This window comes from Akkermansia sp. UBA7090, assembly GCF_002493465.1.
Taxonomy (GTDB): domain Bacteria; phylum Verrucomicrobiota; class Verrucomicrobiia; order Verrucomicrobiales; family Akkermansiaceae; genus Akkermansia; species Akkermansia muciniphila_A.
The window spans coordinates 1-57,671 of record NZ_DKYW01000027.1; the positions used below are offsets into that span (position 1 = coordinate 1).

Annotated in this window: 48 protein-coding genes (1 of these 48 running past the window's edge); 7 read left to right on the forward strand and 41 right to left on the reverse strand. The window is 58.0% G+C overall.

Going from position 1 to position 57,671, the window contains the following annotated elements; all coding sequences use genetic code 11:
* Positions 1-152 precede the first annotated feature (152 nt).
* The 9 genes from B3075_RS09280 to kdsA all read right to left on the reverse strand — a co-directional run bounded on the left by B3075_RS09280 (position 153) and on the right by kdsA (position 12,883).
* On the reverse strand, positions 153-3,308 hold the full coding sequence (locus B3075_RS09280) for an autotransporter outer membrane beta-barrel domain-containing protein (protein ID WP_290489516.1): 3,156 nt from the start codon (positions 3,306-3,308) through the stop codon (positions 153-155).
* Between the two features lie 817 nt (positions 3,309-4,125).
* Positions 4,126-6,135 carry an ATP-dependent helicase gene (locus B3075_RS09285; protein WP_290489518.1) on the reverse strand — a complete coding sequence of 670 codons (2,010 nt, stop codon included), beginning with the start codon at positions 6,133-6,135 and terminating at the stop codon, positions 4,126-4,128.
* Between the two features lie 84 nt (positions 6,136-6,219).
* Positions 6,220-7,539: an OmpA family protein gene (locus tag B3075_RS09290; protein ID WP_290489520.1), complete on the reverse strand. Its 1,320-nt coding sequence runs from the start codon at positions 7,537-7,539 to the stop codon at positions 6,220-6,222.
* A 24-nt stretch (positions 7,540-7,563) separates the two neighbouring features.
* A complete protein-coding gene (gene mpl / locus B3075_RS09295; protein ID WP_094136775.1) occupies positions 7,564-8,946 on the reverse strand; it encodes a UDP-N-acetylmuramate:L-alanyl-gamma-D-glutamyl-meso-diaminopimelate ligase in 1,383 nt (460 codons plus the stop codon).
* Positions 8,947-8,972: 26 nt separating this feature from the next.
* A complete protein-coding gene (locus tag B3075_RS09300) occupies positions 8,973-9,857 on the reverse strand; it encodes a haloacid dehalogenase-like hydrolase (protein ID WP_290489522.1) in 885 nt (294 codons plus the stop codon).
* A gap of 20 nt (positions 9,858-9,877) precedes the next feature.
* Positions 9,878-10,624, reverse strand: coding sequence for an LPS export ABC transporter ATP-binding protein (gene lptB, locus B3075_RS09305; protein ID WP_012419731.1), 747 nt, complete (start codon positions 10,622-10,624; stop codon positions 9,878-9,880).
* Positions 10,621-11,580 (reverse strand): LptA/OstA family protein, encoded by a 960-nt coding sequence (locus tag B3075_RS09310; RefSeq protein ID WP_290489524.1) that lies wholly within the window; start codon positions 11,578-11,580, stop codon positions 10,621-10,623. Before B3075_RS09310 ends, lptB begins: the two co-directional genes overlap by 4 nt.
* Before the next feature lie 11 nt (positions 11,581-11,591).
* Positions 11,592-12,071 (reverse strand): hypothetical protein, encoded by a 480-nt coding sequence (locus B3075_RS09315; RefSeq protein WP_290489526.1) that lies wholly within the window; start codon positions 12,069-12,071, stop codon positions 11,592-11,594.
* Positions 12,068-12,883, reverse strand: a complete 816-nt coding sequence (kdsA, locus tag B3075_RS09320) for a 3-deoxy-8-phosphooctulonate synthase (RefSeq protein ID WP_290489528.1) — start codon at positions 12,881-12,883, stop codon at positions 12,068-12,070. Before kdsA ends, B3075_RS09315 begins: the two co-directional genes overlap by 4 nt.
* A gap of 322 nt (positions 12,884-13,205) precedes the next feature.
* On the opposite strand from kdsA, the gene B3075_RS09325 reads away from it, so the two are divergent.
* The 4 genes from B3075_RS09325 to B3075_RS09340 all read left to right on the forward strand — a co-directional run bounded on the left by B3075_RS09325 (position 13,206) and on the right by B3075_RS09340 (position 16,877).
* Complete coding sequence (locus B3075_RS09325) at positions 13,206-13,928, forward strand: CbiX/SirB N-terminal domain-containing protein (RefSeq protein ID WP_290489530.1); 723 nt, start codon at positions 13,206-13,208, stop codon at positions 13,926-13,928.
* A gap of 237 nt (positions 13,929-14,165) precedes the next feature.
* Entirely contained in the window at positions 14,166-14,861 is a 696-nt protein-coding gene (rpsB, locus tag B3075_RS09330) for a 30S ribosomal protein S2 (protein ID WP_094136781.1), read from the forward strand.
* Between the two features lie 29 nt (positions 14,862-14,890).
* Positions 14,891-15,769, forward strand: a complete 879-nt coding sequence (gene tsf / locus B3075_RS09335) for a translation elongation factor Ts (RefSeq protein ID WP_094136782.1) — start codon at positions 14,891-14,893, stop codon at positions 15,767-15,769.
* 319 nt (positions 15,770-16,088) lie between these two features.
* Entirely contained in the window at positions 16,089-16,877 is a 789-nt protein-coding gene (locus B3075_RS09340; protein ID WP_290489531.1) for an ATP-binding cassette domain-containing protein, read from the forward strand.
* Positions 16,878-17,089: 212 nt separating this feature from the next.
* Here the strand turns inward: B3075_RS09340 and B3075_RS09345 are convergent, their stop codons facing one another.
* The 23 genes from B3075_RS09345 to B3075_RS09455 form a co-directional block, all read right to left on the reverse strand.
* A complete protein-coding gene (locus B3075_RS09345; protein WP_290489533.1) occupies positions 17,090-18,253 on the reverse strand; it encodes a 3-dehydroquinate synthase in 1,164 nt (387 codons plus the stop codon).
* Between the two features lie 39 nt (positions 18,254-18,292).
* A complete protein-coding gene (locus tag B3075_RS09350; protein WP_290489535.1) occupies positions 18,293-19,873 on the reverse strand; it encodes a S1C family serine protease in 1,581 nt (526 codons plus the stop codon).
* 5 nt (positions 19,874-19,878) lie between these two features.
* Positions 19,879-21,453: a S1C family serine protease gene (locus tag B3075_RS09355; RefSeq protein WP_290489537.1), complete on the reverse strand. Its 1,575-nt coding sequence runs from the start codon at positions 21,451-21,453 to the stop codon at positions 19,879-19,881.
* Positions 21,454-21,494: 41 nt separating this feature from the next.
* Positions 21,495-22,616 carry a hypothetical protein gene (locus tag B3075_RS09360; protein WP_290489538.1) on the reverse strand — a complete coding sequence of 374 codons (1,122 nt, stop codon included), beginning with the start codon at positions 22,614-22,616 and terminating at the stop codon, positions 21,495-21,497.
* Between the two features lie 43 nt (positions 22,617-22,659).
* Positions 22,660-23,268, reverse strand: a complete 609-nt coding sequence (leuD, locus tag B3075_RS09365; RefSeq protein ID WP_290489540.1) for a 3-isopropylmalate dehydratase small subunit — start codon at positions 23,266-23,268, stop codon at positions 22,660-22,662.
* Between the two features lie 18 nt (positions 23,269-23,286).
* Complete coding sequence (leuC, locus tag B3075_RS09370) at positions 23,287-24,699, reverse strand: 3-isopropylmalate dehydratase large subunit (protein ID WP_094136789.1); 1,413 nt, start codon at positions 24,697-24,699, stop codon at positions 23,287-23,289.
* Positions 24,700-24,901: 202 nt separating this feature from the next.
* Positions 24,902-25,540, reverse strand: coding sequence for a lipoyl(octanoyl) transferase LipB (gene lipB / locus B3075_RS09375; protein ID WP_094136790.1), 639 nt, complete (start codon positions 25,538-25,540; stop codon positions 24,902-24,904).
* A 35-nt stretch (positions 25,541-25,575) separates the two neighbouring features.
* Positions 25,576-26,595 carry an N-acetylmuramoyl-L-alanine amidase family protein gene (locus B3075_RS09380; RefSeq protein WP_179218453.1) on the reverse strand — a complete coding sequence of 340 codons (1,020 nt, stop codon included), beginning with the start codon at positions 26,593-26,595 and terminating at the stop codon, positions 25,576-25,578.
* Positions 26,596-26,755: 160 nt separating this feature from the next.
* Positions 26,756-27,796, reverse strand: a complete 1,041-nt coding sequence (gene recA / locus B3075_RS09385; RefSeq protein ID WP_094136792.1) for a recombinase RecA — start codon at positions 27,794-27,796, stop codon at positions 26,756-26,758.
* 225 nt (positions 27,797-28,021) lie between these two features.
* Positions 28,022-28,972, reverse strand: a complete 951-nt coding sequence (locus B3075_RS09390) for a cell division protein FtsQ/DivIB (protein ID WP_094136793.1) — start codon at positions 28,970-28,972, stop codon at positions 28,022-28,024.
* Positions 28,973-29,016: 44 nt separating this feature from the next.
* Positions 29,017-29,952 (reverse strand): D-alanine--D-alanine ligase, encoded by a 936-nt coding sequence (locus B3075_RS09395; protein WP_290489543.1) that lies wholly within the window; start codon positions 29,950-29,952, stop codon positions 29,017-29,019.
* 22 nt (positions 29,953-29,974) lie between these two features.
* Positions 29,975-32,272: a UDP-N-acetylmuramate--L-alanine ligase gene (murC, locus tag B3075_RS09400; protein WP_290489545.1), complete on the reverse strand. Its 2,298-nt coding sequence runs from the start codon at positions 32,270-32,272 to the stop codon at positions 29,975-29,977.
* Complete coding sequence (murG, locus tag B3075_RS09405) at positions 32,265-33,389, reverse strand: undecaprenyldiphospho-muramoylpentapeptide beta-N-acetylglucosaminyltransferase (protein WP_290489546.1); 1,125 nt, start codon at positions 33,387-33,389, stop codon at positions 32,265-32,267. Before murG ends, murC begins: the two co-directional genes overlap by 8 nt.
* On the reverse strand, positions 33,386-34,528 hold the full coding sequence (locus B3075_RS09410; protein WP_094136796.1) for an FtsW/RodA/SpoVE family cell cycle protein: 1,143 nt from the start codon (positions 34,526-34,528) through the stop codon (positions 33,386-33,388). Before B3075_RS09410 ends, murG begins: the two co-directional genes overlap by 4 nt.
* A 24-nt stretch (positions 34,529-34,552) precedes the next feature.
* The gene (locus B3075_RS09415) at positions 34,553-35,353 is read right to left on the reverse strand and encodes a LysM peptidoglycan-binding domain-containing protein (RefSeq protein ID WP_290489549.1); all 801 of its coding nucleotides are present in this window, start codon (positions 35,351-35,353) and stop codon (positions 34,553-34,555) included.
* Between the two features lie 23 nt (positions 35,354-35,376).
* Positions 35,377-36,687 carry a UDP-N-acetylmuramoyl-L-alanine--D-glutamate ligase gene (murD, locus tag B3075_RS09420; RefSeq protein WP_290489551.1) on the reverse strand — a complete coding sequence of 437 codons (1,311 nt, stop codon included), beginning with the start codon at positions 36,685-36,687 and terminating at the stop codon, positions 35,377-35,379.
* A gap of 12 nt (positions 36,688-36,699) precedes the next feature.
* Positions 36,700-37,803 (reverse strand): phospho-N-acetylmuramoyl-pentapeptide-transferase, encoded by a 1,104-nt coding sequence (gene mraY / locus B3075_RS09425; protein ID WP_290489567.1) that lies wholly within the window; start codon positions 37,801-37,803, stop codon positions 36,700-36,702.
* 5 nt (positions 37,804-37,808) lie between these two features.
* Positions 37,809-39,182 carry a UDP-N-acetylmuramoyl-tripeptide--D-alanyl-D-alanine ligase gene (locus tag B3075_RS09430; protein ID WP_290489569.1) on the reverse strand — a complete coding sequence of 458 codons (1,374 nt, stop codon included), beginning with the start codon at positions 39,180-39,182 and terminating at the stop codon, positions 37,809-37,811.
* Positions 39,183-39,204: 22 nt separating this feature from the next.
* Positions 39,205-40,710: a UDP-N-acetylmuramoyl-L-alanyl-D-glutamate--2,6-diaminopimelate ligase gene (locus B3075_RS09435; RefSeq protein WP_094136801.1), complete on the reverse strand. Its 1,506-nt coding sequence runs from the start codon at positions 40,708-40,710 to the stop codon at positions 39,205-39,207.
* 7 nt (positions 40,711-40,717) lie between these two features.
* The gene (locus tag B3075_RS09440; protein ID WP_290489571.1) at positions 40,718-42,817 is read right to left on the reverse strand and encodes a peptidoglycan D,D-transpeptidase FtsI family protein; all 2,100 of its coding nucleotides are present in this window, start codon (positions 42,815-42,817) and stop codon (positions 40,718-40,720) included.
* Positions 42,818-42,833: 16 nt separating this feature from the next.
* On the reverse strand, positions 42,834-43,178 hold the full coding sequence (locus B3075_RS09445; protein WP_046437711.1) for a hypothetical protein: 345 nt from the start codon (positions 43,176-43,178) through the stop codon (positions 42,834-42,836).
* Positions 43,179-43,200: 22 nt separating this feature from the next.
* Positions 43,201-44,763 (reverse strand): 16S rRNA (cytosine(1402)-N(4))-methyltransferase RsmH, encoded by a 1,563-nt coding sequence (gene rsmH, locus B3075_RS09450; protein WP_290489574.1) that lies wholly within the window; start codon positions 44,761-44,763, stop codon positions 43,201-43,203.
* Between the two features lie 9 nt (positions 44,764-44,772).
* The gene (locus B3075_RS09455) at positions 44,773-45,228 is read right to left on the reverse strand and encodes a division/cell wall cluster transcriptional repressor MraZ (protein WP_046437709.1); all 456 of its coding nucleotides are present in this window, start codon (positions 45,226-45,228) and stop codon (positions 44,773-44,775) included.
* A gap of 156 nt (positions 45,229-45,384) precedes the next feature.
* Between B3075_RS09455 and B3075_RS09460 the strand changes: the two genes are divergently transcribed.
* Positions 45,385-46,164, forward strand: a complete 780-nt coding sequence (locus B3075_RS09460) for an MBL fold metallo-hydrolase (RefSeq protein ID WP_094136803.1) — start codon at positions 45,385-45,387, stop codon at positions 46,162-46,164.
* Positions 46,165-46,216: 52 nt separating this feature from the next.
* Positions 46,217-46,879 carry a trimeric intracellular cation channel family protein gene (locus tag B3075_RS09465; RefSeq protein ID WP_179218458.1) on the forward strand — a complete coding sequence of 221 codons (663 nt, stop codon included), beginning with the start codon at positions 46,217-46,219 and terminating at the stop codon, positions 46,877-46,879.
* A 6-nt stretch (positions 46,880-46,885) separates the two neighbouring features.
* On the opposite strand, the gene B3075_RS09470 is transcribed toward B3075_RS09465, so the two are convergent.
* The 9 genes from B3075_RS09470 to B3075_RS09510 form a co-directional block, all read right to left on the reverse strand.
* Positions 46,886-47,434 (reverse strand): HNH endonuclease, encoded by a 549-nt coding sequence (locus tag B3075_RS09470; RefSeq protein ID WP_290489577.1) that lies wholly within the window; start codon positions 47,432-47,434, stop codon positions 46,886-46,888.
* A 53-nt stretch (positions 47,435-47,487) separates the two neighbouring features.
* A complete protein-coding gene (gene mnmE / locus B3075_RS09475; protein ID WP_290489578.1) occupies positions 47,488-48,837 on the reverse strand; it encodes a tRNA uridine-5-carboxymethylaminomethyl(34) synthesis GTPase MnmE in 1,350 nt (449 codons plus the stop codon).
* Positions 48,834-49,907 carry a tRNA 2-thiouridine(34) synthase MnmA gene (gene mnmA, locus B3075_RS09480; protein WP_094136978.1) on the reverse strand — a complete coding sequence of 358 codons (1,074 nt, stop codon included), beginning with the start codon at positions 49,905-49,907 and terminating at the stop codon, positions 48,834-48,836. Before mnmA ends, mnmE begins: the two co-directional genes overlap by 4 nt.
* Before the next feature lie 276 nt (positions 49,908-50,183).
* Positions 50,184-51,128: a tRNA (adenosine(37)-N6)-dimethylallyltransferase MiaA gene (gene miaA, locus B3075_RS09485; RefSeq protein WP_290489579.1), complete on the reverse strand. Its 945-nt coding sequence runs from the start codon at positions 51,126-51,128 to the stop codon at positions 50,184-50,186.
* A 44-nt stretch (positions 51,129-51,172) separates the two neighbouring features.
* Positions 51,173-51,913, reverse strand: a complete 741-nt coding sequence (locus B3075_RS09490) for a GDSL-type esterase/lipase family protein (protein WP_290489581.1) — start codon at positions 51,911-51,913, stop codon at positions 51,173-51,175.
* The gene (locus B3075_RS09495; RefSeq protein WP_290489583.1) at positions 51,894-52,997 is read right to left on the reverse strand and encodes an acyltransferase family protein; all 1,104 of its coding nucleotides are present in this window, start codon (positions 52,995-52,997) and stop codon (positions 51,894-51,896) included. Before B3075_RS09495 ends, B3075_RS09490 begins: the two co-directional genes overlap by 20 nt.
* A gap of 46 nt (positions 52,998-53,043) precedes the next feature.
* The gene (locus B3075_RS09500; protein WP_257228760.1) at positions 53,044-53,661 is read right to left on the reverse strand and encodes an acyltransferase; all 618 of its coding nucleotides are present in this window, start codon (positions 53,659-53,661) and stop codon (positions 53,044-53,046) included.
* Positions 53,661-54,806: a glycosyltransferase family 4 protein gene (locus tag B3075_RS09505; RefSeq protein WP_290492078.1), complete on the reverse strand. Its 1,146-nt coding sequence runs from the start codon at positions 54,804-54,806 to the stop codon at positions 53,661-53,663. Before B3075_RS09505 ends, B3075_RS09500 begins: the two co-directional genes overlap by 1 nt.
* Positions 54,807-54,830: 24 nt before the next feature.
* Positions 54,831-56,054, reverse strand: coding sequence for a glycosyltransferase family 4 protein (locus B3075_RS09510; RefSeq protein WP_290488327.1), 1,224 nt, complete (start codon positions 56,052-56,054; stop codon positions 54,831-54,833).
* 355 nt (positions 56,055-56,409) lie between these two features.
* Here B3075_RS09510 and B3075_RS09515 point away from each other — a divergent pair, with 355 nt between their 5' ends.
* Positions 56,410-57,671: the 5' portion of a sugar transporter gene (locus tag B3075_RS09515; protein WP_343125186.1), read on the forward strand. 298 nt of this gene lie beyond the right edge of the window; only the first 1,262 of its 1,560 coding nucleotides appear in the window; it begins with the start codon at positions 56,410-56,412; its stop codon lies off the right edge, out of view.

The following is a 57,671-nucleotide window of genomic DNA, read 5'->3' on the forward strand; positions in this document are numbered from 1 at the left end:
CGGATTGAGAATCCGCAAAGGAATTTCCTGTTTGTCAGGAAATGTTATTTCAAAGAACGGATGCGGAAATATACGGAAAACCCTTTCCCGCGTGGGGCGGGAAAGGGCCTACCATAACCAAGTAAAAGCATGCGCTGAAGCGCTCTGCCTACTTAGAACGTATAGCTGATGGCGCCGTTGATGCCGTGGGCGGTCAGCTGGTTGCGGGTCTCGAACTGGTAGCAGACGCGGGCTCCCCACTTGTTGGAGAAGATCATGTCAACGCCGGCGTTCAGGCGGAATGCGGTGCGGCCAACGTTGACGCCGCGGGCATTCCAGGTCCCAAGAGGTCCGGAGACATTGGATTTGGGATTCATGCGGCTCACATCCTGGGATACTGCTACTGTCAGGGCCGGGGTGATGGTGGTGCCTCCGTCCGTCTGGTAGGAGCGGGCGATCGTAATGCCGACGGGAATGGTCCAGTTCTGGGCCCGGGCGTGGCCGAAGGTGCGTCCGTAAGGCCCGCTTTCAGAGAAACCCTTGAGTTCGGACGTCATGAATTCAATACCCGTGTAGGGCGTGACAAAGGCTTTTCCGAGCGCGAAACGTTCCGTCCAGGTGCCGTAAAGGGCGCCGCTGAAGGTGTCCGCATCCGCTCTGCCGTTGGCGGCGGAACCCATCATGTAAGAATCGCCCTTGAAACGGGAGCGGCCGTAAGCGCCGTAGCCGTCCAGCGTGAACTTGCTGTCCTTGAAGGGATGCATGCGTCCGTAGATCATGGCCAGGAAGGAGTCCACGTCATAGTCAGCGCCGATGCCCGTTTTGTCCTTGAAGTCGCCGAAGCTCTGGCCGGCGGCGATGCCGATCAGGGAACCCTGCGCAGCCTTGTAGTCAATGCCTACGGCATAACCGCCGGCATTGTACTTGTAACCGGAAACTCCGTCGCGGGCGTCCTGGTCATCCCAGATGCCCATGCCGCCTACCCAGATATTGCCGTTGCCCCTGGCGATTGTCTTGCGGGCGATGGGAGAACCTTTGGCGTCCACTACTTCAACGGTGTCTTCCGTCTGGCGCGCCATGGAGGCGGCGGATTGAATGCGTCCCAGGTCGGCGAAGTTCCGCACGGTGCGGCTGGCCGCCCAGGTGAAGTTCACCACGTGTTCACCGCTGACGGACTGGATGATGCGGGCAGCTTCATCCGCGCTCGCGGCCCGGAACAGGTTTTCGTAGAACTGGGAGGCGGGAGAACCGGCGGCCACGTTCAGACGGTTGTTTTCCAGGGCGGCCGCTACGGTGTAAACGTTGCCGTTGTAGCCGGACATGGGGCCGTCAATGCCCTTCATGTCCTGGGTGATGATGGTGGTGCCTTCCGCCGTTCCCGGAGCCATGGTGGTGCTCAGGAATACGTTGTTCAGCAGGCGGCCGGAAATGTCCGTGCCGTTCAGCGTGGCCGTCACGCTTTCCGTGCCCTTGCGGAGCTGGGCGAGCGGAACGGGGTTGCCGCTGGCGTCGGATACCTGGATGCCTACGCGGGAATTATCCTGGAACGTGGCGGGAGCGCCTAAGTCCAGCACGGAACCGTCGCTCAGCAACAGGGTGGAGTCGCCTCCGAAGGTGGCGGAAGCTCCCTTCATGGTGGAATTCTTCGCCAGGGTCACCTGTCCCGTCCGAATGTCGTAAACCGTATCGTCCGTTCCCATCACGGCGCCGTCCATGGACTGGAGGGGACCGGCTTTTCCGGTGGCGGAGTCAGCGGCGCCGAAGGCGGCATGGCCGATGATCAGGTTGCCTTCAAGCTGCTGGTAGGTTCCTCCGAACGTATCGGCGGCTTCTGCGCCGCCGTAAACGAGAGTGCCCGCTCCGGTCTTCGTCATCACGGTCTGGTCGGCAGCCAGCGGGGCGGCGTCAGCCGTGGGAGCGGGGGCCGCGGTGGAGATGCCGTCATTGATGAACGTGTAGGCGGTGGCGTCCGTATAAACGTTGATCTGGGTGTTCTGGCCCGCCTGCACGGAACCGGAAACTCCGTTGGACGTATTGCCGGAAAGAATTGCGCCGGAGCCGATGTACAGGGTCTGCCCGTCCGCCAGGTTGATGGCGGCTTTGCCGGCGGTGGAGGCGGTGTTGTCGAGGACCTGGACGCCGTCCCCGATGGAGATCTGGCCGCCTGCGGAAATCACGCCGTCAGCGGCGGTATTGCCGGTGATGACGCTGTTGTTGCCAATGGCGATATTGTCATCCGCCGCCAGGGTGGAATTTCCCTTGACGGTCGTGTTTTCGCCAAGCGTGACGCTGCCTTCGATGGAGCCCAGCTTTTCCGTGCTTGCGACGGTGTTCCAGCTGCCGTCGCCATTGCTGTAAACGGTTTTGTTGAGGTCGATGGATTCCGCGGAAACAGCAGTGCCGTCCAGGACGGAATTGTCTCCCAGGGAAATATTGCCGCCCTCGGTTTTAAGGGTGACGGCGCCGGCTACGGTTTCTCCAAGGATGATGCCTCCGGAAACGCTGTCATCCATGGAGTCGATGACGGTTTTGCCGGTCTGAGCGCCGGATGCGTCAAACTGTTCCGTAGTTACGGCGCCAATGCCCGCCGTGGAAGTCACATCTCCGTTCAGGGCAACTCTGGACGCCGGATCGCTTACGATCTGCCCTGTCGCCGTTACGGCATCCTGCATCGTGACGTTGTTGCCCAGGACCACGGCCCGCTCATTGGAATTATTGTAAGTATTGTACGTCGTCCTGGTATAGGCTTGTCCCGCCGGCGGCGTTGCCGGGTCTACGGTTTGAACTGCCTGGCCAGTGACGGTAACGGCTTTTTCCATGGAAACATTGTCGCCGATGCCTACCTGTCCGTTCGTGGAGGTGACGGTTGCTCCCACCGTCCTGGGATTGGCGGCGTCATTCGTACCTTCGATGGCAATATTCCTGCCGTCAATAGTGGTGGTAGCTGAAGCATTCGTCACCACAATGTCATTGTCGCTTCCCAGAGGTTCGCTCAAGGTGATGTCGTTGAAGCTGACCTGGTTGTTAACCAGATCGTAATTGAAATTAACCAGTTTGTTGCTGGCGTCCGCCATTTGGACGGTAACATTCCCCGTTCCGGAGATGGCGTTCAACTGGGCTCGTTGTTCCTGGGTCAGCGTGATGTTGTCGGAGCCGGAAGGTACCGTAATCGTGATGGTTGAAGCTTCATTGGAAGCGGCAGCCTGGTTCCAGGCAGTAACGAATTCATCGGCGCTGTTGACTGTATAGTCGGCTGCCGTAGTAATGGAAAAACTGCCAAGGCAGGCGATGACAGCTGCCAGCAGCATATGTGGGAGTCTTAATTTCATGCTTTTTTTATCTGTTTAATGATTAGGTGGTTATGCGTTCGTGACAATCACGGCGCCCGAGGTTTTAGATGATTCCCATTCCGGGCTGTTCACCGGGATGACATGAGAAATTTTAATGAGAATAATAATTAAAATGGCTCGTTATGAATTGCTTATGATTATTATTCAAAGGGTTCAATCATGACAGGATTCTGCGGTCTTGGGCCGGAAAGGAATTTCAAGAACGTTCAGGTCAATTTATTTTTACTGGAAAGATTAATCTATTTCCATTGATAATGAAATTGTTATAATATGTTAACATGGTCCGGTCGCAACGTTTTCCCGCCGGCGCAGGAGGAGCTGAGGTAACGGTTCCATAGGAAGAGACGTATTCAACGCTGGCCGGACAGGTAAATACGTTGTTTCTAATAGATTATATAATTAATTAGGAAATCCGGGGAGGATGGAGGCCGGGGCATCTCCCGGATGAAGAGAGCGGCTTGTGAAGCCCTGCGAATAAAAATCTGGCCAGGCTGTTTTTTGAAGCGGCCCGCATATGCGGGCGGGAAATTCCAGCCGGAAGGGACCTTCCCCTATGGGCTTTGCCGGGTATGGCGGTAAGAGCCGCGGCGTCAGGGTGTTCGGAATATGGCGGGGCCAGCGGGGAATTCCTTTTTCCGGGAAAGGAGGAAACATCCCCGGATGAGGGGTAGGCGTAAGAATTCAAGTGGGTGGAAGGAGAACTTTTCGGAGGCTTCGCGCCGCGTGTTCCCGGCCCGCCGGAAGAAGACGGAGAGTCCGGCGTTTCCCGGATATGGCCAGGGAGAAGAGAGCAGGATTATTCCACCTCCCATTCCTCCACCAGGCCGGCTGGAAATTCATCCAGAAAGCGGGAGGGCATTTGCATGAAGGTTCCTCCCTGGGCGCGGCAGTTCCAACGGGGGTAGGTCAGGTAAAGCTGATCCTTGGCGCGGGTAATGCCTACGTAAAAGAGGCGGCGTTCCTCTTCCAGCCCGGACAGGTCCCCGTCGTCAATTACCCGCTGGTGCGGAAACATGCCGTCGCACAGGCCGATCAGAAAAACGACAGACCATTCCAGTCCCTTGGCCTGGTGGATGGTGGACAGGATGACGGAGCCTCCGGAGAGGTCCGCTGCGGCGCTTTCATCATCCGTGTTGCCCAGAAGGGAAAGCTGGGAGAGAAAATCCTCCGTGGATTCAAAGCGTTCGGAAAATCCGGCCAGATGCAGAAGGTCCTGTTTGCGCTGGTCGTAATTGTCGAAAGCGGCCTGCATGTACTCGTCATACACGGCCTCATTGATGGAAAGGAGCATGGAGGCAGGCCCGGCCAGTTTTCCGGCGGGGGCCAGTTCATCCAGGGTGTAGCAGAGCTGCGTCCAGGCCGTTCTGGATTTGGCGGGGACCGGAAAATCCAGCATCAGGGCGGAAAAGGATTCCGGAGGGGTTTCCTGCCGGCTTTCCGGGCAGGCGGTCCAGCGCATCCAGAGTTTCTGGGCCATGCCGGGGCCGATGCCGGGCAGCAGCATCGCCATGCGGCGGAAGGAAAGTTCGTCTCTGGGATTGACCACAAAACGCATGAATGCCACCACATCTTTAATATGGGCCTGTTCGAAAAACCTGATGCCGCTGGTGATGCGGAAAGGTATTTCTCCGCGGGTCAGTTCCATTTGCAATTCCATGCTGTGGAAGTGGGCGCGGTAAAGCACGGCTATTTCACTGGGGTCCGTGCCTTCTTCAATAAGGTCCCTGATGCGCTGGACGACAAATTTGGCCTGCATCCGGTCGTCATTGAGCGGGACGAGGGCGGGAGGCATTTCCCCGGTGGGGCGCACGGAGCGGAGCTGCTTTTCAATTTGAACTTCGTTGGCGGCGATAGCCGCATTGGAAAGCTCCAGGATCTCCGGCACGCTGCGGTAATTGGTTTCTATCTTGAAAGTCTTTGCCGCCGGGTAGCGGGTAGTAAAGCTGAGAATGTTTTCCATGTCCGCGCCGCGCCAGGAGTAGATGCTCTGGGCATCGTCCCCCACCACCATCAGCTGGCCGTGTTCCCGGGCCAGCATGTCGATGAGGCGGCTCTGGAGGTAATTGGTGTCCTGGTACTCATCCACCAGGATATGCCGGAAGCGGGAGCCGTACAGGGCGCGCAGGTGCTCCTGTTCCTGAAAGAGCCTTACGACGTTGAGAAGCAGGTCGTCAAAATCCATGCTGTTGGTTTCCTGCTTGCGGGCTACGTATTGGCCATGCACCTCCAGGATGGCGTCCAGATGGCTGGAAAGGTAGGGATAGGCGTTTTCCAGCGTTTCCCGGATGTTGGCTCCCTCATTGTCTGCCAGACTGAACAGGGAGGAAAGGACTTCCGGCTTGGGGAAGCGGGCGGATTTTTCATCCAGCTTGAGGGACTTGACCACGCTTTTGATCATGGACTTGCGGTCGTCGGAGTCCATGATCGTGAAAGCCGGGGTATATCCCAGGTATTCCGCGTGCTGGCGCAGGATGCGGTTGGCAATGGAATGGAACGTGCCGCTCCACAGGCGGGACAAGTCCAGGGGAATCAGGGAACGCACCCGTTCCGTCATTTCCCGCGCCGCTTTGTTGGTGAAGGTGAGCAGCAGAATGTTCCATGGGTCCGTACCGTGATCCAGAAGCCATGCCACGCGATAGGTCAGCGTGCGCGTTTTTCCCGATCCGGCTCCTGCGATGACAAGAGCCGGCCCCGGTTCTGAAGAAACGGCGGCGTACTGTTCCTCGTTGAGGGCCGTACGGTAGTCGATCCCGGAGACGGGGGCGACCGGCTCGGCATCCTGCCTGATGACGTATCGGCGAGCCATGAGGGTTAGTTGATAATTGACGGGAAACAGTTAATAGAGAAGGTGGAAGGGGCTTCCTCCCTTCTCCGCTTTTTGATTACTTTTTTAAAAGTCCAGGTACATTTCCGCACGGCGGTTTTCCTTGCGGACTTCATCCCTTGTTCCTTCATCTGCCGTGGGGGAATAGGTCCGGCGCGGCTGTGATTTGCCGAATCCCTTGGTGACGATTCTTTCCGCAGGAACGCCGAACTGGACGAGCTGGGCTTTCACGGCGGCCGCGCGGCGTTCGGAGAGTCCCTGGTTGTAGCGTTCGCTCCCCACGTCATCCGTGTGGCCGCTGATTTCCAGCTTTTTGCCGCCGTCCATCTTGATCGCTTCCGCTACGATTTGAAGCTGGCGTTCGGAACGTTTGGAAAGGGTATCTTCATTGAAGCCGAAGAACAGGGCCAGGGAATCGCCGCCCTGGGGATTTTTTACAATGGGGATGAAGATGTCGTCCCCGGCTCCCTGCCGTTTCGTATAGGCTTCCAGCATGCTGTCCAGAGAAGCTTCCGCAACCAGCCATTGTCCGTCCGTTTTAGCCACGGTCAGACCCACATTGCCGGCCTTCCTGCCCTGGGCGTCCTGAAGATGAACGAAGAACCCCGCGTTGGTGGGCGCTTCGTAGGCTGTTTTGATGGGAGCGTCTTCCCGGAGGCGGAAAGCTCCTTCCTCAAACAGAATGCACAGACCGGCTACTGTGGCGTCCTGCACCTTGGCCCCGTCCACGAACTTCCGCGCCCCGCGGAAATCCGCCTTGGCGACGGCATCCATGAAGGAGCTGACGACGCCCATGGGGTCGTTCATCGCCATGGGGGCGGCCTTGTCCTTGGCCAGATCCTGCTTGCTGGGCAGAGTGAGGGTATCCAGCGCCCACTGTTGCTTGTCATTGCGCTTCATATCCAGATAGCCGCGCGCGCCGCTGCTGAAATTGAGCGTGTATCTGGCTGTGGGATTGGCTCCCTGGTTGTTCGCGCCGATGCTGGTGATGCCGGGGGAGGAAAGGCGTACATGGCGGGCTGCCATGAGCTCCCGGATGAGGCGGCTCTGGTTCTCCGTCACGGCTTGCTGGATTTCCAGAGATTTCAGGGTGTCTTCATCCCGGTCCTGAATGACTTTGGCAATCGCCTGCGCCAGTGCCTGGGGAGAGTTGAGATTGATCAGGGAGGGCGGCGTAGCCGTCTGCCGGATGATATCCTCCTTGCTGAGCGGCTCGACAGTGGGCTGGGGCGTTACCGTCTGGCGTGCCGGCGCTTCCGTTTGCGCTGCCGGTTCTGCGGCGGCGGGTTCCTCTTCCTTGTTGCCAAGGAACAGGAAGACCAGGGCCAGGCTGCCTACGACCAGGAAACTGATGATGAAAGCGGTGATGGTGGATGCGTTTTTCATTGGAAGTGGATGTATGAAGAAGGGTCAGGCGTTCAGCGCTTCCAGCAATTTGGCGTGAATGCCTTCAAAACCGCCGTTGCTCATGACCAGAATAACGTCTCCCGGCTGGGCTTTCTTGCAGACGGCAGAGACGATTTCCTGGGCATGCCCGCCGATTAGAGCGTCCTTGCCCAGAGCGGAAAGGTCGCTGGAAAGTTTAGTGAGATCCAGGCGTTCCTCCAGGGCCACCTTATCCGGATGATCCACGGCGGCTACCACGGGGAAATCCGCCGTAGCGAGGGATAACGCCAGTTCATTCTGGAAAATATTTCTGCGCGTGGTGTTGGAGCGCGGTTCGAAAATGGCCCAGATGCGTGATTCCGGATAGCGCTGGCGCAGGCCCAGGATGGCCTGTTTGATGGCCGTCGGATGGTGGGCGAAGTCGTCCACTACGGAAATGCCGTTGACCACGCCCTTGACTTCCTGGCGGCGGGCCACGCCTTCAAAGCGGCTCATGGAATCCGCCAGCTGCCTGACGTTCAGCCCCGCGAATTGTGCGGCGGCAATCGCCATGGCGGCGTTGCGGATGTTGAACTCCCCAATCATCGGTACATAGTACCTGGTTCCTTCCAGCGTGAAATGGCTGCCGTCCGTGGAGGTCTCCACATCCAGGATGCGGATGTTGGAAGAGTCGGAAAAGCCCACCGTCTTGACGGGGCACGGGGCTCCTTTAACCACGTCCAGGCAGTTGGGATCGTCCGCGTTGACCAGAGCCAGGCCGTTGCGGGGGATGATCTGGGTCAGCCGGCGGAAGCTCAGCTTGATTTCCTCCAGGGAATGGTAAATGTCCGCGTGGTCGAATTCAATGTTGTTGATGACCACCAGTTCCGGGAGGTAGTGCAGGAATTTGGAGCGTTTGTCGAAAAACGCCGTGTCGTACTCGTCCCCCTCCAGCACGGAAAAATCGGAATCCGTAAAACGGCCGCCGCGGCCAAGATTGCGGGCAATGCCGCCGATCATGAAGCTGGGGTTCAGCCCGGAATCCTCCATCAGCCACGCCAGCATGGATGTGGTGGTGGTTTTTCCGTGGGTGCCTGTTACCACATAGTTGCGCTTGCCGCGCAGGAAGTATTCCTTCATCGTCTCCGGCAGGGAAAGATAGCGCAGGCGCCGCTGGAGCACGGCTTCCACTTCCTCATTGCCGCGGCTCATGGCGTTGCCGATGACGATGACGTCCGCATCCGGCGGGATGTTGGAAGCCTTGTAGCCTTCAAAGAGGGTGATGCCTTCCTCCTCCAGAAAAGTGGACATGGGGGGATAGACATTGGCGTCGGAACCGGTGACGGTAAAGCCGCGGCGGGCCATGGCGGCGGCTACCGCGCCCATGGCGGTTCCGCAGATGCCGAGAAAGTGGAAATGGCTGTTCATGACGGGGAGAGGAATAGAGCGGGTTTTTATTTGGAAAAGGAAGGCGCCGCAATACAGGAATCCGCCAGAGCCCGGTCCCGGCGGCGCACAATGCCGTTGGCGATATCCGTGACCATGCCGGCCAGCAGGCGGGTGAGATGGCTGCCGGGCGTGTAGTCCGCCGGAGCGATGAAGTTCACGCGGTCGGAATTGGAGGCCAGATTATAGCATTTGCGGAAACTGCGTCCGGTTTCATCCTCCGGATTATATACGGCTACGGCGTGGCCGCCGTTCCGGCGCATGACGGTGAAGCAGGGGACGTCCGTAGGGCCGTCGCCGATGTAAATCATGTTGGCGAAAGGAATGGGGCGCATGTCTTCCGGCATGTGGTCGTTTACGTCCTGGTCGTAATCCAGCATTCCCTTGTTGATGCGGAAAAGGTACTGGGTTTTCGTGGTGTGGGAAATGACTCTCTTGGGAAAATTGATGTAGCCGTTCTCCTCGCTGAATTCGCATCCGAATACGGCCTTGAAATAAGGGCGCAGGGCGGAGCCGTCAATCAGGGCTTTCAGCCCGGAGGAGATGATATAGTATTCAATGCTGATGCCCAGATCCGTATGAAGGGAGGAAAGGGTCATGGACGGAAAAGCGTCAAAAAAGTCCGGCAGGCCGGGGTAAAAGGTGAGGCGTTCTCCAAGCTGGGTGAGCCGGGCGTTGCTGACGCGGTCCAGGGAAAGGGCGTCCAGCAGGCTTTTCATGTAAATCAGTTCCCCGTCCCAGCCTTCTCTTTCTCCGGTGGCGTTGCACTTGGCCCAGAATTCCTGCGGAGAAATGCCGAATTCCGGGAAGATGGCCTGATCCTGCATGTAAAAGGGGCTCAGGGTCTGGTCGTAGTCGAAGACCAGGGCGATCGTATTCTGCGGAGAGGACATGGGAAAAACGGAAAATGGAGTTACATGCGGAACTGGTCGCCCAGATACTGCTTGCGGGCGATGGGGTCATTGGCGATTTCCTCGGAAGTGCCGTGCTTGATCACCTTCCCTTCAAACAGAATGTAGGCGCGGTCCACGATGTGGAGGGTTTCCCGCACATTGTGGTCCGTAATCAGGATGGAAAGGCCGTCCGTGTCACGCAGTTCCATAACGATTTTCTGAATGTCTGAAACGGCAATGGGATCCACGCCGCTGAACGGTTCGTCCAGCATCAGCAGTTTGGGGCTGGTGGCCAGGGCGCGGGCGATGGTAAGCCTTCTCTTTTCCCCGCCGGAAAGCTGAATGGCCATGGAGCGGCGCAGCTTGGTGATGCCGAAGCGGTCCATCAGCTCCACCGCGCGGTCCTTTTGCTGGCGGGAAGTCATGTCTTTGCGGGTCTGGAGAATCGCCAGAAGATTATCCTCCACGGAAAGCTTGCGGAAGATGGATTCTTCCTGCGGCAGGTAACCCATGCCGCGCCTGGCGCGCAGATTCATCGGCAGTTCCGTAATGTCCTCGTCCGCAAAAATCACGCGGCCTTCGTCCGGGCGCACGAGACCCGCCACCATGTAAAAGGAAGTGGTTTTCCCGGCGCCGTTCGGTCCCAGCAGGCCCACAATTTCGCCGTGGCCCACCTTCAGGCTGACCTGATCCACGACGGTCCGCGTCTTGTAGGTTTTGCAAATGCCTTCGGCGCTTAGCAGAGGAGAAGAGTGGAACGAACTCACGGTTTGCGGCTGGTTTTCTGGTTTTCCCGGTCGGAAAGCTTTTTGTCCACGTGGCGGAACGTCGTCTTGGTTCCGCGGCTGCCGTACATGTTTCCGTTGGAGTACACTCGAATGAAAGCATCCTTGTTCGGATTTTTCACGATGACGTCCGGAGTGACGATGACCGGGGCGCCCGTCAGGATGATTTCTCCGGTTTTGGCGTTGTAGGTGATTTTTTCCGCCTGGGCGTTGCTTGTTTCTCCCTGTTTGTTGGTGTAACTGGCTTTCACGTTGCCGGAAGCCGCGACCGTTTTAATGGAATTGTAGTCGAAATTGCCTCCGTTGGGGAGAGCCACCTGAGCCTGGTCTCCCTCTTTCCCCTTTTCCTTTTTAAGGTCGGAGGTTTTTTTATCGCCCGGTTTTTTCGGCACGAATTCCGCGTAAATTTTCAGATGATCCGCACAGTCCAGGGAAAGGCCGGGGTTGCGCACCCGGACATTTTTCATGAACACCAGAACGCCTTCTTCCATGTCGAAGTACAAGTCTCCGTCACAATCTATGGTATACAGGTCTTTTGGGGAATTGGCCTGCAGGAAGCCTTCCTCCGGGCCGGATGCTGCGGAAGAGGAAGGTGTTTCCGCCGCCGGGGCGGAGGCATTTCCGGCGGCCTGGTGCTGCCGGCGGAATTCCTGGATCTGCCCGTCCACGGCTGTTGCCTGCGCGTTGTATGTTTCAATCGCCTTTTCCCCGTCTTCTTTCAAGCCGGCGGTCGGAACGGGGGCCAGTTCCCGTTCCCTCCGGGCTGTTTCTTCCGCCGTCAGGGGGCGTACGATATGGGAGGGCGGGGTGAGAGGTTGTTCCAGGCGGGGATCCAGTTCCCTGGGCAGGGGCTGGACGATGTGGGAGGGAACGCCGTCGGCGCCGCTGCAGGCAAGGCTTCCGGCCAGGGCCAGCAGCAGGGAGGGAATTTTTTTCATAAAAGGAATGATTACTTGTTGCGTTGAGCCATGCGGATGGTGGTTTGAACGGGACCCGGAATGATGCCCCTCTTGATATTGGTGTCCAGGTAAAGGCCGGTTCCTCTGGCGGAAAGGTTCTCTTCCCTGAGGGTGGTTTCCGTATGGGAGACGGCCAGTTTTTTATCCAGAAAATAAGAGGCGGCCTTCGTGAAAAGATGGGAAGTCTGATTATTTTTCCCGTACAGGTACACGTTCAGGATATTCGCGGCGATTTCCTGCGGGGCGGCCACGGTCACGCTTGAAGCCGTCAGCAACATGGAAAGGCGCGGCCCTTCATACCGTGACAGGCTGACTTTGGGGAGCTTCTGGCCTACGGGCAGAAGCTCCAGCATAGGCAATTTTTTATCTACGCCGGCAAAAGGCGTAGCCGCGGGCAGGCTGGTGTCCGCTTGCGTCGCCATGCCGTACAGGGCGGCCGTCAAAAGGCATGTGGACAGTAATTTCATCATGACTGAACCGCCTGGCGGATGGACTGAAGGCGTTTCAGCACTCCTTCAAGCAGGTGGAGAGGAATTTGGTTGGGGCCGTCGGAAAGCGCTTTGGACGGGTCCTTGTGCACCTCCATGAATACGCCGTCAATGCTGCCCGTCGCCATGGCGGCGGACGCCAGCACGGGGGCCAGCTCGCTGTCTCCTCCCGTGGTTCCTCCCAGCCCTCCGGGTTTCTGAACGGCATGAGTGGCGTCGAATACGACGGGAAAGCCTGCCTGTTTCATCCAGTACAGGGAGCGCATGTCCACCACCAGATTGTTATAACCAAACGTGGTGCCGCGTTCGCACATCATGAACTCGTCACAGCCGAAGGCGCGCATTTTCTCCCCGATGTTCACGGTATCCCACGGAGCCAGGAACTGCCCTTTCTTGATATTTACGGGCCGTCCGCTCTTGGCGCAGGCTTCCAGAAGGTCCGTCTGGCGGCACAGAAAAGCGGGGACCTGGAGCAGGTCCACGTATTCGGCGGCGATTTCCGCTTCCTGGGCCGTATGCACATCCGTGACGACGGGCAGTTTCAGCTCCCTGCCGATTTCCGACAGGATGCGGCAGCCTTCCCGCACGCCGGGACCGCGGAAAGAGGTGACGGAGGTGCGGTTCGCCTTGTCGTAGGAAGCTTTGAAAATCAGCGGCACATCCAGGTTTTCCGCGATGGCCTTGATGGACCGGGCCATCTCCCATACAAAAGATTCGCATTCCAGAGAGCAGGGGCCCAGAAGATAGAACGGCCGCGGGCCGCCGATTTCAACGGATTGAATATAAAACGACATAAAACAAAACCTGTATGTCCTTGTATCATGACGGTTTCAGGCCTTTCGGTCAAGCCGCTATCCTGCCTCCGCGCGGAGATTCGGAGACGGAGATTTATTTTTCCGGGAGTATCTTTTGATATTCGATATAATGAGTTTGTTATAAATATGGTAAATATTTTTTGGATAGGCGCGTGTAAAGGGAGGGGCGCATGGATTGGAAAAAACGTATGGAGTTGCCGCCATCCGGACTTTCTGTTACAAACGGCAATCATGCATCCTTTCCGCATGAATAAATGACAGGATGTTCCGAACGCCGTTCCCCCGCAGTGGTCTTACCGAAATGCCCAGGAAGATTTACAAACTCTTTATTTCCTATGATGAAGCAGGAGCTGAATTGCGGCGGCATGTGGCGGAGCGGTTTCAATACCCGGGCGACTGCGTCTGGCAGGCGTCTTTCCGCGGCCTGGCGGCGGAGGATTTGCCTCCGGGCGATGGTGTGGTCTGGGTTTACCCTGTCTTCATGCAGAGCGGCGTGACGGTGACGGAGGCATTGCCGGAATTGCTTCGCGCGCTGTATGCCGGGAACGGACAGCATCCGGAACTTGTTTTTAAACCCGTATGGGGAGCGGGTCGCGGCGGCATTGGTTTTGGGGTCGCCGCCGCCTTGCAACAGGAATTGGAGGGGGATGCTTCCCTGCTGGTGGTGGCCCACGGGGTAACGGGAAGGGAGGCGGCCCCGGAGCCGGCGCAATTCCTCCGGCAGTTGAAATTCCTGCTTCCGGAAGGAACGGACATGGCTCTTGCATACTTTGGCGCATCTCCTTCTGTAGAAAAAGTATTGCCTGAATTAAAGGGGCGAAAGGTGGTAGTGCTGCCGTTTCTGATTGGAAAAGGAAAGCATGTGCGGGAGGACATGCCCGCTCCGGAACTGGCCGCACGGCATGGAAAAACGTTAAAAATCCTGCCTCCGTTCGGTGTGTTTTATTTGCAGGCGGAACGGGAATACCGGAAAGCGGGCAGGGGAGAGCCTGCCGGGAACGGTTTTGACCGGCCGGTACGATAAGTATTCCGCGGAAACGGCAACCCTCTCCATGGGCCTGCGCTCGACTGGGTTCCGCGAACGGCGGAATAGTTTCGTAAATCAATGATTTATGCTTTGACAAGAGGAAGGGCGGGAAGTATATTGCCCGTCCCTCGCGTGATTCGGCGCAACTAAACAACGGGGATCGGAGGGGTAACAAGCGTCGAAGTCCCCAAAAACTGCTTTTCCTGCCGCAAGGAAAGCCACCTACATACATATATGATTAATGATCTGATTAACCAGATGGTTGAAGCCGGTGTTCATTTGGGCCACCAGACCCGCAAATGGCACCCCAGCATGAAAAAGTACCTTCTCAAGGACAAGGCCGGTATCCATATCATCAACCTTGAAGAAACGGAAAAATGCCTGGACAAGGCTTGCTCCTTCCTGGCTGATCTGGCCCGCCGCAATAAGAAAATCCTCTTCGTCGGCTGCAAGCGCCAGGCTCAGGAAGCCGTCCGCGAAGCCGCGGAAGCCACTGGTCAGTACTATGTCAACCACCGCTGGCTGGGCGGCATGCTCACCAACATGAGCACGATCCGCAAGAGCATCGAACGCCTAGCCTATCTGGAAGGGATTGAAAAGAGCCCGGAATTCAAGAGCATGTCCAAGAAGGAACTGGCCGCTCTGGACCGCGAACGCCAGAAGCTGGAACGCAACCTTCAGGGCATCCGCAACATGGGCGGCGCTCCGGACGCCATGGTGGCCATCGGCGCCGACCATGAAGACATCGCCATCCGCGAAGCCCACCGCCTGAACATTCCCGTCTGCGTTCTGGTTGACACCAACGCCGACCCGAAGGAAATCGACTTCCCGATTCCCGGCAACGACGACGCCGTCCGTTCCATCCGCCTGATTCTTGACTGCATCGTCAAGGCCATCAACGAAGGCAAGGGCGCTTCCGCCGAAGCCTAAACCAATCATTTAGAAAGAACAGAAACACTATGGCAGAAATTACTGCAGCTCTCGTCAAGGCCCTCCGTGACAAAACGGACGCCGGCATGATGGATTGCAAGAAAGCCCTCAACGAATGCAACGGCGACATGGACGCCGCCGTCAAGTATCTTCGTGAGAAGGGAATTGCCAAGGCTGCGGCCAAGGCCGACCGTGACGCCAAGGAAGGCGTGATCCGCGCCGCTGTGGCTCCCTGCGGCTGCTCCGGCATCATTCTTGAACTCAACTGTGAAACGGACTTCTGCGCCAAGGGAGACAAGTTCCAGGGGCTGGTGAATGACGTTGCCAAGGCTCTCATGGATTCCAAGGCCTCCACGCTGGAGGAAGCCCTCCAGGTCCCCATGACGGAAGGTACCACGGAAGAATACATCAAGGCCATGTGCAGCTCCATTGGCGAAAACATGGCTCTGCGCAAATTCGCCCGCCTGACGGCGGACGGCATTGGCGCCGTGGTCTCTTACATCCACATGGGCGGCAAAGTGGGCGTTCTGCTGTCCATCAAGGCCGGCAAGGAAGAAACCGTCAAGTCTGATGCGTTCAAGGCCCTTGCCAAGGATTTGACCCTGCACATCGCCGCCGCCGCTCCCAAGAGCGTCAGCTCCGATAGCCTGGATCCCGCCTTCGTGGCCGAGGAACAGGAAATCGCCAAGCAGCAGCTCATTCAGGAAGGCAAGCCCGAACACTTGCTGGAAAAGATTCTTCCCGGCAAGCTGAAGGCTCTGTACGCCCAGTCCTGCCTGCTGAACCAGGTATTTGTGAAAGACCCTGCCGGAAAGATGACGGTGGAGGCCCTTCTCAATCAGACCGGCAAGGAACTCGGCGACGATATCTCCGTCGTCTCCTTCGTCCGCTACCAGCTCGGCGCGTAAGCTCTGAGTCAGAATATCTCTGGAACCGTTCCCTTTGCGGGGAACGGTTCTTTTGCTTGATACGGCTCCATGAGGGGGGATTTATTCATGAACCTGATTCAGAGAGAACCCGGAAGCCCGGATATGGATCATCAGAATGTGCGGGAGAGAAAAGATCCGGTCCTGCTGCTGATGACGGCCTCCATCCTGGCAGGCGGTCTCCGGTGCTTTTCTGTGGGGGGGGGAATGGCATGGGAGGTGCGCATGGATGTCCCGATATGGGAGGAACTGGCGCGGTTGGGGTCTTGTCTTGCACCGGAAGGCTTGTTAGGGTGGCGGCATGGCTTTTCTGGAACTGGATCATGTGAGCGTTGTCTTCCCTGCGGTGCAGGGGCTGCTCTCATCCCGCAAATCCGCCTCCGTTGTGGCGGTGGACGGGGTGTCTTTGTCCGTGGAAAAGGGGGAAATCCTGGGGCTGGTGGGTGAATCCGGTTGCGGCAAATCCACGCTGTCCCGCACGGTGATGCTGCTCCAGCAACCCACGGAGGGCCGCATCTTTCTGGAAGGGGAGGAATTGACGGCTCTTTCCGCATCCGAAGTCAGGAAGCGTCGTCCGGATTTCCAGATGGTTTTTCAGGACCCTTACGCTTCCCTGAATCCCCGCTTTACGGTATATGCGACATTAAAGGAGGCGTTGCAGTGCCGCCGTCGCAAAAGGACTTTTGCCCAGACGAGGGATGATGTGGCGGAACTGATGGAAAAGGTAGGGCTGAGCCCCTCCCTGATGCGCAAATATCCCCATGAATTTTCCGGCGGCCAGCGCCAGCGCGTCGCCATTGCGCGCGCATTGGCTCCGGAACCCAGGCTGGTGATTGCGGATGAACCCGTTTCCGCGCTGGACGTTTCCATCCAGTCCCAGATTCTGAACCTTCTTATTGCCCTGGCCCACGACTTGAACCTGACCATGATATTCATTTCCCATGATTTGTCCGTGGTTCATTACATCGCGGACCGCATTGCTGTGATGCGCCGAGGCCGCATTGTGGAATACGGGGAGGCGGACAAAGTGTTTTCTTCCCCTGCCCACGAATACACGAAGGCGCTTCTCGCCGCCGTGCCGCGTCTGTAAACGGGGCGGCACGGCGTCAGCCTGGACGAATACGGAAAAGCCCGTTTCCCGTGGAGTTATCCGCACAGGTTTAAAAGAAACGGTTATATGGAGATCGCAGGAAGGAAAAACGTTGTTGATTTTTCCATATTGCCGTCCAGCCGGTATTTCTCTGTAATACGCAGATATCTTCCTGTTTGTTTCCTGACGGGGAGGCTGCGAGGAAAGGGCTGCTATTCCTGAACGGAATCTCCGGCAGCCTCCTGCATTTCCCGGATGCATTCCTCCATCAGAGCGGCGTCTATCTCATGGACGTCCTTTCCCCGGCCTATTCCGGTGAGCATCAATACCGTCAGGTGGCCGCCGAGGTGTTCGCGGAAAGCTTCCAGACCTTTCAGCACTTCGCAGGCGCCGTCTTCCGTCCTGCGGGAGAGGAGGGGGTGGAATACGGGCAGTTCCAGGGTTTTCAGCACGGAGACGATTCTTTCCGCCTCTGCGGCAGGCAGCCATCCTTTCCTGACGGAATAAAGAATATCCAGGCACATACCCACGGAAACGGCCTCCGCGTGCCCCAGTGTGTAGCCGGACATGGTTTCCATGTAATGGGCGGCCCAATGTCCGAAGTCCAGGGGACGGCTGGAACCCAGTTCAAAGGCGTCCCCTCCGCATGCAATGTGCGAGGCGTGCAGCAAAGCGGAATGCTCCACGGCATATTCCAGAGCATCCCGTTCGCATCCGGCCAGCGCGGAGGCGTTCGCTTCCAGCCAGTTGAAGAAAGAGGCGTCTTTCACCACGGCCACTTTCACTACTTCCGCCAGTCCGGCTCTTTTCAGGGAGAGGGGCTGGGAATGGAGGAACAGGAAGTCGTCAAGCGTGGCCCACGCGACGGCGAAGGTGCCCAGATAGTTTTTCCGGCCCATGAAATTGATGCCGTTTTTAACACCCACTCCGGAGTCCGCCTGGGAGAGGGTGGTGGTGGGGATGCGCAACAGCCGGATGCCGCGATGGGCGGTGGCGGCGGCGAAGCCTGCTACGTCCAGAAACGCTCCGCCGCCCACGGCGATGATGTAGGAATGGCGGTCAATACCTGCTTCCACAATGTGGCGCAGGGCCGTTTCCCATGCGGAAAAACCTGTTTTGGCTTCCTCCCCGCCCGGAACGGAACGGCAGCCGGCATAGGCCAGTACCCCGGCGTTTTTTTCAAAATAGCGGTCAATGTCCGCCGGAAGCTGCGGATAAAACTGTTCCAGCCCTTTTTCCAGGAGAACGAGGACGCGGCTTCCGGGCCTCTGTTCCATCAGGCTGGCCAGCGTCTCGTTTTCCGGGCGGAAGGCTCCATGGGTAAAGCCTGTCCTGTAGGGAAAATCAAGCCGGATATTCAGCGTGTGAAGGGACATTTCAGGTGGTCGGCACAAGTGAACATGGCTTGAGGATTCCTAGTCCCTGCGGAGCACGGGAACGGCCCTCATCTGAATGAAGCGATCCGCTTTGGCAGCTTCTTTCTGGGACATGTACATGGTGTACGGCTGCTGGGTCACTTCGATGCGGTGCGTGCCGCCGGGGGCGGGTAGGTCCAGAAGCTGGTTGAGGTGCTTGAAGCTTTTCACCTGCACGCCGTTGACTTTTTCCACAATGGAAGGGCTCATCTGGGCGTATCCCAGTGTAGCCTGCGTGGGCAGGGCCATCAGGAAGACCACGATTTCATCCACGCCTTTTTTCCGTATCTCCTCTTTCTTTTGAGTGGCTTCCACCAGGTTGAGGGGGGGGTGGTTCTTGCTGAGCTTGTTGATTTCTCCCATCATGGCTCCCGTCAGCGGGACAAATACCAGCCCCCCGTAAATGCGGTAGGGCGGATTGGAGATGAAGGGGGCCGGATTGACCAGGTCGCCTTCAAGGGCGCTCCTGTCCAGTTTGACATCCAGCGTCATGGGCTGGCTGGAGCCGTCCTTTCCCTTGCGGCGGATGCCCAGCGTAATGGTGTCCCCCGGTTTGGCGGAGTCACGGAACAGGAAGTTGGCGGAAACGGGGCCCAGCGCGGGATCCTTGATTAATCCTTTACTGTCCAGGGGAATGCCGTTCACGCTTTCCACCACGTCTCCGGGACGCACTCCGGCTTTGTAGAAAGAGCCGTAAACAGGAAGTTTCGCCACGTAAAAGCCGCCGCCAGTTTCAGGCAGGCCCAGGAATTTGCGGAAGACGGGGTCGGTCAGTTCCGTGACCTGCGTGCCGTCCGCCGGGAAACCGATGTAGCTGCCGGCCCGGGCCTGCTCCAGGAACCGGGAAATCATGGTATGGGTGACGGCCAGCACTTTCTGGGCGGGAGGATCGCAGCTGGCGCTGAGGCCCACAAGTTCATTGCCCCTCATGACGGGGTTCCCCGCGCCGCCTTTCAGGGGAGTGACGGAGGATTTGACGTTATACAGGACGAAGGGTTCCCCATTCGTGAACGGGCAGGCGCTTTCCGTCGCCAGAAGGGTCCCGGAGGTGGTGATGGGAAGACCGTCGTCATTGAATTGCCAGAAAGTCACCTTGTCGCCCAGGCGGGGAGCCTCCCCCAGCGTAACGGGGACCAGCTTGTTCAGGAAGGAGGCATCTTTCCCGTTTTTCAGACGCAGAAGGGCAAGATTGGCTTCCGGGTCAAAGGCGGTTACGGTCACGGGAACCGTCCGGGCGCCGTCCGCGGAGGTTATTTCCACAAAGCTGGCGGAATAAACGATGTTGGCGGCCGTCAGGATATTGCCGTCTCCCAGATAAATGCCGAAACCCTGGCTGTATGCCGGGTTTTCCTTGCTCCACGGCTGGATCATGGCATAGCCCTGGTTGGTGGCGTTGATGCCGACCATGGAGCCGGTGGGGGAGGGAAGCGGGGCCGGTGCGGGCGTTTCCTCCACCTGTTTCTCAGGCGTTTCCGCCTGTTGTTCAGGCTGGGGTGCGGGAGCAGTCCGACCGGCTTCGCGCGGCTGGCAGCCGCCAAGCAGGATCAGGGAACCGAGGAAGAAAGCAGAAAGAATTTTCATGGCGGTTAACGGGCGGGAGTGGTGTTGCGGTCAGGCTGGCGGCCGGGAATGGCGCTGTCCAGTCGGGCGTTTTTCGGAATGTTGTAGGTTTTGGCGATGCGCTTGTTGGCCGCCTCCATGGCCTTGCCTTCAAAGACGAGGGGGCGTTCTCCGTTTTTCAGTTCGATGACGACGTATTCCGGCATGTTTTCCGGGTAAAGGAGTTCATAGGCGTGGGTGAGGCCCTTAACTTTCACGCCGTTGATTTTTTCCACAATGGAGTTGGAGACGGCGCCGGACAGGCGCGCGTTTACTTCGTCATCCAGCACCTTGGTGATGATGACCATGTCTTCATGGTCCACGCAGCCGCCGTCTTCCTGGTAGTTCCGAATATCCAGCGCGACGTCCAGCATGGAGATGGCCGCCGCCGCGAGCACGTTGCGCTGGATGGGCTGGAACACCAGGCCGCCAAAGACGATATAGCGGGGCATTTTATCGTATTCCGCCATCAGAAGGTCTCTGGAGGGGGATGGTTTTATCACCATTTCCACCTTCATGGGCTTGCCGTCGCGAATGATGTCCAGCGGAAGCCGGTCGTCTTTAAAACAGCGCTCAATGAGTTCCTTCATGCTGATTTTCTGGCCGTCCAGTTCAATCATGGCGGAACTGTCCACATCATAGCCGTCCACTTTCATCAGCAGATCCCCGTTGCGGAGCACGCCGTCGGCGGAAGACCCCTTGAGCACTTTACCGATGAGAACGCCCTTTTCATCGTCCGGCAGGCCGAACGCCTTGCGCATGGCCGGGTTCAGGATGGGCGCAGCCTGAATGCCCATGTCCACATAGCCGTCATAGACGCCGTCCTTGATGTCCTCCAGAAAATGGTGGATGACGGGGGTCGGAATCACGTAACCCGTGTTGTTGGCGTTGTTCAGGCCCTGGAATGCCACGCCGATGACTTTGTTCCCCATCAGGACGGGGCCGCCGCTGTTGCCCGGATTGATGGCGGCGTCCACCTGGATGGTCAGGTGTTCCGCGTTGCGGGGGTGGGCGTACGCGGTGAAATCAATGCGGGAGACCACGCCGCGCGTGACGGAAAGCCTGTTGCCGCCGATAGGGTAGCCGATCACCCTTACCTCGTCTTCCAGATGAGGCAGGCTTTTACTGAATTCAAAGGGTTTGATGCCTTTGAAGGAGTGAGGGGGGGCCGCTTCCAGCAGGGCCAGGTCCGCGTCATGAGCGATGAATTTGACCCTGGCGGGGATTTTGCGGGAATCTCCGTACATGGAGATGTAAATGCGTTCCGCGTTGCTGACGACGTGGGCATTTGTCATGAAGGCGTTTTCCCCGATCAGGAAACCGGTGCCGAAACTGCTCTGGTACCGGCCGGCGTTCCATGGGGTGGCATAATCGGGCGTCAGAGAATCCACTTCAATTTTCACGACGCCCTTGTACTGGTCATTGATGGAAACGACGGGGCCGGACATGACCTTGTCCACCCCGAAGTCCGAAATGGAGACGGCCGGCTCATCCGCGTGGGAAAGAGCGGCGGCGGCCAGGACTGCGCACAGCCCTTGAAAACAGGTATGGGAATGTATCATACGCAAAGATGAGGATTGTGTTGCCAGAGAAGGTGTTGTTGTTACAAGTTGCTTTTGCGGCTTTGGGTTGCCAGGCTTTCCTGGAAGGAATTGACTTCCTCCAGCAGGGATGAAAAACGTTCCGCCACTTCGCCGTCCACCTGGCAGCCGCAGTTGTCCAGCGCAGCTACCGTCTGGCGCGTTTGTTCCACGCACAGGGCCATGCGGGCGGCCATGGTGCAGTAGTCCGCAGCGTCCTCCTTCTCCTGGAGGAGGCAGGAAAGAATGCGCGGGGTGATGTAGCGGATGCAGTAAAAAATCTGGTTCAGGGGTTCCGGCGGCCCTGTCCTGTTTCTCTGGGCTTTGTTGATTTCCCGGCTGAACCGGTGCTGGCACAGGTCCGTCAGCTCCATCACCTGCTGGAAAAGGGGGTGGAACATGCAGGACTGCACTTCCTGGGCCTCCTGTTCGTTGAGAATGTCAAACAGGCTGAGCATGCCGGTGCTTTTGCAGGAGCAGGGCGTCCCCGTTTCTTCCGACTGGGCGATGTTGTCCAGCACTTCGTCCCAGCCCATGACAAAAGCCACACGGATGTCGCCGCTGGGGTTCAGCCTGTATTTCTGGAATACCTCCTGGTAGGCGATGGCGATGGCTTCCGCTTCCCGCAGGCGTTTGTCCCAGTGGTGGTCGGGCAGGTTGCCGTCCTCCTGATGGTTGGAATAGGCCCTGGACCATTCCTTTACCTGAGTCCGCAGCATCTGCTGGTTCGCCATGATCTGGGCCTGTTCTTCGCAGGAATCCATTATCCATTCGGGAAGGGAGACTTTGATGGAGAAGGCCGTACTTTCCAGCAGCACCATATCGTGGTGGCTGGTGAACCATTCCAGATACAGGGCGTTTTCCATGGTTTTCCTGCCTTTGACAGGCATGCGCCGGCTGGCCGTCATATCTCCCACCACCCCCTGGATATGTTCCGGGATCTGGGTAAGTTCCGCAGGAAGCATTTGGGGAGAGGGATTCCTGAAGTCAATCACGCAACCGGCCAGATCCTGGAGGCAGTCCCCCTGCAGGGTGATGTTTACCGGATGAGGCATCCCCATGAGCTGCAGCGTAAGATGGACGGTTCCGCGTTCGCGGTTGTCCAGCGTGCCGTAGTGGACGTAGTCTGTAATTCTGAAAATCATATGGGGAAGGGGGTAGAAGGGGAGGAAAAAGGTGAATGCCGAATCAGCAGGAGGCTGAGACCCGGGGCAGTTCTTCGTTTTTCTTTTCTACGGCGTCCATGTTGACAAGCAGTTCCGCAATGGAATCCCATCGGCCCCGGGTCAGGGCTTCGCGGGCTTCCGCCGGCATCCGGATGGGGAAGGAGCCTTCCTTCCAGGAAACTGTCATGTCCAGGAGGTCAATCGTCACTTCCGTTTCCGGGTGATCGGAAATGTGCCGTGCCAGAGCGGCAATATCGGCGGCAGACGCGCACACGCAGGGCAAACCGATGCCGGTGCTGTTGCCGAAGAAGATTTCCGCGAAAGACTCCGCGATGACGGCTTTGATGCCGGAACGCTTGATAGTCTGCGGGGCGTGTTCGCGGGAAGAACCGCAGCCGAAGTTGGAGCCGCCCAGAATGATGGAAGCCCCTTTGAAGCGGGGATCGTCCACCGGGTGGGATTTGGATTGCCCGTTTTCGTCGAAGCGTTCGTCCCAGAACATGACTCCCGCCAGTTCGTCAAACGTGATGCATTTGAGGAAGCGGGCAGGGATGATGCGGTCCGTGTCCATGTCCGGTCCCGGGACGGGAACGCAGGTGCCGGTGATGGAGGTGAATTGGGTCAGAGACATAAGGAGAAAATTGGAAAGTTAATTCAGGGAGAATACTTCGCGGGCATCAGAGACTTTCCCGGTCAGAGCGGCGGCGGCCACCATGGCCGGGCTCATCAGCAGGGTGCGTCCGGTGGGGCTTCCCTGCCGTCCCTTGAAGTTCCGGTTGGAGGAGCTGGCGCAAAGCTGGTCTCCCTGGAGTTTGTCCGGATTCATGGCCAGGCACATGGAACAGCCCGCCAGGCGCCATTCAAATCCGGCTTCACGGAAAATGTCCGCGATGCCTTCTTCCTCGCATTGCCGGGCAGTCATCTGGGAACCGGGAACGGCCAGAGCCCTGATGCCGGGGGCCACATGGCGACCCTTGATGAGGGCGGCCACTTCCCGGAAGTCTGAAATGCGGCCATTGGTGCAGGAACCTACGAAGCACACTTGAACCGGCAGCCCTTTAAGAGGCATGCCCGCGGGGAATTTCATGTATTCCAGCGCTTCGTTGATCATCTTCCGTTCATCGTCGTTCGCGGCGTCGGAAGGGTTGGGCGTGCTGCCGCTGATGCCCGTATTCTGGTCCGGAGAAATGCCCCATGTCAACGTAGGCTCAATGGAGGCCCCGTCAATTTCCACGATTTCATCGTATTCCGCATCTGCGTCGGAGGCGAAGCCCAGCCAGCGTTCCACGGCTTTGTCCCAGTCTGTGCCGGTGGGGGCGAACAGGCGTCCTTTGATGTATTCCACCGTGGTTTGGTCGGGGTTCACGTAGCCGCAGCGCGCCGCGCCTTCAATGGACATGTTGCAAAGGGTCATGCGTTCGTCCATGCTCATGGCGTCAATGACGTCGCCGCCATATTCATAGGCGAAGCCCAGGCCGCCCTTGGCTCCCAGAAGGCCGATGATGTGCAGGGCCACATCCTTGGCGCGCACGCCGGGGGCCAGTTTTCCGTTCACATTGATGCGGCGCACCTTGAGCGGACTGAGGGCCAGGGTCTGCGTGGCCAGCACATCGCGCACCTGCGTGGTGCCGATGCCCATGGCAATGGAGCCGAAGGCTCCGTGCGTGGCCGTATGGGAGTCTCCGCATACGATAGTCATGCCCGGCTGGGTGATGCCGAGTTCCGGCCCCACCATATGCACGATGCCCTGGAGTCCGGTGGGGATGTCGAAGAAACGGATGCCGTTTTCAGCGCAGTTCCGGCGCAGTTCCCTGATCATGGCGTCCGCCGTGGCGTCCGCGAACGGTTCCGCCTGGTTGTCCGTGGGAATGATGTGGTCCACGGTGGCAAAGGTACGTTCCGGGTGACGCACGGTCAGGCCCAGGTCCCGGACCATTCCGAAAGCCTGCGGAGAAGTGACTTCATGCAGCAGGTGCGTGGCGATGAATATTTGCGTTCTCCCATCCGGCAGGATGCCGACGGTATGAGCGTCCCAGATTTTTTGGAAAAGCGTTTTCCCCATAGCTGGCATAAGCATCCGTCCGTTCGGGAACCGCGTCAAGATGCAAGGACGTATTGCTGACACGGTCTGTGTCTTACAGAAGGCGTTTTTTTGAACATTTCCTCTGCATTCATGGTCTGACTGGGCCTCTTTCCAGCCTTTGGCGCCTTTCCGCCTTTAAGGAAAGGATGGTTTTCGTGCCCTCTGCACGTTCCGGATTCCTTTAATGCCGGTGAAATTTTTCTTCCCACAGCGCTGCAAAAACGTCTCCGAAACATTTCAACAGGTTTCCTTCCGGCGGGGGGGAGGACATTTCATCCTCCAGGCAGGTCATTTGCACGCCCTGGATGCCGCAGGGGGTAATAGCAAGGAAGGGAGGCAGGGATTCCCGGGTTACATTGAGGGCGAAGCCGTGCATGGCAATCCATTTTTTCACCCCGACGCCGATGGAGGCTATTTTGCGGTTTTCCACCCAGACGCCTACCAGCCCTTCCCGGATGCGGGCCTGCACGCCGAACCGGGCACAGGTTTCAATCAGGGTATGTTCCAGGGTGGTGACGTAGCGGTGCAGATCCCTGCCGCAGCGGTTCAGGTCCGTAATGGGGTATCCGACCAGCTGTCCGGGGCCGTGGTAGGTGGCCTGGCCGCCGCGGTTGATTTCATGAACGGGAAAGGGAAGCACGGAACCGGGGTGCAGGCTGGCATGATTCCGCGTGCGTCCGATGGTGTAAACTCCGGCATGTTCCAGCAGCAACAGGTCGTTTTCCCTGTCCGGATCTTCCTGATGAGCCTGAACCAGTTGTTCCTGGAGCCGCAGGGTTTCCTGGTAATCTGCCAGGCCGGGAATGCGGATGATGTTCATGCTGCTGAAGGGAGGCCCCGGGACAGTTAGGGAACTCAGCGCGTTCTGCGCACTTGCTGGCCAAGGGCGGTGCGGTATTGATGCACGGCGGCGGCCAGGGAAGAGGCCATGAAATTCTGATAGCGCTCCGTGGCGATAAGCAGGGCCTCCTGCGGGTTGGACATGAAACCGCCTTCCACCAGAATGGCGGGATGCTTGATGGTGCAGAGCACGGAATAGCGCGCGCGCTTGATGCCGCGGTCCACCATGGAAATACCCTCCTTGATGGCAAGAGGCCCTTTCAGCATGTGCCCCTGAACGGCTGTAGCCAGGGCGATGTTCATGCTGTCCTGGGCGTTGCCTTGCAGAGCGTCGTGGCGGATATTGCGGGACATGGAGGAGGAAGTGCCCGCAGGCGCCAGCGTGAAGGTTTCCACCCCGCGGGCAGAGGAGCCCCCGTCATTGAAGTGGATGCTGATGAAGATGGCGTTGTTGTGCCTGTTGGCAATGCGGACGCGGTCCTGGAGGGCAATGAAGTTGTCCGTGTCACGGGTCATCACCACCTGGTAGCCCATGGCTTTGAGGCGATCGCGCAGTTTTTTGCCCACGGAGAGGTTGATATCCGCTTCCCTGTTGATGCGGTTGCGCGTGCCGCTGTCATGTCCGCCGTGGCCGGGATCAATGACTACTGTGTTGAAACTGCGGCGGTTGGCGATGTAAGTGGGACGCAGAACCGGATCAATGATTTTGTGCAGGTCCATATTGGAAACCATCAACCCCTTGGAGGGATGGTCAGCCACAGGATAGGACAGCACGAACTTCATGTTGTTCATGAACATATCCTGGCTGCGCGCCTGGATACGGATTTGAACCTTTTCCGGCACCTCGTAAACTTTTTGACGCCCTTCCGTGCGTTCCCTGGTCAGTTTGTAATGGGTGCGCACCTCGGACATCGGAATATACTGCACTCCATTAATGATTTCCGGATTCCATCCGAAGGCCGTGGACAACGTCAGCAGAAACATGCCCACAACGCCGAGCACGGCTGCAAATGATGTGCGAGAGGTCGGATACATAGGAAGATATCGCATCCAGACTAACGGATTTTTCATGACGCACAAGGGAAAAGTTCCCATGAAAGATTCTTTTGCGCTTCTGTTTCCGGAAAGAAAAAAAGCGGCTCCCGGGAGGGGGAGCCGCCCTGGAATGGCGGTGAGGGGGCGGGAACAGGCGGGATTATTTGGCGGTCTTCTCGTCCATTTTGGCCTTGACCTGTTCTTCAATTTCCGCGTACAGCTCCTGGTTGGATTTGAGGGCTTCCTTGGCGGCGTCGCGGCCCTGGGCGATCTGGCTGCCGTTATAGCTGATCCAGGAACCGCGCTTCTGGATGATGTCATATTCCATCGCCAGGTCCAGCAGGCTGCCCACGGAGGAGATGCCTTCATTGTACATGATGTCGAATTCGCATTCCGTGAAGGGAGGGGCTACCTTGTTCTTGACTACCTTGATTTTGGTGCGGTTTCCGGCCACAACGCCGTCGCTGCCCTTGATCTGGCCGGTGCGGCGGATGTCCACGCGTACGGAGGCGTAGAATTTCAGGGCGCGGCCGCCGGGGGTGGTTTCCGGACTGCCGAACATAACGCCGATTTTTTCACGGATCTGGTTGGTGAAGATGCAGACGGTGCGGGCCTTGGAGATGAAGCTGGTGAGCTTGCGGAGGGCGGCGGACATCAAACGGGCCTGGGCTCCTACCGTGGAATCCCCGATTTCTCCTTCCAGCTCCTGCTTGGTGACCAGTGCGGCCACGGAGTCCACCACGATGACGTCAATGGCGTTGGAGCGGACAAGAGCCTCGCAGATTTGCAGGGCTTCTTCGCCGGAGCTTGGCTGGGAAACCAGCAGGTCGTCCAGGTTCACTCCCAGGCGGGCGGCATACTGGGGATCCAGCGCGTGTTCCACGTCAATGAACGCAGCCAGGCCTCCGGATTTCTGGGCCTGAGCGATAGCCGTCAGGGTCAGTGTGGTTTTACCGGAGGATTCCGGGCCGTAGATTTCCACAATCCGGCCGCGGGCAAAGCCGCCCACACCCAGGGCGCGGTCAATCAGGAGGTTGCCCGTGGGAATGACGTCCACTTCCATTTTGGCGTTGTCTCCAAGGCGCATAATGGCGTTTTCGCCGAAGTCTTTCTGGATTTGGGAGAGGGCCAGGTCAAGGTTGCGCTTGCGGGCTGCCGCCAGTTTTTCCGCTTCGGGGGATAAAGGTGTTTCGTTGCTCATATATTGTGGCACAGTATAGTCGGCACAGCTTTATTGGCAAGTGTTCTGTAGGTCTTCACAGACGCATTCCCCATTGAGAAAGAACAGAATTCTGACATGGGGAGAATCTTGTGAAAACCGGGTGTCCCGTTCGGCTGAAAATTAGGGAAAACCGGGAAACGGGAGAGGAAAAGAAGTCTGGAACCGGGGAAGAACCCGTCTTTTCCGGAGAGCGTCCGGGCAGCATTATTCTGCAATCGGCTCCGCGAGGGGAATATCTTCATAGGAATCGTCAAAGATGACGGGAATGTTGTGCTCCGGAATCAGGTTGATGGAACTGATTTTACGGTGCGTCTGGCGTGCGTGCCGGAGGGCGCGGGACAATTTTTCCACCTGGTGTTCCAGGCCGTAGTGGCTGAAAGTAGCCTGGCAGTCATTGGTAAAACGCACACAGAAAGACCAGTCGTTGGGCGTCGTGATGGAGACGATGCTGGGGAGGTATTCCGTTACTGTGCCGGAAAGCAGCTCAATCAGTTTCATGGGCGCTTCCAGTTCCCGGATGCTGACGCCATAGCTGAGTTTGCCGGAACTGGGCGGCCTGAGCGTCACGGAAGGCATGCGCTTTTCCCGGATATAAGGCATGTGGACTTGCTCCATGCAGGGGAAGATAACGCCTTCCTTGTCTGCCAAAGCGCCGTATTTGGCGTCTCCCGGGTGAATTCCGAGTTCCGGGCAGTCAATCCAGGCTACGGGGATGCGCGCGTCAATGTCCACCAGCAGCGTGGGGTTGGAGGATATCTGGCGCTTGACGGAAGCCCGGCGGATGGCGGGACATTTTTCCAGGCGCTGTTCCAGCTCTTCGGCGTCTATGGAAAAAATATTGTCCTGCGGACCTATGCCCATGACGGAAAAGGCCTGTTCAGAGTTGAAAATGCCGTTGCTTTTCAGGGTGACGGTGTCGATGGAAAGCCAGTCGTATTTGAGGATATAATCTTTCCAGAGAAAAACGATCGCCCCGATCAGGCCGAAAATAAGCGCATAAACGGTGACAGTGTGGTACAGCTTACGCCGGAAGAGCCAAAAACGGTAGTTTTTGCCCTTGCGTTCGATGGTCTCTCTTCTGGCCTCCCGTTCCAGAAGAAGCATTTCCGGCCTTTTGGCGGAACGGGGGACTGGCGTTGTGGCTTTGTGCGACATCGGGGGGTGCGGGGGCGACTCCCCGCCCTCTGTCAGATATTACGTTATTTACGGGGGGTGGCTAGCGATAATTCCGCTATTTTTTCGCAAAGGTTTTCGTAGGGCCATCCGGAGGCCGCCGCAGCCTTGGGAAGCAGGCTGGAAGGGGTCATGCCGGGAATGGTGTTGATTTCCAGCACGAAGGGGGCGCCGTCTTCTTCGCGCAGCAGGACGTCCACGCGGCCGTACACTTCCACGCCGGCGGCCTTGTAGGCTTTCAGGGCCGCTTCCTGCACCTTGGCGGCGGTTTCTTCCGGGAGATCCGCCGGGCAGATATAATCCGTGCCGCCGCCCATATTCATCCACGGGTATTTGTTGCTCAGGTCGTAGAAGCCGGAGCGGGGGCAGATATGAATGACAGGAAGGGCTTTCCCGTCCAGGATGCCGACCGTCAGTTCCTTGCCTTGAATGAACTCTTCCACCAATACGGTGGTGCCGTGGGTTACGGCTTCCTCCATGGCGGGGAGCACATCCTCCTGCCTGCGGACGATGTGGACTCCTACGCTGGAGCCCTCACAGGGAGGCTTAATGACGAAGGGCAGGGGAAGGGACGGCATCACGATGCCGTTGGAACAGTCCAGAATTTCCGCTTGCGGTGTAGGAACCCCCGCATCCAGAAATACTTTCTTGGATGCGGATTTGTCAAAGCACAGGGCGCTGGAACGGGAGCCGGCCCCTGTGTACGGAATGCCGCGTTCTTCCAGAATAGCCTGAAGGGTTCCGTCCTCGCCGAACGTGCCGTGGATAATGTTGTAGGCCAGCTCCGTGCCTTCCGGCAGCCGGAAATCCGGGCCGTGCACGTCCACCTTCGTTACATCGGTGAATCCGGCCCGGCACAGGGCGTCATAAACGGAGTTGCCGGAAACGAGGGATACTTCCCGTTCTGCCCCCGGGCCGCCGAGCAGGAGGGCGATTTTGAGGTCGCGCTTGAGAGTGTTCATATGGGAATAAATAGTGAGTGGGTTAAAACTGGGGGTCCCGGTCTCCGATGACCTGGGCTTCCGATTTCAGGCCGATGCCGCGGTTTTCCATAGCCTCCTTGCGGATCATGTCGATCAGGATGGTGATGTCCCTCGCTCTGGCATGACCCCGGTTGATGATAAAATTGGCGTGCACGTCTGATACGCAGGCGTCTCCCACGCAGGCGCTTTTCAGCCCCAGTTCATCAATGAGCCTGCCTGCCGGGATTTCCGGCGGGTTTTTGAAGATGCAGCCGGCGCTGGCCCCGACGGGCTGGGAAAGCTTCCGCTTGGCCCGCGCCGCTTCCAGAAGCCGTTCCATTTCTTCCGCAGGGGCGGGCCGCGCCTCAAACACGGCCTGAAGCACAAAGTTGTGAACCAGGTCCGGAATGGAACGGTACTGGGCGTTCAATTCTTCCCTTGTATGGCTGCGGATTTCCCCGTCTTCATCCAGACAGGTGACGGAGACGAGGTTGTTGACCATGTCCGTGCCCATGGCTCCGGCGTTCATGCGGAGGCTTCCCCCCACGTTGCCGGGGATGCCGTCCATCCATTCCAGGCCGCCAAGGCCATTCTGGACAGCGGCGGAAACCAGTTTTTTCAGCCGCACGCCCGCTCCGGCGGTGAGGCGGTTCCCCTGGATTTCCAGCACATCGAATTCTCCCCCGGAGGGGTGGATGACGGCGCCGCGCAGGCCTCCGTCCCTGACAATGATGTTGGAGCCGCGGCCAATGACGTGTACGGGGATATTCCTGTCCCGGCAATAATTGACGGCAGCCTGCATTCCGGAGAAGGTGGAAGGTTCCAGCCAGTATTGGGCGCAGCCGCCTACCCCCATGGTCGTATGGCGTGACATGGGTTCGTACAGCTTGCCTTCCAGAGAGCCGCCCGCAGTGCGTTCCAGGTCTTCCAGCAGGGCCAGGTCGCGCGCAATGCGCATGCCGCATTCATGAACGTTCCCGGCTCCCAGCGTCAGGAACAGGTCTCCCGGTTTCAGTTCGTTGCCGATGGCATGGTGGGCTGTGCCCAGGTCGGGAAGGTAACGGGTTTCCACAGGGCCGTGCCTGTGCATGGCGTTAATGATCGTCTGCCCGCTTACCCCTTCAATGGGCAGTTCGCTGGCGGGATACACGTCCGCCACAAAAACGAGGTCCGCTTCCTGAAGCACCTTGCCGAAGTCATCCGCCAGGAGCTGCGTGCGCGTGTAGCGGTGCGGCTGGAAGTAAACTACCAGACGGTTCGGCTGGAGGGAACGGGCAGTTTGGAGCGTGGCGGCTATCTCCGTGGGGTGGTGGCCGTAGTCGTCCACAATCCGGATGGAGGTGGAAAGATATTTGGTTTCAAAGCGCCGTTTGGCTCCCGCGAAGGAGGCCAGGCCCCGCGTCACCGCCGGGAAATCCACGCCCAGTTCCGTTGCCAGCGCAATCGCGGCCAGGGAATTCAGGACATTGTGGCGTCCGGGGATGCCCAGTTCCACGCGGCCCAGTTCCTCTTTCCCCTTCAATACGGTGAACAGGGTGCGGCCGCGGCGTTCCTGCACGTCCGTAGCGGTATAGTCCGCATCGGACCAGCCGTAGGAAATGGAATTGGGGTATTTGGCGCAGACATCCGCAGCGCCGGGATGCGCGCGGCAATAGATAATCTTGCCGCGCGTCTGCGAACAAAGCTGGTCGAACACGGCTTTGATTTCATCCAGATCCCTGTAGTGGTCCAGGTGTTCCGGTTCAATGTTGAGGACAATGCTGTGTTCCGGAATGTAATTGACCAGCGTGCCGTCGCTTTCGTCCCCTTCCGCCACCAGGTATTCGCTGTCTTCATTCCAGTGGGCGTTGGTTCCCAGCACGGGAATTTCCGCCCCCACATAGTGGCACGGGCGCATGCGGCCTTCCCTCATCAGGTGCGCGCAGAGGGCTGAAGTGGTGGTTTTCCCATGCGTGCCGGAGACCACGACTCCTTTCTTCCCGTTCAGAATGGCCGCCAGGCATTCCGCGCGGCGCATGCAGGGAATATTCAGCTTGCGCGCTGCCGCCAGGGCCGGATTGTCCGCCCGGATGGCGCTGGAATAAATGACAATTTCCGCATCGGAAACGGCGTCTGCGGAATGCGGGCAGGAAAAAGACAGTCCCAGGCTTTGGAGCCGTTCGGTCTCCGCGCTGGTCACCCGGTCGCAGCCGCTCACCCGGTGCCCCATTTCCATCAGCATGAGCGCCAGGCCGGACATGCCTGACCCGGCTACTCCAATGAGATGGAGGCGTGCCGGGTGTTCCCTGTCTGTCAGTCGTTTGCGTAAGGTCTCAATCATGGGGGGCTGCATGGGACGTATGTTCAATGACGTTGGCGATGCGGGATACTGCATCAGGCATGTCCAGACGTAAAGCACATTCATTCATGGAGGCCAGCAGGGAAGAATCCTTGAGTACTTCATTCAGAAAGGCCGTAATATCGTCCGGCGTGAGGGTGTTTTCACGCATCATGCGCGCCGCTCCGTGGGCCGCGAAAACGCGTGCATTGTGCGCCTGGTGATCGTCTGCGGCGAAGGGGTAGGGAACCAGCAGGGCGGCCTTCCCCATATGGGCCAGTTCCGTCAGGCTGGATGCCCCGGAACGGGAAATGACCACATCCGCTGCGGCGTACGCGGCAGCCATGGCGGAACAGAATTCAATGACGTGCACGTGGGGCATGTCCGCCGTCAGCTGGCTGACGCGCGCAAAGTCCGCGGAGCCGGTGATGATGAGGAAGTCGCACAGGTCTGCGCATTGACGGGCGGCTTCAATGACCAGGGAGTTCAGATTCCTGGCCCCCTGGGAACCGCCCATCACCAGGGCCACGCGGCGGTCCCGGGGCAGATTGAGTTCCGCCCTGGATTCGTTTTTGTCTTTCCGGGCCACCATTTCCTGGCGTACCGGGGTGCCGGTGACAATGCATTTGGCGGGATTGAAGTAGTGCCCGGCTTCTTCAATGCCCAGCAGCACGTTCGTGCAGAATTTGGCGGTCATGCGGTTGGCCTTTCCGGGCAGCGCGTTGGAATCGTGCACGTAGGTGCGGATTCCCTTGCGGTGGGCGGCGTAAACGGGAGGGAATGAAGTGAACCCCCCCATGCCGATGACGACGTCCGCTTCCACCTCATCCAGAAGACTGCGGCTGAAACGGACGGCCTGATACAGCCTGATGCCGAAGCCCAGCAGGGCCAGGGATGGGATTTTGGGCATCGCGATGGCCTCAATGGTGCGGAAATCAAGATTTCCGTAATTTTTGCTGGCCTGAGCGTCCACTTTCTTCTGGGAGATGAGGAGCGTGACGCGATGACCGCGCTTTTTAAATTCCTGGGCTACGGCTATGCCGGGAAAAAGGTGCCCTCCCGTGCCGCCGCAGGCGATCACGATGTTCAGGGGGGGATGTTTGAGAGAGGGTTCAGTCATAATCTTACGTCAATGGAGCGTTCGTCTTTGCGGGTGATTTCACAATTGGGCTGGGCTCCGGTGGAAAATCTCTGGATGCTGGTAAGCATGCCCAGGGCAGCCAGCGTAAAAACCAGGTTGGTGCCCCCGAAGCTGATGAAGGGCAGAGGCAGGCCGGAGTTGGGCACGGCGTTGGTTACCACGGCGATGTTCAGGATGGCGGGACAGAAAATGGTGGCGACGATCCCCACGGCCAGAAACCGTCCGTAGGCGTCCCGGCACTGCATGGCTACGCCGATGCCGGCATACGTCATCAGGAAATAGCAAAGCAGGACGAACATGGTCCCGTAAAAACCGAATTCCTCTCCCAGCGGCGCGAAAATGAAGTCCGTATGAGCAAAGGGAAGCGTGCCGTGCTTTTCCGCGCTGTTTCCCAGGCCCACCCCGTCCAGCCCTCCACGGGACAGGGCAATGGAAGCCCGGTATTGCTGGAGGCCGGCGCCCAGGCGGTGGGCGTCCAGGTCTTTCCAGGCCAGGAAACGTTCCAGGCGATTGGCGTTGCTCTGCACCAGAACGTACAGGGCCGTTCCGGCCAGGGCGAAAGCTCCGCCCAGGTAAATTTTGCGCGTCCCGGCCACAAACATGACGCAGAACGCGGCCAGGGCCAGGGCTACGGAGGTCCCCATGTCCTTTTCAAAGAGAATCAGGGCAAGAGGAAGGCCGAAGATAAGGCCGGGCATCACAAACCCCCACCAGAAAGAGGTGGTGCGGTCCCGGTACAGGGCCAGCCAGTTGGCCAGGGCCATCATCATGCAGAGTTTGGCGCATTCGCTGGGCTGGAACTGCATGCCGATGGTGATCCAGCGGCGTTCCCCGTTGATTTCCTTCCCGATGCCGGGCACATAGCACAGAACCAGCAGAAAGCAGGCCCCTCCAAGAATCCACCAGATATATTTCCTCCATATCCGGTAATCTATACGGGAAAGAATCATGGCTCCCACCAGACCGGCGCAGGCAAAGGCGGTCTGCTTGAACAGGGGTTCGTACGGGTGCTTGGTTTCTTCCGCCCACGCCGCCGTGCTGGATACCATCACCAGGCCTACGACCAGAAGGCAGATGACGAAGAACCAGACCAGAATCATGCAGACTTTGGAAGACATGGCGGCGGAAGGGCAGGAAGAGGCCTACTTTTTGGGGATCATGATTTTTTGCCCAATCTTGAGACGCGCTACGTCCCGGTCATTCATCTTGTTGAATTTCTGGAGGGCGCGCCAGTTCATTTTATATTTGCGGGCGATTACGGAGAGGGTTTCCCCTTTCTTCACGATGTGGGGCACGCCTTCCGGCTCCATTTCCTCCGCGGCGGGTTTTTCCGGTTCAAGTTTGTCTCCGGGCCGTGCCGGGATGACGAGCGTGCTTCCGCTGACAAGGCGCTGCACTTTGGGATTGACGGCTTTCAGGTCATTGACGGCCACCTGGTTGTCACGCGCGACGCGTTCCCAGGTATCTCCCGTGCGCACGATGTGGCGCGCAGGACCTGCCACCGGAGCCGCATCCGGAATGTGTTCCTCCGCCACGGGGGCCGGCTGCCTGTTGGGGCGTGCGTCCACTACCTGTTCCGGCTGCGTGATGGTGACCGGGGCCGCGGGTTGGGCCTGGGGAACCTGGGGCAGGGCTGCCGGGGGCGCTGCGGGAGCGGGGCGTTGCGGGACGGTGGGCGGCGCGGGCAGGGCGGCCGCCATTTCTACGGTTTCCGTCGTGTTTCTGAACCAGGTGCTGCGGACGTAAACGCCGCCGATGACGAGAAGGTGAAGAAGAAGAAGGACGACGAGCCAGCGCACGACGGTGCTGCTGGGCGCATCGTCTTCAAATTCGGAGACGCGTGCGCGGTATTTGCTGAGTTTGGCCCGGAGTACGGTGCCCATTTTGCGTTTCGGACGGGTGCGTCCGGTCGGATTATGATCAGGTGTCTTGGTCGTTTTCATGATGGTCGTTTTCTGGTGAATTGTCAGGAAAGGGGGGAGAGGGCGTTCACCGCGTCCCGGAAGGCCTGGCCGCGCTGGACATACCCGGTGAACATGTCAAAGGAAGAAGTGCCGGGGGAGAAGAGGACGGTGTCTCCCGGCCGGGCGAGAGAGCGGGCCTTTGCCACACAGGCTTCTACATCTGCGGCTTTTTCCGTGGGGACTGCGGGGGAAAAAGCATGCTGGAGCTGGTCCGCAATCTGGCCGAATACCACGCAGGCGCGCACTTTTTCTTTCAGCATGGGCTGCAGGGGCACGTAATCCAGCCCCTTGTCCTTGCCTCCGGCAATCAGAATGACGGGGGAATGCTGTGATTTCAGAGCCGCTTCCAGCGCATGCAGATTCGTGGCTTTGGAATCGTTCAGCCACAGCACGCCGTCCAGTGTTCGGACGGTTTCGCAGCGGTGGCCGGGGGGCGTGAACTCCTTCAATACTTCTGCGGCTGTTTCTGCGGGAATGCCCAGGTGGCGGCATGCCAGGACGGCGGCCATGGCGTTTTCCGCATTATGGCGCTGGTTCAGGGCGGTCCCTTCCAGGTTCAGCAGGGGGGCGCCGCCCTCCATGATCAACGGTTCGCGGTAATAAAGGTCAGCCGCCGGATCTTCCGGACTGAAGGTGAGCACGGAGGCTTTCAGCTGTGGAAGCCGTTCTCCGGAGCGAACGACGGCCAGGTCTTGTCCCGTCTGGTTGTCAAAGATATGGAGTTTGGCGCGGTGGTAATCCTCCACGGATTTGTAGCGGTCCATGTGGTCCGGCGCAAAATTGAGCCATACGGCCACGTCCGGATGAAAATCGCGGATGGTTTCCAGCTGGAAGGAGCTGACCTCCAGCGCCAGCACGTCCGGCACGGAATCCCGGAGCAGGATTTCCGCCATCGGCACGCCGTAATTGCCGCAGGCAACGGCGGTCTTTCCGGCGCGCAGCAAAATCTTTTCCACCAGGGATGTGGTGGTGGTTTTTCCGTTGGTTCCGGTGATGGCGATGATGCGGCCATGGTAAAAGCGGCATGCCAGCTCCATTTCACCGATGGTTTCCACGCCTTCCCGGCTAAAGGATTTGACAAAGGGGCTGTCCGTCTCAATGCCGGGGGAGATGACTACAAGGTCCGCGTGGAAGGCGCGCCCGTCTTCTTCCGTGGCGGCGGTATGCAGGGGAATGTCTTCCGGCCATCCGCCAATGGAGGCGGAAGCGTCAAACACGCATACCCGTGCGCCATGCTTCATGGCGAGGCGCGCCGCGGCGCGTCCGCTTCTTCCCGCTCCCAGAACGGCGATGTTGAGGTTATTGAGCTGCATGTTCGTGGTTTGTCAGGCGGTGGTTATCAGGAAAAGGCCCAGGAAAGCCAACAGGAGGCTGATCATCCAGAAGCGGGCAATCACCTGCGTTTCCTTCCAGCCCTTGAGTTCAAAATGGTGGTGGATGGGGGCCATGGCGAAGATGCGTTTGCCGTGGCGCAGCTTGTAGCTGCCCACCTGCAGGACGACGGACACGGCTTCCATGACGAAGACGCCCCCGATGACGATAAAGAGAAGCTCCTGCGCCGTGCAGACGGCAGCCATGCCGAACGCGCCGCCCAGGGCCAGGGAACCGGTGTCTCCCATAAATACCCTGGCCGGGTAGCAGTTGTGCCACAGGAAGCCCAGGCAGGCCCCTACCAGGGCCATCATGAAGACGCTGATTTCTCCCGCGCCGGGATGGAAGGGGATGTCCAGGGAATCCGCCGTCAGCCAGCTTCCGCAAAGGGCGGCAATGATGGCGTAGGAGATGCCCGTGGCGACGGAGCAGCCGGAGGCGAGGCCGTCCAGGCCGTCCGTCAGGTTCACCGCATTGGAGGCGGACATGACCACCACGACGCCAAAGGGAATGTAAACGAACCATGGCAGGTTCACCTGGCCGTAGAACGGAATGAACAGGGAGGATATGTAGTCGTGGAGTTCCACCCGGGGGCTGCCTTCCGGGTACAGGTACAGGAAGGTGACGCCGGCCAGGCCGGCCAGGAACTGGACGAGGAGTTTTTTACGTGCGGAAATGCCGTCCGAGGTTTTTTTCGCCACCTTCAGGTAATCGTCCCGGAATCCCAGCAGGCCCAGCGACAGGGTGACGATCAGGCAGGCGATGATAAAAGGATTGCCCATTCTGGCGAACAAGAGGGTGGCCACCGTCATGGAACCCACGATCAGCACGCCGCCCATGGTGGGCGTTCCCGCCTTGGCCCCGTGGAGTTCCGCCAGTTTGTGCACCTCTTCCGCCGTCCTGATGGGCTGGCCGATTTTCAGGGAAATCAGCTCCCGGACGACCCGTGGGGCGAAGATCATCGTCAGGACAAAAGAAACCAGGCAGGCCAGAAGGGCTCTCCCTGCCGGTCCTGCAAATGCCCCCGAGGGGCTGAACTGTTCAATGAGGGAATGCATACAATTTACTGTGGCGGAAAGGTGAGGTTCATGACTTGCTCCATCCGGGTAAAACGGCTACCTTTGAAGAGGACGACGTCTCCCTGCGCCGTATGGCCGCGGAGCCATTCGGCCGCTTCCTCCGCGGAGCTGAAGTTCAGGCGTTGAGTGAATGAATTGGGAGAAATAGCGTCCGTAATCCGGGCGGCGTCCGTTCCCACGCTGACGACGCAGTCAAGACGGAGCTCTTCCGCCGTGCGGCCCACCAGAACATGCCCTTCCTCGGAAAACACGCCCAGTTCCCCCATTTTGCCCAGCACCGCAAAGCGTCTGCCGGCGCAGGAAAGCTCTGCTAAAGTGCGCAGGGCGGCCTGCATGGAATCCGGGTTGGCGTTGTAGGTGTCATCCACTACCAGAATGCCGTTGATCCGGGCGCAGTGAAGCCTTCCGTTCGTGAGCCGCGCCTGGGTGAGACCGGAGGCGATTTGCTCTTTCGCAAGACCTGCCACCCAGCCGGCGGCGGCGGCCAGAAGCGCGTTGGTTACCATGTGCCGCCCGTGGACGGGCAATTCCACCTCTTCCCGGCAGAAATTCGGAATGGAAAGGGTGAAGCGTGTCCCTTTTTCCGTGGAGACGGGATTTTCCGCGCGAACGGTTCCGGCGCCAATGCCGCAGTCAATACAGGCGGCGTGGGTGGATTGACGGATCATATCCGCATAATCGCAGTCCGCCGGAAAAATCATGAAGCCGTCTTCCGGCAGGCAGCGTGCCAGCGTGCATTTTTCCCGGGCGATGTTTTCCCGGGAGCCCAGGTATTCCAGGTGGGAAGTGCCGATGCTGGTGATGATGCCGATTTTCGGGCGCGTCATCTCACACAGGGGGGCCAGTTCCCCGGAGTGGTTCATGCCCATTTCCCACACGGCGGCTTCGTCCGACGGCGCGGCGCGGAGGATGCTGAGGGGAACGCCGATGTGGTTGTTCAGGTTGCCCTGCGTGGCGATGGTGCGGAGCCCCTGTGAAAGAATGGAAGCCGTCAGGTCCTTGGTGGAGGTTTTTCCGTTGGAACCGGTCAGGCCGATGACGGTGAGGGGCAGCCCGGAACGCCACCAGGCGGCCAGCTTCTGAAGGGCTTTCAGCGTGTCCTCCACCAGAATGACGGCGCAGGAGGGATCCATGCCTTCTTCCACACGGCTGACGACGACGGCGGCCGCAGTGCGGGATGCCTCCGGCGCAAACAGGTTGCCGTCAAATTTTTCTCCCCCCAGCGCGAAGAAAACGGCATGTGGGGGCAGATGGCGGCTGTCCGTGCACACGCCTCCGGAAGCGACCCTGTCGAAGGGGCCGTTGACCAGTTTTCCGCCGATGACGTTGCTGATGCCGTGTGCCGTGAGGGAAATCATGAAAGAAAGATGGAATAACGTGTTATGCCTGGGGGAATTCTTCCCGTTCCTTGATGAACATGTTGCGGCGCACTTCCTTGGCGTCGCTGAAATCAATGCGGCCGGTGGAAAGCTCCTGGTAATTTTCATGGCCCTTGCCCGCAATGAGGACGATGTCCCCCAGGCGGGCCTGGTCGATGGCCGTGGCAATAGCCCTGGCGCGGTCCGGAATGATGGCGTATCTGCCTTCCGGCATGCCCGCCGCAATCTGGTTGATGATGGAGAGGGGTTCCTCGCTTCTGGGATTGTCGGAGGTGACGATGCAGGCGTCCGACAGGCGCGCGGCTGCGGCTCCCATCAGCGGGCGTTTTCCCCTGTCCCGGTCCCCTCCGCAGCCGAATACGGTAATCAGGCGGCGGGAGCACAGTTCCTTGAGCGTCTTGCAGACGTTTTCCAGAGCGTCCGGCGTGTGGGCGTAGTCAATGAAAATCTGGGCTCCTCCGGGGTGGGTGAATAGTTCCAGCCTGCCGGGAACCTGCGGAATATTCTGAAGGTTCGCAATAGCGTCCCGCACGGGGATGCCGGCGCAAATGACGGCGGCCAGCGCGGCCAAACTGTTGTACATGTTGAACTTGCCGATCAGGGGAACGCGGACCAGATAGCTTTTCCCTTTGTATTCCAGTTCGTACTCGCTGCCTTTGGCGGTGGCGTGGTGCACCAGCATGCGGAAATCCGCCCCCAGGGCGGACCCGTAGGTCTTTACGGTCATGCGGCCGGAAAACATTTCCGCCAGCCGGCGGCCGTAGGCGTCGTCGATGTTGATGACGGCCACGGGTTTTCTCCGGGATCCGGTGTCCTGCGCCATCTGTTCGAACAATTTCGCCTTGGCCTGGAAATAATTCTCCATGGTATGGTGGTAATCCAGGTGGTCCTGGGTCAGATTGGTGAAAATGCCCACGTTGAAATTGATGCCGGCCACGCGTTCCTGATCCAGCGCGTGGGAGGAAACCTCCATGGAGACGCCGCGGCAGCCGTTTTCATACATTTCCTTCAGCAGGTGTTCCAGTTCCAGCGGTCCGGGCGTGGTATGGGTGGAAGGGATGATTTCCTCCCCGTTGTCATAGGCGATGGTGCCGATCAGCCCCGCGCGCAGCCAAGACTGCTTGAGCAGGGAATGGGCAATGTAGGCCGTTGTGGTTTTTCCGTTCGTTCCCGTCACGCCGATCATGGTCATGTGGCGGGAGGGGCGCCCGTTCCAGACCGCGCCCATCAGGCTGACGGCCAGACGGGAATCGTTTACTTCCACCCAGCTGACTCCTGCCTCCCTGGCTTCCTGCGTGCAGGGCATTTCCGCGACGACGGCACAGGCCCCGCGGCGAATGGCTTCCGGGATGAATTCGTGGCCGTCCGCCCGGGTCCCCTTCAGGGCAATGTAGCAGGAGCCGGGCAGAATGCGCCGGCTATCGCATTCCAGATGTGAAATTTTCACCTGGGGGGAGCCGGTGAGCGTATGGGAGGGAAGGTCTTTGAGTAAGGTAAGTAGCTTCATGACGGGATTATCTGCGCGGCGGTTTGGATGGAGTAGAAGAGGTCTGGGTTCGGGAGGCTTTTTTATTGGTCTCCGCGGAAGGGGAATTTTTGGGGATGTTCATGGCGGCCGCCAGGCGGGTGGCCAGCTTCTGGAAGACCGGGGCGCATACGGTGCCGCCTCCGGGGTGGCAATGCTTGGAAGTGGGGTCGTCAATGACGACGAGGCAGACGAAGGCCGGGTCCTCCACCGGGAGCATTCCTACGAAGGAGACGGTGTAACGGTTTTCAAAGTAGCCGCCTGTAGGCTTCACCTTGTGGGCGGTTCCGGTTTTGCCTCCCACGTTGTAGCCTTCAATCCGCGCTCTTTTGGCGGTCCCGTCCAGATCCGTGACGTGGAACAGGGCGTTCCGAAGGTCACGGGCCGTCTTGACGCTCATGACCCGGCAGACTTCCACGGGAGGGGAAGGCTGGAAGTTCTTGTCATCCACGTAAATGCCGTCAACCAGCCGGGGGCGCATGCGCACGCCGTCATTGGCGATGGCGGCGTAAGCCATGGCGACCTGCAGGGGGGAGACCATCAGGGAATAGCCGAAGCTGATGCGGGAAAAGTTGACGAAGTTGCTTCCGTCCTGGCACTGGCTGTTGGTTTCCCCCGGCAGGTCGATGCCCGTTTTGGAGGAAAATCCGTACAGGTCAAAGTATTTTTTATACGTGGGCCAGCCCGATTTCAGCGCAATGCGGAAAGCGCCCGGGTTGCTGGATTTTTTCAGCACGCCCGCTACGGTCAGACCGCCATAGGAACGGGGGGCGTCCGTGACGGGACGGGAACCGGGCACCGGATAGGGGGTGCAGTTGATCATGGTGTCAAACGTGGCCTTTCCGCTGTCCACGGCGGATGTGACGGAAACGATTTTAAAAGTGGAGCCGGGTTCGTACAGGGACTGCACGGCGAAATGGTAGGCGCCTTCCTGAAGGCCCTCGCGCGTATTTAAATTATAGTGGGGCCGGCTGGCCATCGCCAGAATGCTTCCGGTCTTGGGTTCCACCACAATAATGCAGCCGCGGGGTTTGTGGGTCTGGTCCGTGTAAAAAGAGATGGCGGCGTCCAGCTCCTCCTCCACAATCGTCTGGTACTCCATGTTTACCGTCAGGCGCACGTTCAGCCCGTCAACGGCATCCTTGAAGCGGGAATCCGCGGAGGGAATGATGCGTCCGCGGCTGTCTTTCCGGTACTCCCTGATGCCGTTGTGGCCCAGCAGCTGGTCGTCCAGCTGTTTTTCCAGGCCGGAAAGGGCCACGGGCCGGGGGCCGCTGTCCTTCGTCTGGGCGATGTAGCCCAGAATATGCACCATGCATTCCGGCACGGAATAAACGCGTTTGGAGGAGGTCTCAAAACGGAACCCCTGGACGCGGGCGTTCTGGATAGCCTGCCGCAGCAGTTCCGCTTTTTCCTCAGACAGGTTTTTGGCAATGACGATGCGCTTCTTGGGAATCGCCCCGTCTTTTTCCACCGTATTGATGATATCCTGCACATTCATGTCCGGCAGGAAGGGGGCAATCACTTTGGCGGCGTATTCCAGGTGCGCCTGCACGTATTCTTTCACCATTTCCGGCTCATAAAGCTCTTCCAGCTTTTTCCTGGCCATGTCCACCCCTTCCGGTCCGTTTTCAGGCTCTTCCAGCAGGATTTTCGCCAGGTTGTGTTCCTTACTGCCATCCTTTTTACTGGCGGCCTGCCCCAGAATCTTGCTGCGGAAGCCGGAAACGAGCTTTTCCTTTTCCTTATCCGTTGCGGCTTTCTCCCAGAAGGGGGAATGGACGGCCTTGGAATAGGCCAGAGCCCAGCTGATGGTTTTGGGATCGTTCAGGTGATAGCCGTCCGCAATCAGCTCGGAACTCTGCATGTTGCTGGTGAGGATTTCCTCATTGGCGTCCATGATGCGTCCGCGCTGGGGCAACAGAACCTCCCGTTCAATAATGCCGCCGCTGGAAACGCCGCTCGTTTTCCGGGGGGAAACCAGCTGAAGATTGACCAGCGATAACATCAGCCAGATGACCGCCGCGCCCGCCACGCCGCACAGGACGAGGCTTCTTCTGGCGAATCTGGACTTCGTGATCGTGATCATGAACGGCTCAACGCGTTTAATGGCCTGCCGCGGCGATTCGGGAGGCGTTTTCGGAAGAAATGTATTCTACGGCTGAGGGCTCGATAGGCTGTAGATTGGACTTGTCCTGAGCCAGCCTGTCGCGGATGGCCCAGCGGCTGGTCAGGGAGGAAGTCTTGGAGCGGTAATATTCCTTTGTGAGTTCGCAGGAGGCGATCTCTTCATTCATCTGCTTGATGTCGCGCGCGACCTGGATCTGGTCGTTTTTCAGAACGGCATAAGTGATGCCCGCTCCGCAGGTAAGGGAGGCGAAGGCAATGAGCCACATGATCATGCTCACGCTGATCTGGTGGCCGGTGAAACGCTGTTTGAATCTTTTCATGGCGGTGGGGAAAGAGAGATAGTCAGATGATTTTTTCCACGCCGCGCAACTTGGCGCTGCGGGAACGGGGGTTGGTTGAAAGTTCTTCTTCTCCCGCAGTGACGGGCTTGCGGGAAAGCGGGCGGAAGCAGTAATCCGGGTTGGGCCGGGGAGCCGGCCATTCCGGGCGGTCTATTTCCGGACGGCTCCGCAGCTCAAAGAACTGCTTGACCCGGCGGTCTTCCAGACTGTGGAAGGTGATGACGGCCATGCGGCCTCCCTGCCCGAGCAGACGCACGGAGGAATCCAGCAGGGCGTCCAGAGCATCCAGCTCGCCGTTGACGGCTATTCTCAGGGCCTGGAACGTGCGGGTGCCGGGGTGCTGCCTTCCTTTGCGCGGCAGGACGGATTCCACGATGCGGGCAAGCTGTGCGGTAGTGGTGATGGGGGCCTGGGCGCGGGCTTTCCCAATGGCGCGGGCAATGGCGCGGGAAGCGCGTTCCTCTCCGAATTGCCAGAGAATGGCTGCGATTTCTTCTTCCGGGGCCTCATTCACCAGGTTCCGGGCGGAAAAGGCGGCGCGGGTATCCATCCGCATGTCCAGAGGGCCGTCTTCCCGAAAAGAAAAACCGCGGGAGGCGGTGTCAAGCTGGTGGGAGGAAACGCCCAGATCCGCCAGCAGCCCGTCCACCCGGGAAACCCCCTGCTGGGAAAGAATGCTTTCCACATCCTGGAAGTTGCCGGCGAGCGCCTTGAAACGGGAACCGAAGCGCGCCAGCCTGAGTATGGCGGCGCGGCGGGCATCCGCATCGCGGTCAATGCCCCAGACGGTGGCGCCCTGTTCCAGCAGAAGCTCCGTGTGGCCTCCGCCGCCAAGCGTGCAGTCCACGATGAATTTGCCGGGGCCCGCTTTCAGCATGTCCACCGTCTCATGCAGCAAAACGGTAATGTGCCGGAAACCGTTTCCGGAGACGGTTCCGTCCGCTTCCGCATCAACAGCGGCAACGGCGTCATCCCCAAGTTCGGAAATCAGGGCATCCGCCCTTGCCGCGGCTTCCCGGGCTTTCAGGGCTTCCGTGTGGTACGCGTTTTCCCAGTCCATGGAGGGGGCCAGCGCCTTCCAGGAGCAGACCAGTTCATCCACTCCCTTCTCCTCCGTCAGCTCCGCAACCACATGCACATGGTTGCGGCAGACGCTCCACGCCAGTACGCGGCAGGACATTTCTTCCGCAAGTCCGTTTGCCAGGACCTGCACTTCCTCCGTGCGGATGTGCGTACCCGCGCCCGCGCGTAAAGAAAGCTCAATATGGTCGTCAAAAGCCCGGTTCAGGTCGGAGGACAATGCGCCCAGCTTGCCATAGGCACCCTTTTGCCCGGCCAGGGACATTTCCTCCATAAGGCGTGCTTTTTCCTGTTGCCAGGCAACCATATCCTGCGCCGGAAGGGCGTCGTGCCCCCAGAAAACGATGGAATAAGCCGTGAGTTCCGCATGCAGCCCGGTTCTGGCGCCGACGCCCAGGCCGGAAGCGAGCCAGCCCGGACGCAATGCAAGCGTTGCGCAGGGGCGTGCCTGGGGATCGGGCGAAATGGAAGAATCTGGTGGCATGAAGGAAAGTCAGAGAATGCCGTAGGATTGGTTGATGTCGGAGATGCTGGCGTTCTCACGCCGGGAAACTTCTTCATAGAGAGAGGGTTCCCACAATTCAAAATATCCTCTCCGTGCGGCGAGCCGGACGGAAGAACTGAGCTGTGCGTGTTCGCACATTTGTTTGGGTATCAGCAGCTTGCCTTGGGCGTTGATGACAGCTTCCACACAGTTGGCATATAATTTGCCGATGAACAGGTCGATTTGCGCTTCCGTATAGCCGGGAGTTGCTTCTATCTTGTCAATGAGCTGCTGGAATTTTTCCCGCGTATAGGCTTTGACGGTCGGCAAATCAAGGCGCCGGCCGGATAACAGGAGCAGGGCGCAACCTTCGGAGGGCCTCCATTCTGCCGGAATGGCAATCCGGTTTTTGGGGTCCAGCTTGTGCGTGTATGCACCAAAAAGGTTGTCTGATACACTGCTCATCGCATGCAAGTACACTACGTAGTGACTTCAATACACTTTAATGCACCTGAAATGTCAATCCCGTACTGGAAAAAAGTATTTTTTCATATGCCCATATCCTGAAAAAAGCATGGATACGGTCTTGCTCCCCACCGGGGGCGGTATTATATTCCGCGCATGATGCAGTTTTGCGTGTTGGGCAGCGGCAGCGGGGGAAATGCCACCATTGTCAGGGCGGGGGAAACCGTCCTGCTGGTGGATGCCGGGTTCAGCGCCGCCAGACTGCGGGACAAGATGAAGTCCGCCGGCGTGGAACCGGATGAGCTGGCCGCCATTCTGCTCACCCACGAACACGCGGATCACATGAAAGGCGTGCACCAGTTCACCAGAAAGCATGCCGTGCGTGTTTACGCCACCCGCCATACGGCCATGTGCGTCCAGGAAAAAGCGCCGGAGGCCCCCTGGGCCTATTTTGAAAAGGGCCAGTCTTTCAAAATAGGGGATATCGTCATTACTCCCTTCCCCACTTACCATGACGCCGTGGACCCGGTGGGATTCAAATTTGAAACGGAACGGTCCAGTTTGGGTTTTATTTCCGATACGGGGCAGGCTCCCGGCTGCATCGCGGAATATCTTGCCATGGTGGATAGTCTGGTGGTGGAATCAAACTATGATCCGGACATGCTGGCGGCCACTCCCAAGAGGCCCTGGCCGCTGAAACAGCGCATCGCCTCCGCGCACGGGCATCTGTCCAATGAGCAGGCGTGCGACCTGCTGAGGCGGATTGCCCATGACGCCCTGAAAAACGTGGTGCTGGCTCACCTGAGCGCAGAAAGCAATTCTCCGGCATTGGCAGAAAGCCTGATGCGTGATACCCTGCATGACATGGGGCTGGCTTCCACCTCCCTGTTCTGCGCCAGCCAGGACTCCTGCCTGCCGTGGATACGGGTCTGCTGAATACGCCTCTTTTCCTGTTCCTCCCGCCATGTTCCTCTCCACCTGTGAAATCATGAGCACGATCATTGGAGCCCTGGCGGGTTCCATCGCTTCCTCGCGGGTGAAGATGGACCTGTTCGGCGTGATTGTCTGCGGCACCCTGGCCGCTCTGGGCGGAGGAACCGTGCGCGACATCCTGCTGGACATACCGGTGTATTGGACGCTCCCCACCGGGGAAATTTTTGTTCTGGCCTCCGTCGTCACCAGCCTGGCAACCTTTTATGTGGCCCAGAAATATCCGCCTCCCATGGGCACTATCCGCGTGGCGGATGCCATCGTTCTGGCTCTTTTCGGCATGATTGGCACGGAAAAATCCTATCTCCACGGCTATACGCCTACTGTTTCCGTGATGATGGGCATTTGTACCGGCGTGGCGGGAGGCCTGCTGCGCGACGTGCTTACCGGCAACGTTCCCTACGTGTTCCGTCCCGGGGAACTGTATGCCACCGCGGCTCTGCTGGGCGGCGTGGCGTACGCCATGCTTTACTATGCCGGAATTGATTCTTCCACCTGCTTCGTGGCTGGTTTCATAGTCACGCTTTCCGTGCGTTTGGCGGCCATCCGCTGGAACTGGAACCTGCCTTCCTACATTCCGTTATTCACCTCGGATGCGGAGCCGGAAGCTCTGGAGGAAGAGGAAAAGGAAATTTTTTCCGGGAAGCCCGGCGCGCGGTAATGCGCTCTACTTGTGGAAGCACCCTTCTATGCAGTAAACGGAAAGCTTCTCCACTGACCCGTCCCGTTCACAGCAGGAGCGCATGTTGCAATGCGGGCACAGCTCCCGCACATTTGTTACGTCCAGGGTTCCCCGTTTTTCATGAAGGGAATAAAGGTATTTCAGGTATTTTCCTTCCGCGATACGGTGGTGGTTATCCTTTTCCTTTAATCCCTTCCATTCGTAAAGCCGTTTTCCCCCCTTGGAAGAATTGCAGGACTTGCATACTCTGACGACGTTGTCCGTGGTATCTTCTCCCCCGCAGTTGCGCGGCAGGATATGCTCCGTGGTCAAATCCTTTTTTCCGCCGCAATAAATACATTCCCCGGGATGTTCCATTTCCCTGATCCATTCGCGTACGGAGGAAGACCAATGTATGGTCCCTGCGCAAAGCTCTTTCCATTTGCTCATAACCATGCCGTAATGAGCCTTCCCAAAACCGGAAGATGAGGCAATGATTTTGGCATATTGGTAATAAATGATCTGGCGGACGGATTTGACGGCGGGAGGAGGCATGGTAAAAAGATAAGAGCTGTTTGTTGAATCAGATGTCCGGATTTTCCAGAGCTTTATTTCCCCAGGCAGAAGGAGGAAAAAATGGCGCCCAGCACGTCTTCCGTATCCACGGCTCCGGTGATTTCCCCCAGGTGCGTCAGGGCCTCCCTCAGTTCCAGGGCCGTGAATTCAGGACTTTCCTGGCGGGAAATGGATTCCGAAGCCAGCCGGACATGCTCCCGGCAGAGGCCAAGTTCATGCTGGTGGCGGGCATTGATGGCTACCAGGGAACTGCCCGTTTCACCGGGCAGGGAGGAGGCAAAGGCCTGAACAATGGCTTTCTCCAATTCTTTCCTTCCTTCCCCGGTGGCGCAGGAAAACCGGATGCCGGGCACGGCCTCCCAGTCCGGGTGGATTCCGAGGTCGCACTTGTTCAGAATAAGCAGCCGGGGGGCGGTGAGAGCAGGGGAGGGGAGGTCTTTTACCCGGGGCATGGAGGCATCCGCTACTTCCAGAACCAGATCCGCGGCTTCAAGCGCCCTGTTGGTGCGGGTAATGCCAGCCTGTTCAATGACGTCGGAAGATTCGCGGATGCCTGCCGTATCAATCAGCCGCAGGGCCAGCCCGGCCAGTTGAACGGATTCCTCCACCGTGTCCCGCGTGGTTCCGGCAATATTGCTGACAATGGCCCGGTCATACCCCAGCAGGGTATTCAACAGGCTGGATTTTCCCACGTTGGGAGGTCCGGCGATCGCCGTTCGGATGCCTTCCCGCAACAGGCGTCCGCCTTCGGCAGTTCGGAGGAGGGCGGAAAGCTTTTCCTCCATGTTCCGGAGGCGCGCCAGCAGATCGGAGGCGGTGTCCGGGGAAATGTCTTCATCCGGAAAATCAATATAGGCTTCAATATGGGCCAGCACATGAACCAGGCTGTCTTTCAGTGCGTCCACCTGGGCGCCGACGCCTCCGTCCAGCTGGGTTTGCGCGGCTTTCAGAGCTAGGTCGCTACCGGCGGAAATCACATCCATCACGGCTTCCGCCTGGGTCAGGTCCATGCGCCCGTTCAGGAAGGCCCTTTTTGTGAACTCTCCCGGTTCCGCAGGGGAGGCCCCGCATTGGTAAAGGCGTTTTAGCAGGCGGTCCGTCACCAGCATGCCGCCATGGCAGGAGATTTCCGCGGTGTCTTCCCCCGTATAGCTGGCAGGGGCGGGGAACCAGGTGACAAGCGCCTGGTCAATGGCGGCTCCTTCCGCGTCCCGGATGCGGACCAGCGTCGCCCTGCGCGGCCGGAGGCGTTCCGTGAAAGCCGCGGGGGTGCATTGTTTCAGGATGTCCATGCAGCCGGGGCCGCTCATGCGGATGACGGCGATGGCTCCCTGTCCTGCGGCGGTGGCCTGCGCGGCTATGGTGCGTTCCGGGTCAGTCATGGTTCTATGGATTCAAAAAAACCGCCCCCGAGCAATTTGCCTCCATCGTAAAAGGCGCAAACCTGTCCCACGGCCAGTGCCCGCAGGGGCGTGTCAAAGGCCAGGCGCACTTTCCCTTCTTCCAGATATTCGCAGGATGCCCATTCCGCCTTGGCCCGGTAGCGGGGCTGGGCCATGACGCGGGCCGGCAGGGGGGCGAGCGTGTTGGAAATGCCGCCGACCACGGCGCGGGACGCGTACAATCCCCGCGTGGACGCATCTTCATATCCCAGAATCAGGCGGTTGCGCTGGACGTCCTTTCCCACCACCACATAGGCGACTCCCTCCCGCGGGGAGGCGACGCCGTGCCCTTTCCTCTGGCCCATGGTGAACAGATGCAGGCCGTTGTGCGTGCCGAGCGTCCTGCCTTCCGTGTCCACGATTTTGCCGGGCTTGTCCGGCAGGTAGTGGCGCAGGAAATCGCTCATTTTTACTTGGCCGATGAAGCAGATGCCCTGGCTGTCTTTCTTGCGTGCCGTGGGGAGCCCGTATTTTTCCGCGAGAACGCGCACTTCCGGTTTTAGCAGATCCCCAAGGGGAAATACGGCGCGGGCTATCTGGTCCGGGCGCATTAGGGACAGGAAGTAGGACTGGTCCTTGTTCGGATCCCGCCCACGCAGGATAAAAGCCCCTTGCGGCGTGTCCATCCTGCGGGCGTAATGGCCGGTGGCGACGCAGTCGAATCCCTGTTCCAGGGCATAATCTAAGAAGACGCCGAACTTCATTTCCCGGTTGCACAATACGTCCGGGTTGGGCGTATATCCGGCGCGGTAGCCTTCAATCAGATAATTCACGATGCGGGCGCGGTATTCGTCCACCAGGTCGATGACCCGGAATTCAATACCTGTTGTTTTGGCGACGGCCAGCGCGTCCTGAATGTCCTGTTCCCACGGGCATTCTCCGGGAATGCCTTCGTCATTCACCCAGTTTTTCATGTAGGCCCCCACTACGTCATGACCCTGCTCCACGAGCAGAGCCGCTGCCACGGAGCTGTCCACTCCGCCTGATAAGCCTACAAGGATGCGTGCCACGATGCTGGAAAAAATATGGGGTGATAGGGCGGACCGCTTTGAGAAAAGTTTTGCCGCCTGCCCCTGTAAACCAAAGATGTTTCCGTAAGCCAAGACAAAAAGCGCGGAAGACAGGCATCCTGGCTTGGTTATTCAACGGAGCTTTCGACAGATCTTTGACTTTTTAGCGGGCGGCGTAAGCTCAATCTGCCATGCGTATCCTGTGCCCATGGTTCGTGGTGGCGTGCGTTATGAATGGCGTCTGGATTTTTCCCGCTGTGGGACGGTTCCGGATATTTAACGGCGTATGAAAGAGGGTGAAGATTCCAGTTCCTTCATGATGCGTTCTGCAAGAACCCGGGGAGAGTCGGAAGGGAAAGCCGGAAGTTTCCGGAGCCATTGTTCGCGTTTCAGCCAGGTGCGCTGCCGTTTGGCGTATTGCCGGGTGGCGAGTGCCAGCTGGATCTGGCAGTTTTCACGGGAGATTTCCCCGCGCAGCATGCTTCGTATCAATGCCAGGCCCAAGGTGCGTTCCGCTGTGGCGGAGCATGGGCCGAGGGAAGCCGCTTCCTCCACCGCGCCCTCCTGCATCATGCGTGCGGCACGGCGGGCGATTCTTCCGTCCAGTTCAGGAACATCCCTGCTGATGACCCAGCCGGGTCCGCGTGGCGGGGCCAGCCAGTTCCTCTTCCAGAAGGAAAGAGGTTTCCCTCCGGCAAGGACGATTTCCAGATTGCGTTCCACATAACGCCGGTTGGCGGCATCCGTCGAGGCCGCTCCTTCCGGGTCCAGAGAAGAAAGCCTGGCGTATAGCGCTTCCGTGGAACAGTCCGCGAACGAGGCGCGGAGAGCAGCGTCCCCCGGCGGCGCTTCCGACAGGCCGTGGGAGAGGAATTTAAAGTACAGGCCGGAACCTCCCGTGACGATGGCTATTTTCCCGCGTGCGCGGATTTCTTCCATGCAGCGCATGGCGCGGTGGTAGTGTTCCGTGGCATTCCAGTTCCTTTGGACGGGAATAATGGAAACCATGTGGTGGGGAACCCGTTCCCGGTCCGCCGGGGAAGGCGCCGCCGTCAGGATGGGCATTTCCCGGTACACCTGGTAAGCGTCGGAACTGACAATTTCTGCGTCCAGCATCTCCGCCAGTTCCACGGCTGCCGCGGATTTCCCCGACCCGGTGGGACCTGCCAGGAACAGGGTCATGGGAAATGCTGCCTGATTGGGTGGAAAAGGTTCAATCATAACATGGAGTGATGACGGATAGAGCTTATTGTTTTTGTGAGGCCCTAAAGACTGCTCCTGCTTAAAAGCTGTTGGAGGAAGCGGAAAAGCGGAGGCGAGATGGCTTCATATCCCAGGGCGTTGAGATGAAGGCCGTCCCAAGTATAAAGGCTGGCATCCTTTCCCGGAAGGAAGAAATGAAGGGGGAGGACATGGACATTTTTTCCAAAGTCGTGTTGGAGCAGACAATTTCTGAAGGTTTCCATGCGCGACCCTTTTTGCGCGATAAGCGGGGGAATGACAATGATGGCGGTCGTCTCCGGGCTGTAAATCTCCCTGATTTTTTTGACGATGGCCACGTTTCCCTGAAAAGCCGTCCATCCCAGGCTTTTTTGCATTCCCAGATTGTTGACCCCCGAATACAGGACGATTATTTTGGGAGTCAGCGGGCTTGTCAGGCCGTCATTGATGCGCCAGAGCAGGTTGCCCGTGGTCTCGCTTCTGGTTCCCAGGTTGAGGCATCCCAGAGGGGAAAACCAGGTTTCCCAGGAACGTTTCCCTTCTCTCAGCCAGAATTCCATGGTGGAGGAGCCCAGGAACAACACGGGGGCATGGGGATTCAGCCGGGCGTTGTGTTTGTCCTGCCGGTGTTTTTCCAGCAGGGCGCCCTGTTCCGGGGAATAGGGCAGGGGATGGACAGCTAAATGGTAACGGTAGGCGTGTTTGGCGCACCAGACGGCGCCTAATGCGGCCGGAACGGTTAAAAGAAAAAAGAGAATACAGGCCTTAATTTTTTTTGGGAACATGGGTGATGCGGTCGTTGGCGACATAGGGCAGGCAGGCCGGGAAGAGTTTTCTCAGGAAAAGGTAGAATGCGACGATAAGGAAAATGATGGCGGGGATTAATACAAAGGGCGCGAAAAAGGATTGTTTCCAAATATGGGTGGGGATCAACATGATTAAAGGGTAATGAAGAACGAATATCAGGAAACAGGCGGGAGCATAATTGGACAGCTTTCTGGCGACGGGAATTTTCTTTTCCAGCCAGATTCCAAGGGCCATGAGAAGAAGCGCCCCGAAGACAGGGCAGAGGGAATTCAAATGGACAGCCGGCCAGGAGATGTTCCATACTCCATAAGATGCCAGTATTTTGTGCATGTTCCATTCCGGGTTATTCTGGCAGACGCTTAAATAGTTGGTGATGCTGAGCAGAAACCCGGCGCCTACGGCGAGCAGGACGAAGGGAGTAAAGGAATTTTTGTAAAAGTGTTTTACTTCAGCCAGTTTGATGGAAGACAGGAAAAGGCCCAGGCTGAACAGGGAGACGGTGAATGGAGCAAGAGTGATTTTGTTGGACGGCACGGGGTATTGGAGCCAGTCCGTGCTGAAGCAAATCAGGATCAGGACAAAAACCGGATATTTCAATTTCAGCAGGATGGGGGAAATGAGGGAGCAGAGAATAATATCCCTCAAAAACCATGTGGGCGGGGAAAAGGGCTCTCCCGTCAATTCATTGATGGAAAAAGGAATAAAATCGGGAGTGAAAAGGGAGCGGAAGCCTACAAGATTGCATAAGTATTCCGGCAATTCCATATTCATGATTCCCGGATGGAGGAAAGAGATGACTACATTCCAGAACAGAAAGGGAATGAGAAGCGTATAACCCCGTTTGAACGCTTTTTTCCAGGAATTATTCCGGCCCATGAAATAACCTGCCAGAATCAGGAAAAATGCCACGCGGCCGTTGAAAACCGGAAGCTGGAACAGGCTGGCGAAAGAAAAGGCCGGCGCGTGGACGCATACAATCAGGCATGCCGCGAGGAATCGGGATATGTCAATCCAATGTTCCCGGGATGAGGGTAATAAAATTGTAGGATTTTGCGGTGTCATGAAAGAGTCTGCCTTTGGAGCCCCCTGAGGCAGGCAGGGGAAATGCTCAAGGGCAAATGGCTTGTTGTGTTTCCCGGGGATGTTTGAGACGTTCGGGGAGCGGTTTATTTACTGCGGGATTTCCGATGGCCAGGCAGCCGGGAGGCACATCCCGGGTGACGACGGCTCCTGCGGCGACTACGGAGCCGGAGCCGATGGTGACTCCTTTCAAAATGGTGGCCCTGGCTCCGATGAAGCATCCTTCCCCGATGGAAATGGGCTGCCCCTGTTCGGGCTGCCCCAGAGTTGATCCCCACCTGGAGCCGCTCCGGGGATAGTGCATGTCGTTGTCCAGAATCAGCGCGTCCGCTCCTATCAGCGTGTGGCGTCCGATGCGGATGCCGTTGACGCAGACCAGGGCGGCTCCGCTGATGCCGCAGCCGTCCTCCAGAATGATGCTTGCCTGATTGGAAAGGGCGGCCAGGCAGGTGTGATGGGAAAGTACCGGATTCATCCGGGTCAGGGAGTGGATGGTGACTCCGTTGCCGATGGTGATGGACGCTCCCGGGAATTTTTTAATGAGGGGAAGCCCGGAAAGAATGACGCCCGTTCCGGTGCGCACCCCCTTGAGCCTGAGCAGCAGACGCCCTATTCCTGAAAGCAGATGGATAAGGAATAATTTCATCAGCGTGAATACAGCATGGTATGATAACGTGACAGGCACCCGGTTACTGTCTGCTTTACGTCCAGCAGGCGGCGGCATTCCTGATGCCGCTCCATTCCCATGGACATGGCCCTATCCAGGCTGGCTGAAAGTTTCTGCGCGGCCTCCCTGATGGCGTCGCTGTTGCGGACCGGGACAATATAGCCGGATACGCCGTCCTGGACATATTGAGTCTGCCCGCCTTCTTCCGTGGTGATTACCGGAAGGCCCATGACTCTTGCCTCCTTCACGATATTGGGGCAGCAATCCCCCAGGGTGGGATGCACCAGGAACCACGCCGTGGAGAGGCACTGCTGGAGTTCTTCGCGGGAAATGCTGCCCAGCCAGTGGATGTTGGGGGTGGACCGGGCTTCCAGCCTTTCCCTGAGGGCGCCGTTGCCCGCCACGAACAGCTGGACATGGGAAAGGGACGGATGCGTGAAGGCCTCCACCAGATAGGAGATGCCCTTCAGTTCGTAAATGGTTCCGGCAAAGAGGCAGGAAGGTTCTGGAGACGGGCTTCTGTCAAGATGGTAAAAGGAAGGTTCCACGCCGTATTCCATGCAGGACAGGTGGGCCTGGGGGGCAATTTCCGCAACGCGGTCGCATGCCCAGGGGGATTCGCACGTGATAAGATCATAATGTTTGACGGCCATGCGTTCCCAAAGGGCCTGCATATGGAGGAGGAAGGCCTGCGGAGCGCGCTGGCAGTAGGCGGTGAGGGCCCCCTGGTAGGAAAGGATCTTCTTTCCCTGGAAAGCAATCCCCGCCAGAGCGTAAGCCTGCTCCACGCCCCATACGTGCAGGAGGTCCGGCTGGATATCGTTCAGGGTCTTGCGTATTCTCCGGACGGTCAGGAAATGGGCCGTCAGGATATTTTTGCCCATGCTGCCCAGGGGAAGAATATGGATGGTCTGGTTGCGCATCCGGATAGTTTTCGCGGCGGAAACGGCTTTGCTGAGAGTAATCCAGTGGATGTCAAAATCTTCCTGAGATTCCAGAGCATGGAAAAGGGAAAAAATCCAGGGAATCGCACGCCGGTCCTTGTTGCGGAAAGACGTCAGCAGCCGGCCCAGGGGGAGATCCGCTGCTATGGCTAATACGGGACGGGGGCGTTTGGGCGTCATGGATTGGGAAAAAGGGGCAAGGTGTTAGCAGGTGGATAAATGGTCCGGAACGATGGAGGACGCGAACGGAGACTTTTCTCCCGGACGGGTGGAGGAAAAAAGCAGTTCCTCCCACTTCCTGTTTACTGCGTCGGGGGCGTAACGGGCTTCCCATTGCCGGAGGCCCTTACGTCCCAGTGTTTCCCGTGTTGTTTCGTCCGTCAGCGATTCCACAGCTTTTTCCAGCGCGGAGGGGGATGCGTTTTTCAGGACGATTCCCCCTTCCAGGGTGGAAAGGGCTCCTGCATCCGGAGCGAACCAGGGAACGCCGCATGACATCGCCTCCAGAATGGAGAGGGGTTGCTGTTCCTGGAAGGAGTAAAGAAAAACGGCATTGCTTTCCGTAATGGCGGCTTCTACCTCCGGACGCGGGAGCCTGTAGAGAATCCTGAATCTGGGATCATCCCCGATGGCCTGTTCCATTTGTTCCGCATAGGAATTGCGCTGGGGAATGAGAAAAAGAAACGTGATCTGCTGAAGATGGGTGCGTTTCACATGGCGGATGAAGAGAAGCTGCCGTTTCCTCATGCTGGCGCTGGCGGGGCAGGTGAAAACGGGGGTGGAGGAAAGTCCGTATTTTTCCCGGAAAAAAGGAGCGGTTCTTTTCAGAGCCGGGAAGGTGTTGGGAATGCAGGAATAATTGGAAAGTTTGCGTCTGGATGCGTAATAATAATCAAAGCTTTTGAAAAGTGTTCCGTAAGGGTCAAGAAAAACGAGGCGGTTTAGAGGTGATTTCCGGCATACGTTGAGGATATTCCTGCGTATTTGGAAAAAGGAGCAGAGCCATTTTTTCAGACCGAAAAAAGGAGGGTAGTTAAGGCGGAAAAAAGAATGGAAATTGGTGGCTGTTCCATGGGAGCGGAGGAAAAATGGAATGCCTGAATCCCGTGCCGCGTCCAGCAATTCTTCCCGGCACCAATCCGCCCAGGAGTGGTAGATAATAACATCCGGCCGGAAATCTTCCAGAAACCCGTTCAGATATTCTCTTAAGCGGGCTCTGTTCTTAGTCAGGGTGTCCGGCAGGGTGGTGAGAGGGCTGTATGGGCGGGAGCGGAAAGAATCCTCCGGTGAATCCAGAGGGCGTGTGAGGACATGGATGTCCCAGCCCAGGGAGTTCAGGCTGCAGGCCATCTCATAGGCAGCCATGCCCACGCCTCCTTCTTCCGGAGGAAAAACATATGTAACGATGAGAATCCTGCCCTTGCTCACGGGCGGTAATGTAGATGAAAAGAAGAAATAAAACAAGGACACTTTATGGAACTGTTCCGGATCATGGCCCTGTAAAAATGAGGAATTTGTTTTTTCCCGGTGATCGGATAAGGAGGCTGCATGGGACCGGACGATTTTGTCCGGTTTCTATTCCCTGTGAAGGCCTGTTGGCCGGGGCTTCATAAAAAGATATTGATGCAGCAGAATGTTGTGTTAGATTGGCACCGCTTTCCGTACCCGTATGGCCGGCAATATCCCGTTGGCGTATTGCCGGTTGAATAAATAATCCAGTTATCAATAAAACAGGTATTTTTAACTTTTCCCGGGAAAGGATGAAATTGATGAAATAAATAATATGGAAGAATCCCGCGTAAAGAAAAGCCTGTTGAACGCCAGGGTCAATCTCATTTTTTATGTTTTGATTCTTCTCATTTCCTTTTTTTCAAGGAAAATATTCTTGAATTGCCTGGGTGCCGATTTTGTCGGTTTGACGGGAACATTAATGAGTCTGCTGAATTTCCTCAATTTGGCGGAACTTGGCATAAGCACGGCTATCGGGTATGTGCTTTACAAGCCTATCTTTGAGCATGATGAAACCAGGATTAATGAAATTATCTCCGTGCTGGGATACATGTACCGGTGGATAGGGCGGCTGATCATCGCGGCTGGAGTAGCGCTTTCCTGTTTCCTCCCGGTTATTTTCCCTTCCACGGGCTTTTCCTATGGAATCATCTATTTTGCTTATTATTCCTTTCTGGCCTCTTCCCTGATTGGGTATTTCGCCAACTACAGGCAGACCCTTTTGGGAGCGGACCAGAGGAATTACGTGGTGGCGTTTTATTTCCAGACGGCATCCATTATCAAAATCATATGCCAGATGCTGTCAGCATGGTATACGGGAAGCTATTATCTATGGATAGGGATAGAACTGTTCTTCGGCATTATTTACTCCTTCATCCTGAATTGGAAGATCAATCAGGTATATCCCTGGCTGAAAAGCAATGTGGCCCTGGGGAAGGAACTGTTCAAAAAATATCCTGAAGTCACTAAATACACCAAGCAGCTGTTTATGCATCGGCTGGGAAGCTTTTTCCAGTTTCAGATGACGCCGTTTCTGGTATATGCCTTTGTTTCCCTCCAGATGGCGGCCTATTTCGGCAACTATTCCACCATTGTGGATAAACTGCACCTTCTGGTCAATAATCTGCTCGGCAGTACGGAAGCCAGTGTGGGCAACTTGATTGCGGAGGGAAATGAGGGAAAAATCCGCAAAGTGTTTAGTGAGCTGTTTTCCCTGCGCATGCTGATTGCCGGCACGGTATGTTTCCCCCTTTACCAGCTTCTGGAGCCATTCATCACGCTTTGGCTGGGGGCGGAATATATCCTTCCCTGGGAAATCATGTTGCTGCTTGTCATCAGGCTGTTCATCACCATTACGCGGGGGGTTGTGGATCAGTTTTTATACGGTTACGGTTTGTTTTGGGATGTGTGGGCTCCTCTTGCGGAAAGCGTGATCAACATTTCCGTGGCGATCATCGGAGGTTACTTATGGGGATTGCCCGGCGTTCTGTTGGGGGGAGTCTTCAGCCTGATACTTATTGTGGGCATATGGAAGCC

Excerpts from the sequence above, each read along its gene's own strand:
- B3075_RS09280 (WP_290489516.1), bottom strand. The coding sequence starts at position 3,308 with ATGAAATTAAGACTCCCACATATGCTGCTGGCAGCTGTCATCGCCTGC.
- B3075_RS09285 (WP_290489518.1), bottom strand. The coding sequence starts at position 6,135 with ATGGCTCGCCGATACGTCATCAGGCAGGATGCCGAGCCGGTCGCCCCC.
- B3075_RS09290 (WP_290489520.1), bottom strand. The coding sequence starts at position 7,539 with ATGAAAAACGCATCCACCATCACCGCTTTCATCATCAGTTTCCTGGTC.
- mpl (WP_094136775.1), bottom strand. The coding sequence starts at position 8,946 with ATGAACAGCCATTTCCACTTTCTCGGCATCTGCGGAACCGCCATGGGC.
- B3075_RS09300 (WP_290489522.1), bottom strand. The coding sequence starts at position 9,857 with ATGTCCTCTCCGCAGAATACGATCGCCCTGGTCTTCGACTACGACCAG.
- B3075_RS09310 (WP_290489524.1), bottom strand. The coding sequence starts at position 11,580 with ATGAAAAAAATTCCCTCCCTGCTGCTGGCCCTGGCCGGAAGCCTTGCC.
- B3075_RS09315 (WP_290489526.1), bottom strand. The coding sequence starts at position 12,071 with ATGATGAAATTACTGTCCACATGCCTTTTGACGGCCGCCCTGTACGGC.
- kdsA (WP_290489528.1), bottom strand. The coding sequence starts at position 12,883 with ATGTCGTTTTATATTCAATCCGTTGAAATCGGCGGCCCGCGGCCGTTC.
- B3075_RS09325 (WP_290489530.1), top strand. The coding sequence starts at position 13,206 with ATGCCCAGGAAGATTTACAAACTCTTTATTTCCTATGATGAAGCAGGA.
- rpsB (WP_094136781.1), top strand. The coding sequence starts at position 14,166 with ATGATTAATGATCTGATTAACCAGATGGTTGAAGCCGGTGTTCATTTG.
- tsf (WP_094136782.1), top strand. The coding sequence starts at position 14,891 with ATGGCAGAAATTACTGCAGCTCTCGTCAAGGCCCTCCGTGACAAAACG.
- B3075_RS09340 (WP_290489531.1), top strand. The coding sequence starts at position 16,089 with ATGGCTTTTCTGGAACTGGATCATGTGAGCGTTGTCTTCCCTGCGGTG.
- B3075_RS09345 (WP_290489533.1), bottom strand. The coding sequence starts at position 18,253 with ATGTCCCTTCACACGCTGAATATCCGGCTTGATTTTCCCTACAGGACA.
- B3075_RS09350 (WP_290489535.1), bottom strand. The coding sequence starts at position 19,873 with ATGAAAATTCTTTCTGCTTTCTTCCTCGGTTCCCTGATCCTGCTTGGC.
- B3075_RS09355 (WP_290489537.1), bottom strand. The coding sequence starts at position 21,453 with ATGATACATTCCCATACCTGTTTTCAAGGGCTGTGCGCAGTCCTGGCC.
- B3075_RS09360 (WP_290489538.1), bottom strand. The coding sequence starts at position 22,616 with ATGATTTTCAGAATTACAGACTACGTCCACTACGGCACGCTGGACAAC.
- leuD (WP_290489540.1), bottom strand. The coding sequence starts at position 23,268 with ATGTCTCTGACCCAATTCACCTCCATCACCGGCACCTGCGTTCCCGTC.
- leuC (WP_094136789.1), bottom strand. The coding sequence starts at position 24,699 with ATGGGGAAAACGCTTTTCCAAAAAATCTGGGACGCTCATACCGTCGGC.
- lipB (WP_094136790.1), bottom strand. The coding sequence starts at position 25,540 with ATGAACATCATCCGCATTCCCGGCCTGGCAGATTACCAGGAAACCCTG.
- B3075_RS09380 (WP_179218453.1), bottom strand. The coding sequence starts at position 26,595 with ATGTATCCGACCTCTCGCACATCATTTGCAGCCGTGCTCGGCGTTGTG.
- recA (WP_094136792.1), bottom strand. The coding sequence starts at position 27,796 with ATGAGCAACGAAACACCTTTATCCCCCGAAGCGGAAAAACTGGCGGCA.
- B3075_RS09390 (WP_094136793.1), bottom strand. The coding sequence starts at position 28,972 with ATGTCGCACAAAGCCACAACGCCAGTCCCCCGTTCCGCCAAAAGGCCG.
- B3075_RS09395 (WP_290489543.1), bottom strand. The coding sequence starts at position 29,952 with ATGAACACTCTCAAGCGCGACCTCAAAATCGCCCTCCTGCTCGGCGGC.
- murC (WP_290489545.1), bottom strand. The coding sequence starts at position 32,272 with ATGATTGAGACCTTACGCAAACGACTGACAGACAGGGAACACCCGGCA.
- murG (WP_290489546.1), bottom strand. The coding sequence starts at position 33,389 with ATGACTGAACCCTCTCTCAAACATCCCCCCCTGAACATCGTGATCGCC.
- B3075_RS09410 (WP_094136796.1), bottom strand. The coding sequence starts at position 34,528 with ATGTCTTCCAAAGTCTGCATGATTCTGGTCTGGTTCTTCGTCATCTGC.
- B3075_RS09415 (WP_290489549.1), bottom strand. The coding sequence starts at position 35,353 with ATGAAAACGACCAAGACACCTGATCATAATCCGACCGGACGCACCCGT.
- murD (WP_290489551.1), bottom strand. The coding sequence starts at position 36,687 with ATGCAGCTCAATAACCTCAACATCGCCGTTCTGGGAGCGGGAAGAAGC.
- mraY (WP_290489567.1), bottom strand. The coding sequence starts at position 37,803 with ATGCATTCCCTCATTGAACAGTTCAGCCCCTCGGGGGCATTTGCAGGA.
- B3075_RS09430 (WP_290489569.1), bottom strand. The coding sequence starts at position 39,182 with ATGATTTCCCTCACGGCACACGGCATCAGCAACGTCATCGGCGGAAAA.
- B3075_RS09435 (WP_094136801.1), bottom strand. The coding sequence starts at position 40,710 with ATGAAGCTACTTACCTTACTCAAAGACCTTCCCTCCCATACGCTCACC.
- B3075_RS09440 (WP_290489571.1), bottom strand. The coding sequence starts at position 42,817 with ATGATCACGATCACGAAGTCCAGATTCGCCAGAAGAAGCCTCGTCCTG.
- B3075_RS09445 (WP_046437711.1), bottom strand. The coding sequence starts at position 43,178 with ATGAAAAGATTCAAACAGCGTTTCACCGGCCACCAGATCAGCGTGAGC.
- rsmH (WP_290489574.1), bottom strand. The coding sequence starts at position 44,763 with ATGCCACCAGATTCTTCCATTTCGCCCGATCCCCAGGCACGCCCCTGC.
- B3075_RS09455 (WP_046437709.1), bottom strand. The coding sequence starts at position 45,228 with ATGAGCAGTGTATCAGACAACCTTTTTGGTGCATACACGCACAAGCTG.
- B3075_RS09460 (WP_094136803.1), top strand. The coding sequence starts at position 45,385 with ATGATGCAGTTTTGCGTGTTGGGCAGCGGCAGCGGGGGAAATGCCACC.
- B3075_RS09465 (WP_179218458.1), top strand. The coding sequence starts at position 46,217 with ATGAGCACGATCATTGGAGCCCTGGCGGGTTCCATCGCTTCCTCGCGG.
- B3075_RS09470 (WP_290489577.1), bottom strand. The coding sequence starts at position 47,434 with ATGCCTCCTCCCGCCGTCAAATCCGTCCGCCAGATCATTTATTACCAA.
- mnmE (WP_290489578.1), bottom strand. The coding sequence starts at position 48,837 with ATGACTGACCCGGAACGCACCATAGCCGCGCAGGCCACCGCCGCAGGA.
- miaA (WP_290489579.1), bottom strand. The coding sequence starts at position 51,128 with ATGATTGAACCTTTTCCACCCAATCAGGCAGCATTTCCCATGACCCTG.
- B3075_RS09490 (WP_290489581.1), bottom strand. The coding sequence starts at position 51,913 with ATGTTCCCAAAAAAAATTAAGGCCTGTATTCTCTTTTTTCTTTTAACC.
- B3075_RS09495 (WP_290489583.1), bottom strand. The coding sequence starts at position 52,997 with ATGACACCGCAAAATCCTACAATTTTATTACCCTCATCCCGGGAACAT.
- B3075_RS09500 (WP_257228760.1), bottom strand. The coding sequence starts at position 53,661 with ATGAAATTATTCCTTATCCATCTGCTTTCAGGAATAGGGCGTCTGCTG.
- B3075_RS09505 (WP_290492078.1), bottom strand. The coding sequence starts at position 54,806 with ATGACGCCCAAACGCCCCCGTCCCGTATTAGCCATAGCAGCGGATCTC.